Origin of the sequence: Acinetobacter terrae (assembly GCF_002135195.1) — a bacterium.
In the GTDB taxonomy this organism is placed as follows: Bacteria; Pseudomonadota; Gammaproteobacteria; order Pseudomonadales; family Moraxellaceae; genus Acinetobacter; species Acinetobacter terrae.
On record NZ_NEGF01000019.1, the window covers coordinates 1 to 45,482 of the forward strand.

45 protein-coding genes and 2 pseudogenes are annotated in these 45,482 nt (G+C 36.7%); 14 read left to right on the forward strand and 33 right to left on the reverse strand.

Features of this window, described 5'->3' with window-relative positions; all coding sequences use genetic code 11:
- From B9T23_RS15760 to B9T23_RS15770, 3 genes are all read right to left on the reverse strand, one after another.
- On the reverse strand, positions 1-272 hold a 272-nt coding region (locus B9T23_RS15760), incomplete at its 3' end, for an MBL fold metallo-hydrolase (protein WP_143222540.1).
- Positions 273-274: 2 nt separating this feature from the next.
- On the reverse strand, positions 275-691 hold the full coding sequence (locus tag B9T23_RS15765; RefSeq protein WP_016165475.1) for a YeeE/YedE family protein: 417 nt from the start codon (positions 689-691) through the stop codon (positions 275-277).
- A gap of 1 nt (position 692) precedes the next feature.
- A complete protein-coding gene (locus B9T23_RS15770; protein ID WP_086194751.1) occupies positions 693-1,109 on the reverse strand; it encodes a YeeE/YedE family protein in 417 nt (138 codons plus the stop codon).
- Positions 1,110-1,231: 122 nt separating this feature from the next.
- Here B9T23_RS15770 and B9T23_RS15775 point away from each other — a divergent pair, with 122 nt between their 5' ends.
- A complete protein-coding gene (locus tag B9T23_RS15775; RefSeq protein WP_016165477.1) occupies positions 1,232-1,543 on the forward strand; it encodes an ArsR/SmtB family transcription factor in 312 nt (103 codons plus the stop codon).
- A 230-nt stretch (positions 1,544-1,773) separates the two neighbouring features.
- On the opposite strand, the gene dsbG is transcribed toward B9T23_RS15775, so the two are convergent.
- Genes dsbG through dsbD form a run of 3 tightly spaced genes read right to left on the reverse strand, consistent with a single transcriptional unit; the run spans position 1,774 to position 5,312 of the window.
- A complete protein-coding gene (gene dsbG / locus B9T23_RS15780) occupies positions 1,774-2,523 on the reverse strand; it encodes a thiol:disulfide interchange protein DsbG (protein ID WP_086194752.1) in 750 nt (249 codons plus the stop codon).
- Between the two features lie 18 nt (positions 2,524-2,541).
- Positions 2,542-3,387: a TlpA disulfide reductase family protein gene (locus B9T23_RS15785; RefSeq protein ID WP_086194753.1), complete on the reverse strand. Its 846-nt coding sequence runs from the start codon at positions 3,385-3,387 to the stop codon at positions 2,542-2,544.
- Positions 3,384-5,312, reverse strand: a complete 1,929-nt coding sequence (gene dsbD / locus B9T23_RS15790) for a protein-disulfide reductase DsbD (protein ID WP_407640435.1) — start codon at positions 5,310-5,312, stop codon at positions 3,384-3,386. The genes B9T23_RS15785 and dsbD overlap by 4 nt, the downstream gene beginning before the upstream one ends.
- 144 nt (positions 5,313-5,456) lie before the next feature.
- Here dsbD and B9T23_RS15795 point away from each other — a divergent pair, with 144 nt between their 5' ends.
- Entirely contained in the window at positions 5,457-6,122 is a 666-nt protein-coding gene (locus tag B9T23_RS15795) for a response regulator transcription factor (RefSeq protein ID WP_026444435.1), read from the forward strand.
- Between the two features lie 3 nt (positions 6,123-6,125).
- Positions 6,126-7,496, forward strand: a complete 1,371-nt coding sequence (locus B9T23_RS15800; protein WP_005404979.1) for a sensor histidine kinase — start codon at positions 6,126-6,128, stop codon at positions 7,494-7,496.
- Between the two features lie 129 nt (positions 7,497-7,625).
- Here the strand turns inward: B9T23_RS15800 and B9T23_RS15805 are convergent, their stop codons facing one another.
- Complete coding sequence (locus B9T23_RS15805; protein WP_086194754.1) at positions 7,626-7,973, reverse strand: hypothetical protein; 348 nt, start codon at positions 7,971-7,973, stop codon at positions 7,626-7,628.
- A gap of 93 nt (positions 7,974-8,066) precedes the next feature.
- Here B9T23_RS15805 and B9T23_RS15810 point away from each other — a divergent pair, with 93 nt between their 5' ends.
- Complete coding sequence (locus B9T23_RS15810; RefSeq protein WP_086194755.1) at positions 8,067-9,482, forward strand: aminotransferase-like domain-containing protein; 1,416 nt, start codon at positions 8,067-8,069, stop codon at positions 9,480-9,482.
- A 443-nt stretch (positions 9,483-9,925) separates the two neighbouring features.
- Positions 9,926-10,651: a sce7726 family protein gene (locus B9T23_RS15815; protein WP_086194756.1), complete on the forward strand. Its 726-nt coding sequence runs from the start codon at positions 9,926-9,928 to the stop codon at positions 10,649-10,651.
- A 19-nt stretch (positions 10,652-10,670) separates the two neighbouring features.
- On the opposite strand, the gene B9T23_RS15820 is transcribed toward B9T23_RS15815, so the two are convergent.
- The 8 genes from B9T23_RS15820 to B9T23_RS15855 form a co-directional block, all read right to left on the reverse strand.
- Complete coding sequence (locus B9T23_RS15820; RefSeq protein WP_086194757.1) at positions 10,671-11,774, reverse strand: beta family protein; 1,104 nt, start codon at positions 11,772-11,774, stop codon at positions 10,671-10,673.
- 9 nt (positions 11,775-11,783) lie between these two features.
- Entirely contained in the window at positions 11,784-12,281 is a 498-nt protein-coding gene (locus B9T23_RS15825) for an ImmA/IrrE family metallo-endopeptidase (protein ID WP_228145947.1), read from the reverse strand.
- Positions 12,282-12,287: 6 nt separating this feature from the next.
- Positions 12,288-12,899, reverse strand: coding sequence for a hypothetical protein (locus B9T23_RS15830; RefSeq protein WP_086194758.1), 612 nt, complete (start codon positions 12,897-12,899; stop codon positions 12,288-12,290).
- A 164-nt stretch (positions 12,900-13,063) separates the two neighbouring features.
- The gene (locus B9T23_RS15835; protein WP_086194759.1) at positions 13,064-13,846 is read right to left on the reverse strand and encodes a hypothetical protein; all 783 of its coding nucleotides are present in this window, start codon (positions 13,844-13,846) and stop codon (positions 13,064-13,066) included.
- A 213-nt stretch (positions 13,847-14,059) separates the two neighbouring features.
- On the reverse strand, positions 14,060-14,626 hold the full coding sequence (locus B9T23_RS15840; protein ID WP_086194760.1) for a recombinase family protein: 567 nt from the start codon (positions 14,624-14,626) through the stop codon (positions 14,060-14,062).
- A gap of 725 nt (positions 14,627-15,351) precedes the next feature.
- Positions 15,352-16,281 carry a replication initiation protein gene (locus B9T23_RS15845; RefSeq protein WP_086194761.1) on the reverse strand — a complete coding sequence of 310 codons (930 nt, stop codon included), beginning with the start codon at positions 16,279-16,281 and terminating at the stop codon, positions 15,352-15,354.
- Positions 16,282-16,818: 537 nt separating this feature from the next.
- Entirely contained in the window at positions 16,819-17,118 is a 300-nt protein-coding gene (locus tag B9T23_RS15850; RefSeq protein WP_086194762.1) for a hypothetical protein, read from the reverse strand.
- 2 nt (positions 17,119-17,120) lie between these two features.
- Entirely contained in the window at positions 17,121-17,759 is a 639-nt protein-coding gene (locus B9T23_RS15855; RefSeq protein ID WP_086194763.1) for an AAA family ATPase, read from the reverse strand.
- A gap of 399 nt (positions 17,760-18,158) precedes the next feature.
- On the opposite strand from B9T23_RS15855, the gene repM reads away from it, so the two are divergent.
- Complete coding sequence (repM, locus tag B9T23_RS15860) at positions 18,159-19,103, forward strand: replication initiation protein RepM (RefSeq protein WP_086194764.1); 945 nt, start codon at positions 18,159-18,161, stop codon at positions 19,101-19,103.
- Between the two features lie 21 nt (positions 19,104-19,124).
- On the opposite strand, the pseudogene B9T23_RS17280 reads toward repM, so the two are convergent.
- Positions 19,125-19,715: pseudogene (locus B9T23_RS17280) on the reverse strand (IS3 family transposase); the annotation flags it as partial.
- A gap of 597 nt (positions 19,716-20,312) precedes the next feature.
- Positions 20,313-20,627 (reverse strand): annotated as a pseudogene (locus B9T23_RS15870) (transposase); the annotation flags it as partial.
- Positions 20,628-21,447: 820 nt separating this feature from the next.
- On the opposite strand from B9T23_RS15870, the gene mobC reads away from it, so the two are divergent.
- The gene (gene mobC / locus B9T23_RS15880; RefSeq protein WP_228145948.1) at positions 21,448-21,963 is read left to right on the forward strand and encodes a plasmid mobilization relaxosome protein MobC; all 516 of its coding nucleotides are present in this window, start codon (positions 21,448-21,450) and stop codon (positions 21,961-21,963) included.
- 3 nt (positions 21,964-21,966) lie between these two features.
- On the forward strand, positions 21,967-24,282 hold the full coding sequence (locus tag B9T23_RS15885; RefSeq protein ID WP_086194767.1) for a relaxase/mobilization nuclease domain-containing protein: 2,316 nt from the start codon (positions 21,967-21,969) through the stop codon (positions 24,280-24,282).
- Positions 24,283-24,330: 48 nt separating this feature from the next.
- Here the strand turns inward: B9T23_RS15885 and B9T23_RS15890 are convergent, their stop codons facing one another.
- Entirely contained in the window at positions 24,331-24,555 is a 225-nt protein-coding gene (locus tag B9T23_RS15890) for a helix-turn-helix domain-containing protein (protein ID WP_086194768.1), read from the reverse strand.
- A gap of 205 nt (positions 24,556-24,760) precedes the next feature.
- Here B9T23_RS15890 and B9T23_RS15895 point away from each other — a divergent pair, with 205 nt between their 5' ends.
- Entirely contained in the window at positions 24,761-25,015 is a 255-nt protein-coding gene (locus tag B9T23_RS15895; protein ID WP_086194769.1) for a hypothetical protein, read from the forward strand.
- Positions 25,016-25,294: 279 nt separating this feature from the next.
- On the opposite strand, the gene B9T23_RS15900 is transcribed toward B9T23_RS15895, so the two are convergent.
- The 3 genes from B9T23_RS15900 to B9T23_RS15910 form a co-directional block, all read right to left on the reverse strand.
- Positions 25,295-25,903, reverse strand: a complete 609-nt coding sequence (locus B9T23_RS15900) for an HAD family hydrolase (protein ID WP_086194770.1) — start codon at positions 25,901-25,903, stop codon at positions 25,295-25,297.
- A gap of 107 nt (positions 25,904-26,010) precedes the next feature.
- Positions 26,011-27,069 (reverse strand): nucleotidyl transferase AbiEii/AbiGii toxin family protein, encoded by a 1,059-nt coding sequence (locus tag B9T23_RS15905; RefSeq protein ID WP_086194771.1) that lies wholly within the window; start codon positions 27,067-27,069, stop codon positions 26,011-26,013.
- On the reverse strand, positions 27,062-27,691 hold the full coding sequence (locus B9T23_RS15910) for a DUF6088 family protein (RefSeq protein WP_086194772.1): 630 nt from the start codon (positions 27,689-27,691) through the stop codon (positions 27,062-27,064). The genes B9T23_RS15905 and B9T23_RS15910 overlap by 8 nt, the downstream gene beginning before the upstream one ends.
- A gap of 354 nt (positions 27,692-28,045) precedes the next feature.
- On the opposite strand from B9T23_RS15910, the gene B9T23_RS15915 reads away from it, so the two are divergent.
- Positions 28,046-28,399: a helix-turn-helix transcriptional regulator gene (locus B9T23_RS15915; protein WP_086194773.1), complete on the forward strand. Its 354-nt coding sequence runs from the start codon at positions 28,046-28,048 to the stop codon at positions 28,397-28,399.
- Between the two features lie 18 nt (positions 28,400-28,417).
- On the opposite strand, the gene B9T23_RS15920 is transcribed toward B9T23_RS15915, so the two are convergent.
- The 4 genes from B9T23_RS15920 to B9T23_RS15940 form a co-directional block, all read right to left on the reverse strand.
- Positions 28,418-28,642 carry a hypothetical protein gene (locus B9T23_RS15920; protein WP_228145949.1) on the reverse strand — a complete coding sequence of 75 codons (225 nt, stop codon included), beginning with the start codon at positions 28,640-28,642 and terminating at the stop codon, positions 28,418-28,420.
- A gap of 391 nt (positions 28,643-29,033) precedes the next feature.
- Positions 29,034-30,329: a Y-family DNA polymerase gene (locus B9T23_RS15930; protein WP_086194775.1), complete on the reverse strand. Its 1,296-nt coding sequence runs from the start codon at positions 30,327-30,329 to the stop codon at positions 29,034-29,036.
- A gap of 24 nt (positions 30,330-30,353) precedes the next feature.
- A complete protein-coding gene (locus B9T23_RS15935; protein ID WP_086194776.1) occupies positions 30,354-30,932 on the reverse strand; it encodes a LexA family protein in 579 nt (192 codons plus the stop codon).
- Between the two features lie 201 nt (positions 30,933-31,133).
- Positions 31,134-31,277: a DUF3761 domain-containing protein gene (locus B9T23_RS15940; protein WP_228145952.1), complete on the reverse strand. Its 144-nt coding sequence runs from the start codon at positions 31,275-31,277 to the stop codon at positions 31,134-31,136.
- A gap of 486 nt (positions 31,278-31,763) precedes the next feature.
- Between B9T23_RS15940 and B9T23_RS15950 the strand changes: the two genes are divergently transcribed.
- Positions 31,764-32,468, forward strand: coding sequence for an IS6-like element IS1008 family transposase (locus B9T23_RS15950; protein WP_001067783.1), 705 nt, complete (start codon positions 31,764-31,766; stop codon positions 32,466-32,468).
- A gap of 206 nt (positions 32,469-32,674) precedes the next feature.
- On the opposite strand, the gene B9T23_RS15955 is transcribed toward B9T23_RS15950, so the two are convergent.
- The 7 genes from B9T23_RS15955 to cadR form a co-directional block, all read right to left on the reverse strand.
- Positions 32,675-32,857: a hypothetical protein gene (locus tag B9T23_RS15955; RefSeq protein WP_004281850.1), complete on the reverse strand. Its 183-nt coding sequence runs from the start codon at positions 32,855-32,857 to the stop codon at positions 32,675-32,677.
- 203 nt (positions 32,858-33,060) lie between these two features.
- Positions 33,061-33,960 (reverse strand): cation diffusion facilitator family transporter, encoded by a 900-nt coding sequence (locus B9T23_RS15960; protein ID WP_016165559.1) that lies wholly within the window; start codon positions 33,958-33,960, stop codon positions 33,061-33,063.
- Between the two features lie 85 nt (positions 33,961-34,045).
- Positions 34,046-37,204: an efflux RND transporter permease subunit gene (locus B9T23_RS15965; protein WP_074947736.1), complete on the reverse strand. Its 3,159-nt coding sequence runs from the start codon at positions 37,202-37,204 to the stop codon at positions 34,046-34,048.
- Positions 37,194-38,429 (reverse strand): efflux RND transporter periplasmic adaptor subunit, encoded by a 1,236-nt coding sequence (locus B9T23_RS15970; RefSeq protein ID WP_086194777.1) that lies wholly within the window; start codon positions 38,427-38,429, stop codon positions 37,194-37,196. The genes B9T23_RS15965 and B9T23_RS15970 overlap by 11 nt, the downstream gene beginning before the upstream one ends.
- A gap of 1 nt (position 38,430) precedes the next feature.
- Positions 38,431-39,798, reverse strand: coding sequence for a TolC family protein (locus B9T23_RS15975; protein WP_086044984.1), 1,368 nt, complete (start codon positions 39,796-39,798; stop codon positions 38,431-38,433).
- Positions 39,799-39,846: 48 nt separating this feature from the next.
- Positions 39,847-40,257 carry a hypothetical protein gene (locus tag B9T23_RS15980; RefSeq protein ID WP_025465702.1) on the reverse strand — a complete coding sequence of 137 codons (411 nt, stop codon included), beginning with the start codon at positions 40,255-40,257 and terminating at the stop codon, positions 39,847-39,849.
- 142 nt (positions 40,258-40,399) lie between these two features.
- Positions 40,400-40,792 (reverse strand): Cd(II)/Pb(II)-responsive transcriptional regulator, encoded by a 393-nt coding sequence (gene cadR / locus B9T23_RS15985; protein ID WP_004281856.1) that lies wholly within the window; start codon positions 40,790-40,792, stop codon positions 40,400-40,402.
- A 90-nt stretch (positions 40,793-40,882) separates the two neighbouring features.
- On the opposite strand from cadR, the gene B9T23_RS15990 reads away from it, so the two are divergent.
- From B9T23_RS15990 to feoB, 3 genes are read left to right on the forward strand one after another with little or no spacing between them, the layout of a single operon-like run.
- Positions 40,883-42,163: a cation transporter gene (locus tag B9T23_RS15990; protein ID WP_004910216.1), complete on the forward strand. Its 1,281-nt coding sequence runs from the start codon at positions 40,883-40,885 to the stop codon at positions 42,161-42,163.
- An 11-nt stretch (positions 42,164-42,174) separates the two neighbouring features.
- Positions 42,175-42,435: a FeoA family protein gene (locus B9T23_RS15995; protein WP_004665962.1), complete on the forward strand. Its 261-nt coding sequence runs from the start codon at positions 42,175-42,177 to the stop codon at positions 42,433-42,435.
- Entirely contained in the window at positions 42,425-44,254 is a 1,830-nt protein-coding gene (feoB, locus tag B9T23_RS16000; protein ID WP_086194778.1) for a ferrous iron transporter B, read from the forward strand. The genes B9T23_RS15995 and feoB overlap by 11 nt, the downstream gene beginning before the upstream one ends.
- A gap of 327 nt (positions 44,255-44,581) precedes the next feature.
- On the opposite strand, the gene B9T23_RS16005 is transcribed toward feoB, so the two are convergent.
- Positions 44,582-45,482, reverse strand: a 901-nt coding sequence (locus B9T23_RS16005) for an ArsO family NAD(P)H-dependent flavin-containing monooxygenase (protein ID WP_086194781.1), incomplete at its 5' end; no start/stop codon positions are given.

Consider the following 45,482-nt stretch of genomic DNA (forward strand, 5'->3'; position numbering starts at 1 on the left):
TTTCCGCCCAGTTCCTGTTTCAAATACTGGGCTGCAGTCAAGTGATCTGCATGAACATGGGTTTCCAAAATCCATTCCACGTCTAAAGTCTGTGCTTTGACATAGGCAATGATACGATCTGCCTGTGTGGTTGAAGTGGTTGCAGATGCCGCATCATAATCCAGCACACTGTCAATGATGGCACAGCGCTTTGTTATTGGATCGGATACCACGTAACTGAAGGTATTGGTCGCCTCGTCAAAAAAATCCTGTACCAGTGGGTGTTTTGCCATCGTTATTCTCCAGCCCATTTACGGTGCAGCAATACGCCAATCAACATCGCGATAATAAAATAGAAGACCTGGTAATGCCCCAGGCCAATCAAGGTGAAACTTGGTGCTGGACATACCCCAGCAATCCCCCAGCCGATACCAAACAACAGGCTGCCAATGATTAAGCGTGGATCAAGTTTTTGACTGGTGGGCAATACAATAGGTTCGTTAAATACGGTTTTCGGTGCTGCAGAACGCATGGCTTTTTGAAAGGGAATAAATGCCACGGCAATTGCACCCATCATCACAAAGGCCAGACTGGCATCCCAGTCACCAAACAGATCCAGGAAATCCAGCACTTTTTCCGGATTGGACATGCCTGAAACCATCAGTCCGACAGAAAAAAGAGCACCAAAAATAAAAGCTAAAATATTTTTCATTTTAAAATGCTCCAGTCACGTGACGAACAATATAAACAGTGACAAAACCAGCAAACATGAAACTCATGGTGGCCACGATGGAACGTTTAGACAAACGACTCATCCCGCAAATGCCATGACCGCTGGTACAGCCTGAACCTAAGCGGGTACCAAAGCCGACCAAGAGACCCGCAACCACCAGCATCAGCGGACTCGCATTCAATTCAATTTCTGGCTGAACAAACAGTCCATAGATAAATGGCACCGTGATTAAACCCGCCATGAACCAAATCGCAGATGTTTTAAACATCGTTTTAGGATTCAGCACCTGTCCGATTAAGCCACTGATGCCTGCGATACGACCATGCACATACAGGTAACCAACGACCGATACACCGAGCATCAAACCGCCGAGAAAAGCAATCAGGAAATCATGCATAGCGAGTCTACTTAAGTTTACAATATATTTATTTATAATATATAATATATAATATTAATCAAGCACTCTGTGATATTCTTTCATAAATGATTTTTAACTATGCAGGACTGAAGGAGATCGTAATGAATACTGGAACTAATCAGGCTAAAATTGATTTTTCGGAAGTCGATATAGTCACAAACTACTTAAAAGTCTTATCAAATCCTGACCGCCTAAAAATTTTATGTGTCTTGGTAGAAGGCGAACTCAATGTACAGAAAATTGAGGAAAGCACTGATATTCATCAACCAACACTGTCCCAACAACTGACTGTACTGCGTAAAAATAATATGGTCAGCACTCGTCGTGAAGGTAAACAGATTTTCTATCAAGTATCTGACCCCAGAATCCTGACGATTATGCAAACCCTGCATCAGTTATATTGTGCTGCTTAAGCCTGTTTTTCACTCTAACTTGTACCATCGAGTGACTTTAACAAACTCATAATTCCTCAAGCTTTAACCTCAATATTCCTGCTCAAATCGGCTAAAGATAATGGCAATACAATCTATACAGCATTACCATTACTTTATTTATACGACAGTTGAAAATATGAACCTGATGACTTTATAAAGTTTTCCATCATTTAACAAAATACCTAAAATCTCATATCCACTTGCGAAATTTATTTCTCAAAAATTTCTTTCAGATCCTTTGGCATGCCTTGAGCAGATTTAAAAGTGCCCTTACTGTCTCGCCACACTATGGAAGGTGTTGAGAAAAATCCATATTTCTCCATTAACTCCTGATTGAAATCAATTTTTTTTGCAATCTCTTGAGGAATTTTATTTTCCGGTTTTAAACGTTTCTTGCCTTTATTCACGTTCATATCAGTAAAAACTGCTGCAGGATCTTTTGACATCAGTAAAGTGGCAACTTGGGCACGACTTTCTTCACGTATGACACCGACCTGAATATGGCGTAATTGTACTTTTCCAGACTTAACCCATGGACGCGCCTGCTGCCAAAACTTATGGCAGTAAGGGCAATTGGGATCCGAAAAGACATAGACTATGCGTGGAGCATTTTTTTGGCCATCCTGGATCCATGTAGCCTTTTCCAAGGTTTTCCAAACATCATCCAGAACCGCTTCTTTGGCATGTTTATTCATGAGATCAACAGAAAGATTGTCTCCTTTGGCATTGTATAAATCACCCAGAATGTAATATTTCTGGTCATTCGCAATAAATACGGTTCCAGGATGCTGATTGTTGTGTCCCACCCAGCCAGTCATTCCTGTGGGCGCAGGAATTTGTTGAATAAACTCAAATCCTTCCTGCTCAATCTGTTTTTTGATAGCGCTATTGGCGGAAGTCAATGTTGCACTACCTGCAAGCAGCATGGAAATGAGGATACGTTGTATCGATGTATTCATAAAAATTCACCAGAAAAATTAAGGTTGGATGGATATCTTTTTTAAATATTGCTGCAACATCGCAGGGCTCAATTCACCCATATGACGCTCTACCAACTGCCCCTGTGCATTGAAAAATAAAGTGCTTGGTAGTCCAAACATATTCATCTGTTGTGGTATTTCTCCATATGGATCAAGCAGTACATGTTTAAATTTAAGATCATAACGTCTTAAATAATCCTGTACGGTTACTTGATCTTCTCCCTGATTAAGCATGACGAAATTAATCCCGGGATATTGATTATGTGCCTGCTGTAAAACGGGCATTTCACGGTGACACGGTGGGCACCAACTGGCCCACATATTGATCACTGTTGGCTGCCCGATAAACTGCTTGAGTGGAACGTTCTCTGAGATTTCACCATGTTGAATTAAGGACGAAAAACTTGAATCCGGAAAATGGGTTTCCTGTTTCAAATTGTTTTGAAAAGCAATGCCAAGACTCAGCAGCAGCGTAAAAATAAAGATAAAAATAGCCTTGGATTTACCAGGCAGTCCTTTATTTTTCCAAAGAAAGTATGGGATAACAGTAACAATACCCCCGATGAGATGGAATCCTTTGTCTTGGATCTTGAAGATGTCGAGAGGTGATGTGGAATAGGCATCCCAATGTAACAATACAAAAACGATTCTTGCCCCGATGAGCCCAATCAGGACACTGATCCATAAAGAATCCCGAAAAACCTGGATCACTGCTTTATCCCATCGGAGTTTGTTACTCACCATCTGGCCAATTATCGACACAGTCATCAATCCAATCAAAATAATGATTAATGTCCAGGGCAACATCAATGGTCCAAGGTGTAAGGCTTCAGATGAAATCATTCACGTTCGCCTGTCTGAAGTTGCTCAAGTCTTGCGAGTAACTGGGCTGCACTAAATGTTCCTGTCAGTCGAAGTTCACGTTGTTCCTGATGTGAGACATCCAGCATGATCATGGTTGGTGGTCCCAGAATCTGCCATTGCTTTAATAATTCATCCTGGCTTGAATGATAATTTGTGAGATCGAGCTTAATCCTTGCGATATTACGAAGAGCATCTTGTACATCTTCACGCGGCAAAACTTCATGCTCAATGGGCTGACAGGCCACACACCAGTCCGCATAAACATCGATAATGACTGTCTGACCTTTAAAGCGAGCAAGGGCGCTACTCAGTTCATCCTCAGTATTCACCTGTTGCCATGCCAAGATCTGCTCTGCTTGGGTCACACTCATTTGAGCTAGGGCATGGTTAATATGCCATGCTCCTCCTAAGGCAATCATAATGCTTAAAATCATCACCATAGCTTTGGCTATGCTGCGAGATATATGAGGGAGTATTTTTAGCAAGCAATAGCCAGCAAGCAGGAGTAAAATCGCACCGAGTAAGATGAAATAGAGCACACTTGGAATTAACGGACGGATGAAATAAAGAGCAAGAGCCAGCATGACAAAGCCAAAGCTAAACTTAAGACGATCCATCCATAAGCCAGGTTTAGGTAAATATTGTGAACCAAACACTGAAGCAATAAATATGGGGAAACCAATACCCAGACCAAGCACAAATAAATAGCTTGCCCCCATCACGGGTTGATTCAACTGTGAAACAAATAATAATGCCCCGGCGAGTGGCGCACTCATACAGGGACCAACAATCAATGCTGCGATCATGCCCATCAATAAAGCACCTAGCAAGGTTCCGCCCTTTTGTCTTTGTTGCCACTGATCAAGGCGATGTAACACCCCTTGTGGCAATGACAAATGAAAAGCGCCAAATAAGTTAAATGCGAATACAGTGAATAGCAGTGCAAATAAGCCAATAAAAACTGGACTTTGAAACCATCGCTGAAAGCTATAACCTAGTTGTGCAACGGCTAGGCCCATCACGGCATACACGATGGCCAGCCCCAGAACAAAGGCTCCGGCAATAAATGCGGCCCGATAACCCGTTTTGCGCTGGACCAAAATACCCGAAAGGATAGGAATCAAAGGTAATGAACAGGGTAGAAAAGCCAATAAGATCCCAAGTCCTAAAAATACGAGCAAATTGACTAAAAGGTTCTGGTTGGATAATAGGTTAAAAAAGAATTGGTCATTATTCCATTGAGATTTAAGAGAGGCATTCGTCTGATCCTGTTGTATCTGAGGCTCTCTCTGGGTGCTTACTTCACTTGAGGCTTGTCTCTGGGATTCATCAGCGGCTTGTTCATCTTGTGGTACCGCTACCAGATTTTCAGGTTCTTCTACTGTGTTTTTATTCGTTGAATTTTCTGGTCCTAAAGCTGCCTTTTTTTGTTGTGCAACAGCTTGCTCAGATAACTGGGTTGGCACTAAAGTAGATGTTAAAGTTGATGTCACATTTAATAGTCTTTTACTCTCCGAGAATCTCTGGGTGGGCAATAATCCCTCGTCATCAGTTTGAATCGTAGTGCGTTGTACTGGATAGCATAAACCGCTTTCCGCACAGCCTTGCCACTGAATATTGAGTTGCTGATTAGGCTGTACCGGAATATGAGTATTGACTTGACCATAATGAACCTGGGTCCGCCCAAAGGTTGGATCATCTTTGTCTTGTGGTACTGGTAGGCTCAGTTTGAGTGCTTTCTGATCATGACTAACTTTGAGTTGATGATGATAGAGATAATAGCCATCGGCAATTTTCCATGTAAGTTCAGCACCCTCCTGACTGGTCGAGACTGCCTCAAACTGAAAGGCCTGATCAGGTGGCAAGAAATCAGCATGTGCTGTTCTTATTAAAACAGCTACCATTATCAAAAATATTCTCAACAACCACATCATCAATTTCAGCATCGTATTTAATGTTAGATGCCCTATTATTCAAAAACTAAAATTAAGAGAGCATTAACAGTAACAATCGCTTATAAAATAGATGAACAATCAATGGGAGTCCGCATGTTTGTCGTTTTGGTAGAAGATGATCCATATATTGCCCACAGTATTTGTGCGGCTTTGGATTTTTTAAATATTTCTGTCGAGCATGTCAGCACGGCAAGCGCGGCAGATTATTTTATCCGTCATAGCGCTGTTGATCTGTGCCTGCTCGATTTAGGATTGCCGGATCAGGATGGTTTGGAGTTACTTAGAAAATGGCGACAGGATCAGATTCATACACCGATACTTGTACTCACTGCGCGGATACAGACGCGGCAATGTATTGAAGCATTAAACTTAGGCGCTGATGACTATCTGACGAAACCATTTGAACTTGATGAGCTGGTTGCCCGTCTTCATGCTCTCACGCGTCGTCACCGCGGCTTTTCATCCAATGTTCTACAGTTTGAAGACTTAAGCTTAAATCGAGATACCCAAGAAGTATTTTATCAACATCAAGCGATCCAGCTTTCAAGGCGTGAATACAGTTTGCTTGAGACTTTGATGAGCCATCCCAATCAGATTCTGAAAAATGAGCAATTGCTCGACAAACTTTATGGGTATCAAGACAGCATCGAAAGTAATGCTTTAAATGTGCATATTTACCATTTAAGACAAAAATTAAATGCTGATTTTATTCAGACCATTCGTGGGGTCGGTTATATGTTTAAAGTGTCTGAATTATAACAGATGCGAAGCTATAGTTTGAAATGGCGTTTGGTCACAAGCTTATTGATGGTATTTCTTTGCCTGTGGAGTATTGTATTCGCCTGGTTGTATGTCGATCTGCAAAAACGCCTGCAAGATACCTTGGATCAACGACTTTCGGCTTCGGCACATATGGTCGCGCGTTTAATTCAACAACTCCCTATGAAAGCGATTAAAAACGAACTTATTCAACAAACCAATAAGTCTACCGATGCTGAAAATCTAATTGCTTGCGAAGTATCTTTATTCAGCTCAGATATTTCTGTGGGTCAACATGTTGTGGCAAAAACTCGAGGTGCGCCAGCTAACTTAAGTCAACAACAGCTTGGTTTTAGTACTTGGCAACAAAGTGAGATTGAGTGGCGTAGTTATGTGCTACGTAAAAATGATATCCAAGTTGTGGCTGCCGAACGTATGTTCTTACGCTATTCACTCCTACAGCAGATTCTGCAATCAGTGCTTATTCCACTAATTTTATCACTGCTTATCTGTATTACATTGATTATTTTGATAATACGTAAAGAATTTAAAAGTCTTGATACCATTGCACAGCATTTGAGCCTAAAAGAATTAACACTTGGTGACGCGGCCATATATTTAATAAATCTTGACCCCAAAAACATTCCGCAAGAGGTACAACCTTTTGTCGATAATTCAACTCAGTTGATCCAAAAATTGCACCATAGTTTGGAAAATGAAAAAGTCTTCACCGCATATGCTGCACATGAACTGCGTAGTCCTTTAACGGCAATCAAAACCCATGTACAACTTGCTCAACTCATCGCACAACAACAACATGCCGGGCACGATTTACAGGATAATCTTCAACAAGCCAATATAAACATCCGCAGATATGCACAATTACTTGAACAACTTTTAGCATTGACAGCTATAGATCAGGATACTGTTCAGAAATTAGAAGCCACGAATATTACATCTGTACTGCAACAAGTCATTGCAGATTTACACCCAGTCTACCCTGAGCTTGATCAAAGTCTGGATATCAATTGGGCAACTTTAACAAGTATTTATCTTCCTGATTTTGCGCTTTATACAGTACTTAAAAATCTTATTGAGAATGCAGCCTTACATGCACAAACAGATATTATTACTATCAAAATGCAGGATAGCTCACTTTTCATTCAAGATAATGGAAAAACTTTAAGTGAACATGAGCTGAAACTTTTGGGGCAACGTTTTTGGCGAAAGTCTGCAGAACAACCAGGGCATGGCTTGGGATTATCTTTGGTTAAAACAATTCTAAGCAAATATGATTATGATATTAAGTTTTACGGGACATATCCTCAGGGCTTAACTGTAGAAATTTCCCCCTCTTATTCTTTAGCTAATTAAAAGGACTAGGTATGTGTTTGTTTTCTTCTGCCTTATGTAATGGCCATTATGTTAAATGGAGTTTTATTAATTAAGCATGATCTAATACCCTAAAATTGAGTATGCAAAATGCAGAGTATTTACCATAGATTATTTATTTAAAGCTAAAGTTAAAACCTGACTTTTTTTCAATGAATGTTGATCAATTTCACTTAAGAAATATTTTCCTCTCTCTTTTGTACATTCAAGTAATTTAGTATCTCGGATAAGACCTATCTGATTACCAGAATAAAATTTAGTATATAAAAATTTAATTGTTTTCTGCGATTTATCCTCTTTCTTCCATACCTCATAAGAGTCGAATTGACTAAGTTTTAAATAGCCTCTGACTAATGAAGAGCATACATAAGTCATTTGTCCAAGTTTAGGTTGATCTGTTTTACTTTCACATCCAGAACATAAGATAACTACAAGAATTGTAGTAATGAAATTATTCATAATTGATTGAATATATTGAGAAGATTTATTGCATTTTAGTTTTCTGATATAAAGATATACAGATACAATTTTTTTTTAAAAAAGAGCACAGATATGGCTTTTCAATATCAAATTTTAGCTGATCAAATTGCTAAAAAAATTAACTCGGGGGAGATACAGCCAAATCAAAAGTTGAGCTCATTGCGATGTTTTACCAAAAACCATAATGTCAGTATGACCACTGCAAAATCTTGTTATGAGCTTTTAGAGTCACAAGGTCTAATTTTTGTTAAACCTAAAAGTGGATATTTTGTAAGAACTACTAAAGAACAGATAAATTTTCCAATCCATCCCGAATTTGGATCTCATCCACGGATGATAACAAATTTAGAACTACAGAATGAAATACAAGAGGCCTCAATCAATCAACACAGAGTTCACTTGGGGGCAATTCAGCTTTCCCCTAAACTAATACCAACACAGACATTAAGGAGATCTCTTCAAAGAGCTTTAAAACATAGTGCACCAGAGGATTTTTTATATAGTGATAAACAAGGGCATATTAAGTTACGCCAAGCTTTATCAAATCACTGTGCTGAAGATGGAATTTATATACCAGAAGAATCAATTTTTATAACAAGTGGGTGTATGCCTGCCTTATCTACGATCATACAAATGCTGACTCAAGTCGGTGATAGCGTTATTGTTCCAATGCCTAACTATAATGGACAACAATTATTATTAGCTAATTTAGGTAGAAAGATTGTAGAAACACCTGCTTCACATACAGGAATAGATCTACATCGCTTAGAGCAGGTTATGGCAAATTCAGGAGCAAAAATATGTCTTTTGACAGCTAACTATCAAAATCCTTTAGGTTTTTGTCTAACTAATGATGAAAAAGAGCAAATTGCTAAATTGGCTGCTAAATATAAGTGTTTTATCGTTGAAGATGATATTTATGCTGAATGCGGGCACAGTTTACATCGTCCCCTACCTATCCAATATTGGGATAAAGAAGGCTATGTGTTTCTTTGTAGCTCAATTTCGAAATCTTTGTCACCAGCCTATCGTATTGGCTGGCTTTGTTTACCTCATCAACAAGAACATCTCAAAGAGAAACTTCTATCACTTCTGAGTATTGTAAACACACCATTACAACTAGGTTTAGCGGATTTTATTAACAGTAGATCGTATAGGGCCCATTTAAATCAATTAAGGCCCACGTTAATGAAACAAGTTGAAGAATATCGCCAGTTTATTGTGAAAAATTTTGAAGGTCTAGATATAAAGTTAACGCAACCACAAGGTGGATATGCCTTATGGATTCAATTACCAGAAAAAATTGATAGCTTAGATATTTATAAGTTTGCAAAAGAACAAGGAGTTAATATAGTCCCAGGAGAAGTCTTTGGGGAAGATAAGAGATATTCAAATTTCATAAGAATAAGTGCTGGATATCCTCTGAACATCTATATTTGCAAAGCATTACTTACATTAAAAGTTTGGATTAAAAACACGTGTTATTAGCTTAATATTTTAAAGTACTTCTAAAATTAACATAATACACGTTATACGAACATGAGCTGTAACTCCAAAATAGAAATGTCCGGTTTCTCCAAAATAAAAAAGCCCAACAGGATGTTGGGCTTTTTCGTATTTGATGCTTAGATCAGACTTCTGTCTGATCTCACATTCCTTATTCTTTCTCTTGTGTTTTTTTTCTGGAGCATCCTGCTCTCTATGTCCCCATAATAGGAAAATCCACTATCTGGCCTACATGCAAAGGGCCGGAATTGATGCGAGCATATGCGTACAAATTCGGCTAAAAACCATTCAAACACTATCCCCAATTTCTGGGGATAGTGTTTGCCCTAGGTAGGTTGGAAACATTGATCTAAAGATAGTTACTATTATTTAATTTTTAAATCTTTAATATCTTATATACTAATAGTTCCCAAACTGTTATTTAAATGCCAACACTTATGAAGGAAAGATACCTAGAGGCTGATATTAAAAATATAATTATAAATCATATGGTTAGTAGTGATATTTTAGAAAAAAATGATACTTTAATCAATGAGTTTACTATAGCTGATTATGCTCGTAGAGTTGATTTAGCACTTATTAAATCGAACAAACTCTATGCATATGAAGTAAAGAGTGCTAGTGATAACCTGATGCGTTTAGAAGGACAAGTAAAAACTTATTTAGACTATTTTGATAAAGTCACAGTAGTGGCTGCCTCAAAACACATAAATAAAATTTTAGATATAACTCCTATAAATGTAGCAGTTTGGGAACTTAAAAATGAAAAAGTTAAAGTTGTAAGGAGAGGAAAAACCAACTGTATAGGAGATAAATTAAAATTTTTAGATTTAATGACAGTGTCAGATTTAATTAAAATTGTAAGGGCTGAAGAATTGAGTCTAAAAAATTTTAGAAGAAAAATTTTAGAGCAAAATTTAATTTATTTGCCTGTAGTTAAATTACGCAAGTATGCCATTGAATCACTTCAAGAAAAATATAGATCAACTAATCAAGATTTTTTTGATGCATTGACTATAAAAAAGACTTTAGATAATAGTGACTTAAATTTATTACGTGTTAATAAAGTAGATAATCATCAAATAACTCTTAAAGATAATCTGGGATTATTCTTAGAGGCTTTAGAAAAACTAGAAGAAGAATATTTATAATCTTCTTCTAGATTAATTATTAGTCTACCCAATCTTCATCAGTATCTAAATCATTTATATCGTCAAAGTAGTGTAATTGTAGATATAAATGTATATTAATTCTCACAGCAGTAGCTTTTTGAGGGGAACCTATACCATAGGGATCTTTTAATGATGTTTTCTCAATCATTTGTGTTCCCCACACATGTAAATTTTTGTTCCAATACTCATTTTTTACTATTTCTATGCATGCTTCTTGGTAAAGATAACGTGCTTCGTAAGCATCATCTTCCTTTCGAATAAAGCGCCAATCATTTTTTAATGGGTAATCAACACGAGGAGGTGGACGTTGACCGCCACCACCCATTTTATGAGATCTGGTACTACCTCTATCAGAATAAATTAGATTAATATTTTCTAAACTTTTGCTGATTTTATTGTAAATTTGTCGCTCATATATTGGAATTTCTCCTCTATATGATCCAGCAAATGAATATGGAAAAGAAGTTCCTGAAATACAAAAATCCGCTTTAGGGAAAATTTTAATGAACCATTCTATAATTTCTACATATTTTTGATAATTGATAAGATCTTTTCTACTAAAATCACCATAATCTAAAATGATTAATAAATTTTTAATTAAAGTCTTCATAGAAATAAGAACTTTTAAAGCCTCAATAAAATATTCTATTTCGCGTTTTTTATCTAATTTTAGGCCTAATTCTAGTCGTAATACTATTGGACGTTCTAGAGTGAGAAAACCATGTAATTGAACATTAAGCTCATTTACCTCATTGATTTGCAGTACTGGTATATAGTTCGGATATTGCTTGAAAAGATTAATCCAGTTTTTATGACCATCATCTGGCTTGCATAGTTCTAAAAATTCTTTTGAAACAGCTCCATCGTTTTCATGACAATCTTTAAGAAACTCTTTATCTAAATCCAGAATAATTCTACGTTGACCAAATGCTTTCTCAACCCGTTTAAATGACTTCTCTAGACTTGCAGAATTAGCCCATTTTTTAAGTGAAATTAATGGTAAAAGATTATCTTTATCTTTTTCTGGTAATTCTTCCAAAGCAGCCATTTCTGCTGGTTTAAGGCTAAGAATAGGAATATATTCCACATTTTTAAAAAACATTAAGGAACCTTAAACTTTATTTAATCTGATTATTAATGCAGTCTTAGAGACGGACAATTCTTCAGCTACATGTTCATATACCTGTTCTTTATCTAGATCATCAACAGAATATTTTTTAATTAATAATTGAACTAATTCAATAGGCATTATTATATCTGCTGCTAATCTATTAGCTTCGGCCTCTATTTCATTAGACTGATTAGACCTATAAAGAACATCATCTTTGATCCCATTCTGCAGAAGATGCCTATGCAAAAAAAAATGTGAAATTTCATGAGCTAAAGTATATCTTTGTCTACTTGGAGCATCATGTCGGTTAACTCGTATTGTAACTACACCATCAGATTCTTTAATTTCACCTGAAATGTTCGCTCCTAAAGTAGCTTTTTTTACAACAATACCTAAATCTTTTGCTAAAGAACCCAATTTCATAGGAAGTTCTTTTTGATAGTTTTCAATAAGTAATTGATGCTCAATAGTAAGTATATTCCACTCTTTAGATTTCAATATTGGCTACTCCTCATCCAACTCAGGGTATTTTTCAAATCCACTACTGCCATGTTGATAATTTTCCCTTCTTAGAATCATATCAACTACATCTTCTAATGGTTGGTTGAACTTTCCTTCATCTATTAAACGTGTAATCTCTTTAACTGCAATTTGAGGTAGTTGTAAGTTAACTTGCTCTGTAGCGGTATTTGTAGCTATGTCATTTGCTTTTTGTGAGGCAATTTTTGCAGCACTTTCTTTAATTTGTTTATAACCAAAAATTGATACTACAGCTACGATAACTCCTAAGGCCGTTATTACGAAAGTTGCGCATCCTAATAAAATACTAATCCAAATAGGATAGTTCATATATTGTTGACCAATTTTGTGGTCATCTACTTCTTTCTTAAATTGTGAGTAATTTGCATTCAATCTATCAATAACTTGAGTCTGTTTATTAATAACTTCATTTTGCTTATCAATAAGTATTAATAGTTCTTTATTGCTAGAGTCTGGTAAATTTTGGATTTGAGAAGAAATACTGGAATCAAGGCTTGAAGATGTATCCACTTTACTGTGAGCAAAATTAGTTAAAAATAAACTGATGTAAACTATTAGAAAAATTTTATAAATCATCACTATTTTTTAGTTAAATATGAATATTCATTATTATAGTTGATATTTCCCAGAAAAAATAAATAAATGGAAGCTAAAACCCTATTTATTATGCAATCATCGATTATTTTTAATTTATTTATTATAGTGGTACAAAGAATTTCAATTACAGGTGTTTGATAGCCTTATTTCTTTCGCCACTCTCTAGTTCCGCTTATTTGGGACATAACATCATTAAAATCAAAATTTGGATCTTGGTTCGGAGCATATTCTCCTCTATTATTTGCATATATAAAGCTTGGGCAATCACAGTTAGCTCCATTTTCCCCACAATCCATACATTCAGCACCACAGTAATCAATCATTCTATCTATGGCATCATAATTTTGATAATCATAAGCAAAGTGACCATACCCAGTACTGCCACAGATCCTTCCATTTATGAAATCATCTATATCCATTGCAGTGTTCAAGCCACAGTCGAAAATTGCGGAAATTGGTCTTAAAACTACTCTTGCATAGTCGAATCTATACAATGGCATATCAAAGAATACTTTCCCTTGATAGGACTTTAAACTATGGAAAGATAGATCACCATACAAACTAATCAGATCTATATATCTACTTTTCTTTAGCTCAACATGCTTGAATGAATTATTAATCGCATCTAATAGAGAAAACTTATTATTTATATGGCTACAGCCATCCACTGCATATCTTTGATCAAAATTCTTTACAAAACTTATTCTAGAAATTTTTACTTGTTTATTTGCAATAAACAACATGTAATCAATAGCATGTGCCAGAATGGCATTGAATGAAAATGCATGGTGCAACTTTATTTGATTATCATCTAATAAATCAAAAAATTCTTTAGAGGCTGGAATAAGAACATCGTTTAAATATGATAGTAAGTATCTTGCATCCTCTTCATTAGATAGTTTTTCATATCTTTCTATTGTTTCCATATCTCTCCTTTTAGTTAAGAACTAAAAAATCTAAAATCCATCTAAAATTAACATAATACTACTTATATGCAATTTTATTAAATTATCATATAAAATCAATAGGATAATTGATTGTGAAAAGCCCATTCATCCTCGAATGGGCTTTTTCATAGATTTATCACGTTCCACGATTTTCATAAGCTAAACTAAATATAGTCGCCAATTTCAATTGAGTTATTCACCGGCTTTTAAATAACGGTATACCGCCTGACGACTAATTCCAAATGCCTGACCTAATGCCATTTTTGAAGGATACTTCCCTTCCTTCCATGCTTGGCGTAAAGCTTCAGCCTGCTCAGGTTTCAATTTATGTACCCGACCTTTGTACTTCCCTTGAGCAGAGGCGAGTTTAATTCCTTCCTTTTGCCTTTCCAGAATGATTTCACGTTCAAATTGTGCAAAAGCACCCATCAGTTGCAGCATTAAATTATCCATCGGGGTGGATTGAGCAGTAAAAGTAATATTTTCTTTTACAAACTGGATGGCGATCCCTCGTTTGACCAGTTTATCTACTTCAGTGACCAAATCTTTCAGGCTTCGCGCAAAACGATCCATGGAATGAACAATCACCCTGTCCCCTTCCCGGACATAGTTCAACATTTCCTGGAATTTCGGTCGGTCGGTATTTTTACCCGAAGCTCGGTCAACAAAAATCCGGTCGAATTCAATTCCCTCAAGTTGACGTCCAGTATTTTGCTCGACCGAACTCACTCGGACATAACCCACTTTTTGACCTTTCACTATTTCACGCCCCAATTGGATAAAAATGAATAATTTCGTAAATTATAAATCTTTAATACTAAAGTTACATGTTACTTATGATTAAAAATCATTTAAATGGTACATGGTTTTACGAACTTTCAGATTGTAACTTTAGGGTATACTTCAAGTTTACAAAATTTTCTTTTACGAAGTATGCTTATAAGCTCCCATTGAGATTTTATTAGAGGATAATTTAATATGTGGCTGTCTGTGTCAGATATAATCGACTTTCAATAAATTTTCTAGTTATTATGTTTCATCTGCTTCTTAATTTCGGTTTGTAACATCAGCTCCATTAACTGATGATACTAAGGCTTGAGTCTGGATTTTTAGTTCCAAGCCAGTTATTAATTCGATTAAATATATATATTCAATTGCTGTTTTAATGGGTTTTCCAAGCTCTGAAATAATTTCACCAAAAACTCAGGATGTCTCAATCTGTATATTCCCTATTCCTCTCAATAGCTGAGTAGTTTTGCAATTCAGATATAGTCATTTCTGGAGTTTCGCTCGAAGCTAAGGCTTTCTACTATTCCAATACGTGTCTTTATATCCATGCTTTTCTCAGCTATGGCTATCGTAGACAGCTAAAAACGTGTTCAGTAATTTGCGTTTATAGTTCGTGAAAAAGCTTTCTTAGGCTATTTAGACTAAGAAAGCTAAAAATTTCTTATCTAACACTTTCAAAAATAGCTTATTTGATCTCATTCAGCTATATGTTTTCTACGGTAATATGTCGCTCGACTTATACCTTCGGTTTCCCATGGTTTTAAACTTCTCTCAGAAGATTGATTTGCACTTCTTCTCGATTTTTTCCCGCCGAGTTCACCTCTATTTTTCTGTCGAGCAATAAATGCAGCATAATATTTTTGATCATTTTTCAAGCAAAACAAGGATATGCTTTTTGCAATACAACGAATTTCACTCCGACTCAATGGATTAGAAAGTTTATTATTTAATTCATCACAATAATTTAAAACCGTATCCCTCCATAGCGAATCAGCAGTATTTCTATATTTTCTTATTTCAGAATAAGCCCAATTTCTGGCTATTTCAAAGATATAACAGTTTCGACCTATATTTTCTTTATGATCATTAACTATTCCATTATTGTATTTAAATTTTACGTCTGGATATTCAATATCCATTTTATCGACCAAGTCATTCAACTCATTCAAAAGATATGGTGTTTTACGTAATTGTGTGGTTCTCCATTCCGAAGAATGAGGATTTTTGGCTATTAGACCTACATAATTAAAGTCAGCGCTATAAATTAGCTTTAATTTTTTTAAAATATCTTTAGCAAATGAAATTGGTTTCAGTCTGCTTGTATTTCCAGTATGAACCGGTACAGCTAGCTCAAATAATATATGTGCTCTACCATTTTCTGTATTTTCTATAACAATATTTGGAAGTGGAATACCTATTTTTGAATAAAGAATCTCACTTAATGCTGCATCATAATCTAAGTCAAGTATTAAATAGTTCAATTGAAAGGGGCTATTAATCTGTATATATTTATAATCTATTGCATCTTTTTTTCGACGTATTATAAGACCATCGCTAAAACAATTGGTGCAATACGGTTTTGGCGGCAAATTTATATCTAGTCTATCTAACATCTCTTTCATCATAAATAATTTCAAACATTGTCTGAAAAACTTATCAAAAAAGAAATTTTAAAATTTCAATTCGTGAACTTTTGAAAATTTTCTAACTTATTTTAGACTTTCACATGTTGAGTTCAGAACGCGTCTGACACTTATTTAAATGCCTGAAATATTCAATCCAGACTTTTAATTTTAACAACAGTAAAGAATAAGAGCGGACAGCTTTTTATAAGCTTAGACAGCACAAAGGAGAACCTTCTTATAAATCTCTCAGACTATCATCCTGAGTTAGGCTTATTTAGTCTCAAAAATGGCCAATATTATTTTTCAAAATTACTTAAGACGATACATTAAATATCATTACCCTCTAAATTTTATTTAAGTTATTAAAATCTACTAAAAGGCTTTTAGAAACCATTTTATGAGAAAATGTTATGTAAGTTACTAAGGGAATTATTGCCTAATTATTTCTTTGCTGTTTTATGAGTTATTTAAATCTTCAAGAAAAATTTATATGAGATAAAGTTACGTAACAATCATAAGTTACGTAACTTAAATAAGTTATTGCGGAAGTTGTTGATTAACAATTTCTTTAATTTCTTCAGAGCTTTTTGAAGCCAAATTTTCTAATGCAATTCTAACGATACTTGATCTGCTAACACGAGCATTTTGACTTTTAACTACCAGTTCATCAATTAACTGATTAACTTCATCATTTAAAGAAAATGTACATCTAACAAATTTTTTCTCTTTGGTTTCTAAAGCTCTTACCCTTTTTTCCGCTCCAGATATGAAGACTTCTGCTAACTGATCTTCAGGAGATATTTCAACTTTCTTTTTTAAACCGTTTAATCCAGCCATGATTAAATTCCTAAAAATTCACTAGCAATATTTTTAATCTCTGCTTTTGCTTTTTGATCACTATTTACTTCAAAAACAGAAAGGCCATTTTCATCAGCATCATCATAGACATTTCTATTAGTCGTAATTGCATTTAGCGCATTTATACCAAATGATTTACATGCATCTTTCGCATCTAAAATTCGCTGAACTTGTGATGGCAACGTCGGACACTGTGTAATAATTGCTCTTGCAATCAAATCTGGATTGACTGTTTTAGCTAATTTTAAAACCTGTTCCATATGTGCTAATGTTTTTAAATCCCTACGCTTTGGTCTAAAAGGCAATAACATATGAGTAGCAATTGTCATTGCAGAACGTAAAGCTTCAGAATCTTGCCCACCAGCATCAATTACAATGTCCTGATATCTACCTTGCAGATCTTTGAGAACTGAACGGATATTACCTGAAGCTTGAACTGAAGGAATATCTTTTAATTCATCATTCTCATCACGTTCTTTTATCCAATCAGTTGTTGTTCCTTGAGGATCCGCATCTAATAAAAGAACATCTCTGTTTTTTGTTTGAAGGTATACTGCTAAATTTTGAGATAAGCAGCTTTTTCCAGCCCCACCTTTTTCACCACCAACTAATATAATCATGTTTTATGTAAGTTACGTAAGTTTATTAATTTAAGTAATGTAAAATGATTTCATGTAAAAATCAACTATCGAGCTAAACATTTAATTAAAAAGTTATCCACAAGTAATTCTTTTTTATTATTTTATATATTATTTTTTAAATTTATTCTTTATATGTCAGCTGTAACTATTGCTATCATTGAGATACAACGCATTAAAGTGGACAAATTCCTACCAATAAGTGGACAAATTCCTTTATCTAAGTGGACAAATTCCTTTATTTAAGTGGACAAATTCCTTTATCTAAGTAGACAAATTCCTTTCATAAGTGGACAAATTCTTTCCATGAAAAATACTTTCATTTATGGACGTTAAGTAGTATTGTCCATATATTGTTAATTAAAATTTTAGTACTGACATATGGGTAATGTAATTTATAAAGATAATAATTTAATTGAAGCTTCATATGCACTAAATCTTTCAGAACAAAGATTAATTTTAATAGCAATTCTTGCTGCCCGTGATATTGAGGAAGAATTAACGGCCGAAACTATGTTAACGATTCATGCCTCGGAGTATATGAAACAGTTCAAGCTCGGACGACAATCAGCATATGAAGCATTACAAGCAGCATGTGATAATTTGTTTGAACGTAGACTTAATTATAAAGCGATAGATCCTGTTACAGGAAAAAAAGGTGTTTATAAAAGTCGCTGGGTAACTAAAGTAGGTTATGTGAAAGAGGCTGCTTGTGTACAGTTGATATTTGCTCCTGATATCCTTCCTCTTTTCATTAAGCTTGAAGAAAAATTTACTAGATATGAACTTAAGCAAATTTCGCAACTTACCAGTGTGTACTCAATTCGATTGTACGAGCTTTTAATACGTTGGAGATCCACAGGTAAGCTGTATGTCCCTATAGCAGATCTTAGAGAAAAATTAGGCTTGCTAGAAGATGAATACCCTCAAATGGGAGATTTTAAAAAGCGCGTTCTAAAAGTGGCTATAGAACAAATCAATAAATTTACTGATATTGAAGTTACTTATACCCAGAAAAAAGAAGGTAGGACTATTACTGATATAGAGTTTACTTTTTTTGAAAAAGATACGGTTCTAAGACTCACTGATAAAGCTCCTGAAAATTTATATAAATTAACACCAAAACAGATTTCATATTTTGCACAAAAACTTTGTGATATTCATGACAATCCCGATTTTGGACGTGATTTTGGAAAGACAGGCGAAACACAAGAAGATTTTCAGGAAAGAATTGAAGCCGAATTAATAGATCAAGAGAATGTTAAAAAATATTTTTCACATCTATTACATGTTGGTTATAAACCAAAATATGGGAAGCAAAAATAGTTACTTATTTCTCCCAGTATCCTAGAGATGAGATAGACTCATTTTGAAGGGGCATATACCATCGAGATATGAATAGCCGCTGATTCGATTGTAAAACATCTTTATATAATCAAACATATTTGCACATTCCATTTCTTGTGTTTTATAGATCCTCTTTTTAATTCTTTCCATCTTTGAGCTACTAAAAAGGATTCAGCAACAGCTTTATTCATCGAGCAGTATACTGCACAAGGTGGCGACTCATACTCGGAACCAAATTATATTTTTGACGGAATTTCTGCCAGTCCTTGCTGCTATATTGTAAGCCTTGGTCTGAATCGTATGAGCCGCGTTCATTTTGTCTTACTGCCATGAGAAGTGCATTTAAAAGGATATTCTTGTTAAGTGTAGGTTTCGTTAAACAACCATGACTTTTATACTTTTTATATCCTCGAACAGCCACCATATCATTATTCTTTATGATCTTGAACACACGATTTGGTCTACAGCTTTCACCCAGCTCTTTCAGATCCAGCGATAACCATAAATCACATAACTCGCATCATAAGAAGAACGAATAAGCTGTAATAGCCGCTTATCTTCAATAGTTCTGCCTGATTTTGGTTTATGCAGCTAACCGTAATAGCTAGTAAGTTATATAAGATCCGAAATATTATACAATAATTACGTAATTTACATAACTTGTGATGCTTATGCAATCTGGATGTCTGGTAATCAATTCTGGATCATAAACCGCTAAACACAGCTGTTTAATGTTATGCAACTCTGCAATAGGTCAAATGTGACGAAAACGCGTACGTGTTTAGAGAGGCATAAGTGGACAAATTCCTGACAGTTAAATTACGCAAGTTTCATAACTTATGCTTCTTATGTAATCCGGATGCTGGGTAATCAATTCTTGAGCAGAAACAGCTTAATACTCATCTATAAAATGATAGAAGTCTTCACTTGATCAAATATGACAAAAATTTGTACTTTTTTTAAAGGTACAAAAGGTACAAAAGGTACATAAGTGGACAGATTCCTGACACATAAGTTATGTAACTTACATAACTTATGAAACATGGATAATCTAATAATTAAAAATATCGCTAAATAATGTATTTTAATGGTTAAAGGTTGATTACACGTAATTAATTTATCCAGAAGTGGAAAATATTTTATTCAGTTATAAGGGACTCTAAGATGCTCCCCAGAATGTGAGTATTCTTAAACCTCGTTAGGTTTTAAGAATAGCCTATGTGAATTTTTGATTTCCTGATTATAGCTTTTGAGTTCAAAATCCAATTTACAACGTTTCTTGGCTTTTAAAGGTAATAGTTTATTGGGATACACACTAGAAATCCTTTGATAACCTTTATCTGCAACGATAAAAGTCCCAAAAGGAATCTGCTTTAAATGACGTTTGAATAACTCGAAATCATGCACCGCACCACGACTCGTACATAAACTCAGTATTTGCTGAGTTTTATAGTGAATGATGACCTGTACTTTAAAGGTATGTGTCTTTTTCTTACCGCTATAGCTTTTGTTTTGTCTTTATATTGGCGTTTCTGTTGCGTCAACAATAACAACATTCCAGCCAATGCTTTTAAACTCTTCGGTAAATTAGAGAGATTCGGCTGCATCAAACAGTCTTCCACAAGGCGTACAACTCTTGAAGCTGCTGGCTCTGAGCCCCCTAACTGGTAGCAACATGAAATAAAATTCTCTATTCCAGCCAATAGCTCAGACAAACCAGAACTTAATCCTCCACGCTTAACTTTGGAGGTCTACCTTGAGTTGTAACATGCTTTTTTAACTGCTCAACCATCAAATAGAAGGTTGAGCATGAGCTGCCTGTGTAAAGGTTGAACTGAGGATCAGAAAGCTTTTTTGAATCGATGTATTTCATCCGTAGATTATGCACGATAGTTTTGAAATATAAGGAACAAATATAACTCAGAAAGAAGATCATTTTTTGATTTATGAAAGAGATTTAAAGAAAGTAAAAAACAATAGAATCAACGTCAAAATAAAAAAATTTTGATATCTTACTAAAAAAATTCATTTCAGTATCTTAAGTATATTTATTTGGTTGTTAGTCTTTTAGGTTAGTCAATATTTTTATCTCTAAATAATTTTAGAAAAAAATATATCGCTGTATCCATAAGTAGAAAAATTCAAAAACCTCACCAAACGTAATTTTTAATTTTTTTTTTTGCTAACGTCATATGAGTCCAAACAGGATTAAGCAAGCCTACCTGTAGCTACAGAAAAAACTGCTACGCACTCTTTTCTGTACCTCCAGGGCTTGTTAGGGGCGACCCCCTAAGACCCCAAAAACCACAAAATAATTGGCGTTATGACAATGGAAAAAGGCAAAAGAAGTATTACAAAACGACTGCGCTTTTTAGCGCTGCAGGCACAACAGCTTGACCAACTACTTATTAAACACGATGTGATTTTCACGGATTTTATCCATTGTCTGATTGCACAAGAATTTATGAAGAATCAGCACACGGTGCTAAAAGTAGTTGAATTACATCCCGAGCCTGAAATCAATAAGCGTCATCGTCGGCCAGAAAAAATCGTTCAGCGCCAGGGTTCAGATGCAGATCCAAAGTTGCTGCGGGAAATCGGTCAAATTGGCAACAACATCAATCAGATTGCTCGAGCACTGAACTACTTATGCAATGCTGATCGACAACAGCAACAGCGTTTTTCTTTTGTTGAATGTCTGCATGTTCTTCAGCGAATACAAGCTGAACTGCATGCTGTACTGGGTGAGCTACCTTGTATTCAGCGTTCAGAACAAGCAGTAAAGCGAGCACGTGACCGCGCTATCTCTGCTGTATTAGAAATAGAGAGTGAGGAATAAGGAATGCTCATCAAATTTTTAAAGCATGGTATCGGTGATCCAGCAAAAGCCGCATCATATGTTGTTGACGATAAAGATCATCTGAACCGGCCGCGAGCAGGAATCGAAGTCTTGAGAGGAGATCCTCAAACCTTTTCTGCATTAGCAATGAGCAGTCCGCATAAATATCGTTATACCTCTGCAGTGATTGCCTGGGCTCCAGAAGATTTACCATCAAGTCAGGATATCAAGGAAGTTCTGGATGCCTTTGAGCAGCATGCCTTTGCTGGTCTGGAACTGAATCAGTATCACATGACTGCCGTCATGCATGTTGAAGACAATGGTGCAAAGCATGTGCATATTCTGGTTCCGCGAATCGAACTCGAAACTGGAAAATCGCTCAATATCGCGCCACCGGGTCATTTGACGTACTTCGATGCTTTACGTGACTATTTTAACTACTCAAAAAATTGGGCGCGCCCGGATGACCCAGCAAGAGCAAAAGTATCGAAATTACCCCATCATCTGCATTTACAAAGTGCAGCTGCGTTGCGTGCCGGCTTTGCAGGAAAGTCTAGAGTGCACCGGATCAGCATGATTGAAAAATATGTGACGTTTCGGATAGAACTTGGCTTCATCCGGGACCGAAAATCCATGCTTGAAGCACTGAGTGAAATCGGACAGATCACGAGAACAGGCGAAAAATACATCTCGCTTAAAACAGAAGGTAATCCAACGGATCGATTAAAAGGACTGATTTACAGTGAACAATTTACAATCCAAGATTTCAGCAATGATCGAAACGGAGAAACAGCTGATAGACGAGCAACAGCAACAGCAGAAAGCATTTCAGCAGAGCATAGAAAAATCGCGCAACCAGATCTTAACGACATTGAAGCTTTGCGAAACAAACGTGCAGAATACAACAGAAAAACTTATGCAAAGCCTGGACGAAGCAGCGAAGAATCTGGGATTGGTATCGGAGCAGAGCTTAGAAGTCGCCAAAATATTGCACAGTCAAACACACGAGATCAGCCAGCTGCAAGTCGAGCTGGAAATAGAGAAAAAAGAAATGATCTTATTAAAAAACCGACTGGGGCAAGAACAGAAAAGACGGCAACAGCAGATAGACGTTATAAAGTCCCAAACAACTCAAAATTTGGAGCAAATCAGCCAGCAGCTACATTTCATGAAAAATCTGCAGTTTTTCGTTATGAGTTCTATGGCTTTGGGCTTGCTTTTAATCATATATATCCTGGTGAAATAAATGATCAGTACAGAATTAGAAGTATTAAAAAAACAACAGACAGCGTTGTTGCAGCTAGAGATTTCGAATCTGAAAAAGCAAATGAAAGAGCAGCAGAATATCGAAGACTCATTGAGCACAACAATCAGCTTGCAGCAAAATTATCAAGAAAGATTGACCATGCAGATCTCGCTATTAGAGAAAGAATTGCAGAGCAAAAACACATTGATCAGCTCGTTTCAGACCGTATTGTTGAGCGAGATACCCGGTCCCGACTTGAACGATTTTATGCAAAGCTTAAAGCCAATCTTATTGGAGCGGCTGAACAAGTCCTTGACCTCATTGGATATAGAAAGCCTGGTGAACAGCCAAGTAGAAGTCGCCCTCCAGCCACATTTAGCGAATCTATTAAAGCTGGAATTAATCGACTGGCAGGCTTTGCAAAAACCCGAAGAAACGACAGAAGCCATGCTTCGAAACGCGCTGCAGAATGTCAAAGGCTTGCAAGTGGATTTGACGGATTTTGTCAAGCAACTCAGAAGATAAAGCTCAGTATCAAAAGATTCAAATTTCCTGAAAAGTCCTTATTCGATCATATACATGCACTACAGCAAAGCGTAGATGTTGCGTCACTTTATCAAGCTGAAAAAAGTGCTCAAACGGCAGATCACCATTTGAAATATGCCTTCACTGAGATAAAAAATATTTCCTGGACACAGGATAAACAGCCGGTCATCAGTATTGAGTATCCGCATTGGATACAGAACTGTGCCGGAGAAATACAGAACAATCTAAATGAGCTAAAAAAGGAAGACTATGTACATGTTTATGGATTTATAGACACTGTGAATAAATACGAAGAAATGATGAACTTAAGCCATCCTGATTTCTATTTAAATAATCACCATCATTTAATTAAAGAAAAAGTTAATGAGATTCTGGATGATCTAAAGCTGAATACCCAGCAAATGGAATTTAAAAAAGGATTTACTTGGAGTACAGAATTGGAAGAAAAATTTGGCTATGCAGTACCAGCGTCTAAACCAGTACCACGGCCTTCCAAATCTGACAGTACGCCTGGCCTTGATCTTTAATTTATAGACTAAAAAACTAGCCATCTAAAATGGTGGCTATTCAAATTCTTAAGCTGAAGGTTCATCTTCATTATATGAATATTCAAATAAGTCATTCATTGTGCAATTGAAGTACCGACATAACTTATCAGCGACAGATAATTCTATCCGAATCGCTCTATCGTAATAGAGAGCAGTCAGTGTATTTCGATTGATGCCAGTGGCATGAACTACGTCACTGAGTTTCAAGATTTTACGGTCGCCCATTAATGACGATAACTTGCAGTTAATCATAATGTCTTCAATTTTAAAAAAATAACCTTCTATAGGTTATTTTTTATTGCAAAAGTGGATGCTCTTTGGTAAATTATAACTTGCAGTAGGTTATAATTTATCTTTGTAGGTAGATTTAACCTGAATTCTTAAATTATACATGGTGAAGCGGCTAAATTAAAGTTTCAGCGATCTTTACCTTTATTTATAGATTTTGGAGCAAACTATGCTTTATAAACAAGAACTTTGGATCAGTGAACAAACAAAACAAATTGGGCGTCAGTTATTAAAAGAACTTAATATACAACGAGGTTACGGCATTGCTGAATTTTTAGCTGTAAACCAATGTTACGACAACCAGCAAGCGTTTTTAGTCTGGCTTGATCAGCAGTTTGCTAAGCATCCGGATGAAGTAGAGATCGAGAAAATTAAACAGAATTTTTTTGAACATTTTCCAGAGTCCTACTATAACTTGTGCTAACCAGTGCATGTCGATAGATCAGGGAGCTTGAGCTCCCTTTGTTCATTCAGAATAAAAATTTTTAAAAAATATGAGAGTTCACCCTTCTCAAACATCATTTTTTAAGTACGATATATTGTACTTAACTGCTGTTTTAAAGGGTTAAGTACAAGATACTGTACTTAACATAAAGAGAAAAATTATCTTTTTAATCACAAATTCAACAGCTTTATAATTTTATAGTCAATCTTGTCTTGCTGTTATTAAGGATGTCTTATTCCTCTAAAAAATTGAAAATCATTAGAGCAAATCAGCAAGAATATCTGAAATTTTTTGTCCTTTTTTACGATCAATTAATCTCGCTGACATGCCAAATGCCATGGGTCCCGTTACATCAGCTAAGGGAGTATCTCCTATAAACAAAACCTCTTTCGGATGACAATTCAGCTGGTCAATGAGGTATTGATAAATTTCAGGTTCTGGTTTGATACTTCCCACTTCATAACTCCAGGCATAGGCTTCTAGGTCGGGAAGTATTGAAAATACAGCTTCACCATAGGGTTTAGCCAGATTAGAGCAAAGCGCTAATCTAAAGCCAGATTGCTTTAATTTTTCTAAAGTTGAAATCGTATCTTCGTATAGAGTCATCGCTTGCAGGTCATCACTTAAGTCCTCGTTCAATTCCAGAAGGAGGGGAGCAGGAATATCTTTCCCAAATCGGTCCGCTACTTCTGTAAACCCTCCAAATGTAGACATGATTACGGCAGCATCATCACAAGCAGGTCTTCGACCTTGATCTTTTAACCATTTCATTAATTTTTTATAGGGGGAACGTTTCGGTTCTGCTTTGATCAGAGTACCGAATACATCAAAAACAATGACCTTGAAATTATTAGGGTTATTTAGCATATAAGTAATTCTTTAGGTTATCGTTTACTACTCATAAGTACCTTGTTCATTAGCCATTCTAGCTAGCCAAACCATCTCTATAAAAGTAGTGGCTATTTAATAAGAGATTAAGACTGTTTTTTAATCAAATAATCCTGGATGGTTTCATTGACTTTCGCTTCGATTTCTTTAACTGAACTCATCATTTCATCAAATGTCATTGTTGAGTTATAAAGCATTTTGGCATCTCTCATTTTATCGAAATCATATGCTAAGAGAGCAATACTGTTCTGATTTGGAGTAAGTAAGACCCCCCCCTTTAAGCATTGATCATAATGTGCATAGGATGCATTAAAGAAAGTACTTTTTAATGCGACAACATCGTTCAATAAATCAATATTGTTAATAGCTTTTTGGCCAATTGAATGATTCCAAAAAGCTACAAGATCAAACCAGTGGCGTGATAAGCGTTCAGCACTTTCTCTTACACCTCGATGGCACTCTACATGAATTAATGTGGCTTTTTCCCAAAAAGTTCTCTCTGGTGAAAGAACAGTTATATTGCTACTTGGAAATTCAAAGCTATCAAACATATCTGCAATATAAGGCTTAACAACTTTTTGTTCATTTGGATCAATAATATTACGGCCACCAAATTCAATGAGCACGTACTCAAGCATGTATTTATGTTTATTCTCTTTCACCACAGAGGGGAAAATGAAGTGTAAACATTCACCACTTTCATCAACTTTAATTTCAAATAGTTCACTTCGAGGTAAATCAGTGACTAATTGACGAAGATAAGGTGCTACCACATCTTCAGCATATGATTTAACTTCTAGTTTTAGACCTGCTTCTAGACGCTTCCGTACACTTCGTCCTAATTGTTCAGGAACTGTTTTTTCTTCATTTAGCCCTAAGTCTAAGAATGCCTTGAATTGTCGATAGTCCAAGGTAATATCAATATCTTCAGAAAAACGGTCGATAATGTTATAAACCTTTGATAAAGATGTACCTCCTTTAAAGGCCATTTTTAAACATTCTGGCATTTCAAATAACTGTTTTAAAACCCAACAGACCCAAATATCTTTTTCTGCTATGCGTAAGTCTTTTTGAGCTTCTTCAGCATAAGCCTGAAGAATCTGGAGCTGATCTTTAACATTAAGATTTAGGAACTTTTTAAGCATATTCTTCTGCCGTTTTTAGTGCTTTTTGCATCCAACTTACAAGTTTTGCTTTACGGAGCTGATTGAATTCTCGTTCAGTTAGACGGTTTTTAATCTGATAAATAACTTTTTCATTTACAATGTTTTTACCGAGGTAGTACATAGCTGAAATAGCTAGTCCTACATTGGTTCCAGAATATTGAAGTAATTTAGCGTTATTCGTATGAGCGAAATATACTTTAGTACCTGCAATCTCGATCTCTCTCGTTATGCCATTCGTATGAAATACTTTGTACATAGGCATTTGAGTACTTAAGCCTAATCTATTCGCTGCTGCTGCACCATGTAATTGGATTTTTTCCTTGTTTTTAGCGGTAATGATTTTTATGGTTTCATCGATGTCTGGAGGCATTTGTTTGCCATTTAAAATTTTACTTATTACCGGTTTGTAATAAATTCCGTTTTGGATACGGTTAATAAGCCCTTCCTCTGCCAGACGAGATAGGCTACGTTGAATGGTTTGGCGTGAACTAGACTCCACTTTGATAGTGTCTATAGAAAAAACACGCCCACGGTTAAACTTTGCAATTTGGTGTCTTATATTTCCAGTAACAGTGGGTTGTACTTGAGCTGTACTTGTCATAGAAATCTCCAATTTACATATAAAAATTGTACAATATTTTCAGACAAATTAATATTGAATAACTCGTATAATTTCAGACATAAAATTTGTGAATATCAGTGAAAAATTATAAATTTATAATGTACATTCAGATCTATTTATTTATTTTTATTTCCTGAAATCCACATAATACACATTTTGCCAAAAACTCGAATGAGGAGCCTTTTTATCTCTTACCTCATATAAAATCTCTTATGCGAAGCTACAAAAAATGAAAGTCTATAATTGAACGGACTGAGAGGGGCTTAAGTGTTGATCTATGAAAAATTATCTTATAGCTTAAGTACATACTATATATAAAAAAAGGTACCCTAAATGCATATTAAATATAGTGATATGCCTCGCGTCATTGTGCAAGAACTTGGTAGTCGTTTAAAACGGGCACGACTAAATAAAAATTTAACACAGAGTGAAGTAGCAGAAAAATCAGGAGTAGAGCGCCGAACTGTAATCAATGCAGAAAAAGGTAAGGTAACTCTTGAAGATTTTGTCATAATTATGGATGCTCTAGGAATGATTGAGCATTTAAATAGCTTTATGCCACCACAATTGATCTCTCCAATTCAGCTTCATAAAATGCGCGGTAAAGTACGTAAACGTGCATCAGGAAATAACAAACAATCCAATAAAGTTCAGAAAGCTAAAGAAGAAAAAGATTTAGGATGGTAAGAAATATAAATTCCCTTATTATTCAACACTCAGATCTTTTAATCCTAAAGAACGGATGTTATCTAAAGCTGATTTAATTGCTTTTTCTGCACATTCAGCTTCTCTACAGAATTCTAAATACACAGTATTATTGAAACTGCATAGCAATGCATCATCACAACCGGCTTCAAAAAACTGATTTTCAATTTCTGATAGGTCAGAGGGAGCATCACCTACGACAACAGTAAATTGATAAGTATTCATAGTTACTCTCCATTACATTGCTTAACTTTTTGAAGGATCTGCTTTGGATTTATTCTTTAAGGTGTTTCAAACACTCATCTAATGTTCAGAATGGCCAAGTAGGCATTTTAATCGATATTATTAAGTTATCTCACCTATAGAAAATTTAGTTTGTACTAACTCTTTTTAGCTTCCTCAAAATTTAACGGTGCACGCCATAAGTCATTATAAGTCCAATCGGTGTCCGGAATACGCCAAATTTCAACCGGTATTCTATCTCGGTCTGTGGCATATAGATAAATGCATAGATTACTTATATGTATGAAACTCATCGAACTATCCCCAATAAGTTTCCCCAATATGCACTCAAGATTTTTTTCGAACAAGCCTACAAAGACGTACATTATGTTGATTAAGACACGACTAGAAGTTGATCCCATTTGAAGTAATTTTGGGTAAGTTGGTTCCGTGACATATTCCATATTCTGTTTGGCAGCATACTGGCTCCCAGTGCTAACGTTTTCTTACCAAACCTGCTATGAATATCATCCAGTGAATCCATAAGCCTATTACTTAACTCAACCTTATTCATGTCTGTGAACAGGTCATATATATGACTATCTTTAGGTTCAAGACAGGTCAGAATGACACCACCTTTCTTAAAGGCAATGTCCTTTTGATGTAATCCATCTATCATGGCTGTAGCGATTTTAGAGAGCAGTAAGCTACTGTCTGATGGTTCCGGTAGGGCAAATGATAAAGACTTATTATAGAATGGTTTAGAGCTGTCAAAAGGATTGGATTGTATAAATCCAATAATACAGCCACACAATAAATTTTCATTCCTCAAACGGCTAACCGCATCCTGTACATAGAGTGTCATTGCTTCTTTAAGATCATCACTGTGATAGACCTTTTGGCCAAAGGACCGACTTGCAATGATCTGTTTTTTTGCTTGAGGACTCTGTTCAATCTCGATGCAAGAAACGCCCTGTAACTCTAATAGCGTTCGGTGCATGACAACAGAGAACTGATCTCTAATCATTAAAGGTGAGGCACAGACTAAATCCAAAACTGAAGTAATTCCCATACTATTTAGTTTTTTCGCATGTTTTCTACCTATCCCCCATACTTCACCCACTTCAATAGCTTGATATAAACTTTCAGTCGAGCAATAGTCCATCGACATCAGGTTACAGACATCTTTTAGATAACTATTCTTCTTGGCAATATGGTTAGCAATTTTTGCTTCAGTTTTACTACGCCCAATGCCAATACAAGCCGGTAAACCCAGCCAAAGTAATAGACGATCTAGGATTGTGTGGGCATATTCAGTTAAATCATAGTTTGATGCATAAGCTGTCAGGTCTAGGAAGCATTCATCTATAGAATAGATTTCTTGCTCTTGAGGTGTGACAAAGTCAGAAAGTACCTTCATAAAGCGACGAGACATCTCAGCATACAGTGCATAGTTACTGGAAAGAACTTGGACTTTATGTTGCTCTACCATGTCCTTAATTTGAAAGAGGGGAACGCCCATCTTGATACCTAAGTCTTTGGCTTCCTGCGAACGAGCTACAGCACAGCCATCATTATTAGAAAGGATAATAACAGGCTTGTTATTTAGGCTTGGATTAAAGACACGTTCACAACTCACATAACAGTTATTGATGTCTACCAAAGCAAATATCTTGTTTTGACTTTCCATGTAAATAAAACCAATAGATTATAATTATTTATGTTTTCTGAATGGTTTTATGACAAAAGTCACTACGCCCCAAATCACCATTTCTTGACCATCTTTAAGATGAATATCGGAATAATCGGGATTTTCTGCTTTAAGCCAACATTTATCACCTTCAAACATTAGTCGCTTGACCGTGAACTCATTATCGATCAGGGCAATAACAATATCTTCATGCTTTGCTTCAAGACTACGATCAACTAAAAGCTCATCATCAATTTCAATGCCCGCATCACGCATGGAAAGGGAAGCAACTTTGACAACGAATGTAGCCGCCTCGTTTTTTATGAGATGTTCATTCATATCTAAAGTGTTATCAATGTAATCTTGCGCAGGAGAGGGGAAGCCAGCAGCTACTTTTTCAGAAGCCAATGGAATTTGCATAAAAGTTGAAGCATTAACGAGAGTAATAGATGCAATATCATTAAAAGCGGGCTTTTTGCTATCTGCTAAGAAATGTTTAATCTCTACAATACGCGATACTGGAACTCGCATGGTCTTGGTAGGTTCATTGTAGTTAGGCTTGCGACCAGATCCTTCCCGACTACCACCCCTATTTTCACTCATTCTAATCACCTTTGATTTCGTCACAAAACCAAATGGTAATCTTTAAGTCATTGGTAAGACAATAAAATTATGATGAATGGTTTTTAAATAAACGTGGCAATAATTTCTAGTTATATTCTTAATAGTTATCCAGAATTCAATTTAGTATTTTAAGATTGGATACTCTATTTGGGCTTGGACTTAAATTTAGTGTAAGAGATTTTATGTTAAATACGCTGAAGCCAGACAGTTACACCACCATGAAGAGCAAGTTCCTCTACTACTCTGGCTAAAAGACCATGTACGATCCCTACATTTTGCTGTTGCACCAGATGGTTGTTTATTTCTGCGTTGTAAAAAGAACAGCTAAAATTGTATTTTTTGTCCGTGTATAAGATACATAATTTTGTACTTTATGTATGAAAAAGCCATGTAAGGTACAAAATTATGTATCTTACGAAACGGTAATATTCAACTTTTCAATTGATTTAATGAAGAAGCTTTTTTCTCAAGCCGTTTTTAATTTTTTCTAGGTTTCTTTGGTTAATGTGCTGTCCAAAGCTAAATGACTGTCATGAATTCCACTCTATAATTTATAAATAATTGATTTTAAATACTTAAAATCATGAGCTCTTCGCATTTTTTTAATTTTCTAGCTTTTATAGCCCTGTAAAAAATATGATATAAAGTCAAAAATTCCACTTTTATACCCTAAGTTATTGTTTCTATTGACTGTCAAAAAATTACACATAATTTCATAAGCATTTGATTTGGCTATCGTCAAAGTTGGGCACTGTTGCAAATAGGCTGACATGATAAGCTAAATATCTTATTTATTTCGAGATACAGCAGATGAATCCCTTCCACGGTCGGCACTTTCAAGGTGAAATCATTCTTTGGGCTGTTCGTTGGTATTGTAAATATGGCATCAGCTATCGTGAACTTCAAGAAATGCTCGCTGAGCGAGGCATCAATGTGGATCACAGTACAATTTATCGTTGGGTTCAGCGTTATGCTCCAGAAATGGAAAAACGGTTACGCTGGTATTGGCGTAATCCTACAGATTTACATTCATGGCATATGGATGAGACTTATATCAAAGTGAAGGGGCGATGGACTTACCTGTATCGCGCAGTTGATCAACGTGGTCATACGATTGACTTTTACCTTTCCGCTAGACGGAACAGTAAATCAGCCTATAGTTTTCTAGGAAAGATCTTCAATACGGTGAAAAAATGGCAAATTCCACGGGTCATCAATACAGATAAAGCAGCGACCTATGGCCATGCTTTATCACGATTAAAGCGAGAAGGAAAATGTCCAGTAGATATTGAGCACAGGCAAATTAAGTATAAAAATAATGTCATTGAATGTGATCATGGTAAGTTAAAGCGAATCATCAGAGCCACATTAGGATTCAAATCTATGAAGACGGCTTATGCCACAATTAAAGGTATTGAAGTCATGCGTGCACTACGTAAAGGACAAGCATCGTCATTTTATTATGGTCAGCCTCAGGGTGAAGTGTGTCTAATCAACAGGGTTTTCGGTCTCTAAGCACTTTTTAAAGGGAACTTCATCGACTCAAATCTCTATTTGCAACAGTGCCCATTGAAATGGGATTAAAAAAAAATACTTTATTTTTAATATTATGATTATATGTAGTTCAACTAATGGTGTGATAGGTTTTAGTTATAAACTTATTCATTCAGGAATTATATTGCTGAATGAATAAGTCTAATTGATTTATTTATGCAACCCAACTATTCATTTGATTCATTTGATTCATTATTTTTAACTTGTTTTTGTTTAGAATTTTCAACTTTAGAAGCTTTTAAATTTTTTTCAAGAAATAACAATCCGCCATCTGCATAACTAAAACTTGCGATACTAAAGAATGCACTAATTAACAGTAATTTAGTACAAAATTTATTTTTGAATAGCATGTTTATTTACTCTCATTTAATACTTGTTAGATATTCTAACTTTAAAGAATTAACACCCAGAGGACTCATAAATTACATTCTTGTAATTTTAAAATGTCTCAGGATGGTGTTTAAAGTGCGTGTGATAAATAGAAGTGTAATACAGGAAAATGGTAAGGTTTATCAGCCTAGTCATCTGTCCATTATGTAGAAAGAGCAGCACTTTAATGTTTATGCTGTTCCAATGTATTACATTCCGTACTTTCTATTTGTAACGTAATTTCAGTAATACTATGATTATGTTTTAGAACGTCTAAGGCCTTTTGATAGAGCTGATCTGGATCGCTATTAGGAGCAACTAAATGAGCAGTTAAATGAATGTTTTTTGAAGATATAGCCCAGACTTTCAACTGATGAATCCCTTCAACACCCTCTAGCATCAATAAATCATTTCTTAACGACTCAATATCAATCTCATCAGGAACCCCTTCAAGCAAAATATGGATACTTTGTTTTAATAAAACCCAAGTTCGAGGTAAGACCCAGAAGCCAATTAACACAGCGATTAAGGTATCTACCCACATCCACTGGGTAAAATAAATGACCACTCCTCCGATAATCACGCCTATCGATCCCAGTGCATCACTAAGAACTTCTAAATATGCGCCTTTCACATTTAGACTTCCTTCAGCACTCGCAGAAAGGATTTTCATTGAAATCAAATTTATGACCAAACCAATGACTGCGACAATCATCATTCCAATACTTTGAATTTCAGCAGGATTCGTAAAACGTTGGTAAGCTTCATAGACAATATATATCGCCACCACAAAAAGCATCACCGCATTAAACAGAGCCGCTAAAATTTCGAATCGCTGATAGCCAAAAGTTCTTTTATCATCTGCGGCTTTTTTACCAATTTTGATAGCAGCAAGAGCAATAGCTAATGCGGCTACATCAGTAAACATGTGAGCGGCATCAGACAGTAATGCTAAACTTTGGGTAATAAAAGCAGCGACAACTTCTACTATTAAAAAAGTAGTCGTTAAACCCAAAGCAAACATTAATTTCTTACTATTTCCTTCAGTAACAACCGCATGGCTATGATCATGATGTTCTGACATAAAATTTTCCTTATTCAATCCATGATTAGCAGAGATACTTGAGACAGACCCAATATCTCTGCTAAAAATTGCTTAATCTAATGGATTAAGAAGCTTTCTTTTCATTCATCCACCGGTACAGTACAGGCAATAAAACCAATGTAAGCAGGGTAGAGGAGATAATTCCTCCAATGACTACAGTCGCTAAAGGTCTCTGTACTTCTGCCCCAGTACCGGTTGCCAAAGCCATCGGAACAAACCCAAGGGAAGCAACACAAGCGGTCATTAACACAGGTCTTAAACGCAATATTGCACCTTGCCACGTTGCATAATAAAGGTCATATTGCTGTCGCAGCTCTTTGATAAAGGTAAGCATCACTAAGCCATTCAGTACAGCCACCCCCGATAGTGCAATGAAGCCAACGCCTGCTGACATGGATAATGGAATGTCACGCAACCACAACGCGATTAAGCCTCCACTCAAGGCAAACGGTACACCACTAAAGACCAGTAAGCTTTCTTTGATGTTGTGAAATACAGCCATCAATAGAATAAAGATCGTCAACAATGCGAGCGGAACCACCAATTGCATACGCGCTTTTGCAGACATCAGATTTTGAAATTGACCGCCATAATCTATCCAATAACCGCTTGGTAATTCCTGTTTGGATAACGTGCTCTGAAGCTCTGTTACGAATGAGCCTAAATCACGTCCTTCTACATTTGCAGTAATAACCACTCGACGTTTACCATTTTCACGGCTGACCTGATTAATACCCAGGATATTTTCAACGCGTGCCACATCTTGCAGTTGGACTAAACCACCATTCGGCAATTGAATAGGAAGTACCGCTAACTGTTCAGGACTACGCTGGGATTCATCTAGACGGATGACAAAATCAAAACGCTTGTCTCCCTGTAAAATTGTTCCAACATTCTGGCCACCGACACTTGTAGCTACCAGATCCTGAATTGCTCTTACCGACAAGCCGTATTGTGCTGCTCTGGACTTATCAACTTCTACATTCAACAAGGGTAAGCCGCTGGTTTGCTCTACATTAACGGCTGTCGCGCCTGAAATTGATTTAATTTTCTGAGAAATCTTATTCGCTTCACGATTCAGAATTTCCATATCATCGCCAAATAACTTGACACCCACATCACTTCGCACCCCTGAAATTAACTCGTTAAAACGCAGTTCAATGGGTTGCGAGAACTCACTGTTATTTCCCGGCAATGTCGCTAAGAAAGTAATCATTCTTTGGCGAAGCTCATCAATCGTTTGTTTTGGATCAGGCCATTCATCATGAGGTTTTAACAGTACCACGCCATCTGAAATGTTGGGTGGCATGACATCTGTGGCCACTTCTGCTGTACCGGTACGGGCAAAGATTGCTTTAATTTCAGGAAATTCTTTCAACAGTAACTTTTCAGTATTTTCCTGCATTCTCAGTGACTGTTCTAACCCTGTACTTGGGGAACGCATTTGCTGAACAGCAAAATCACCTTCACCCAGTTGAGGTGCAAACTCGCTACCTGTTTGAGTGGCTAGCACACCCGTAAGCACTAAAATACAGGCAGCCACAATAGTCACAAATAAACGAAGCTCATAGGCTCTATCTAAAAGCAATTCATATTTGGTTTTAAGCCAATGCATCCAGCGACTTTCGGTTTCCTTGACTTCTCCAGTGACAAATAGGGCAACTGCGGCTGGCACAAAAGTGACAGATAAAATCATGGCCCCAATTAAAGCCAGTACAACCGTCATTGCCATAGGATGGAAAAGTTTGGCTTCTACCCCCGTCAGGGTAAAGATAGGTAGATAAACCACCAAAATAATTAACTGTCCAAAAATCAGAGGACGACGCGCCTGTTTTGCAGCCAAGAAGACTTCTTTAAATCTTTCAGAACGGCTAAGTAAACCACCTTTCAGCTTCTGAGCTTCTGCTAGCCGACGGATACAGTTTTCTACAATAACCACTGCACCATCAATAATAATACCGAAGTCCAGTGCCCCTAAACTCATCAGATTTGCACTAATCTTCTGCTCTGCCATTCCCGTCAAGGTAAACAACATTGAGAGTGGAATAACGCAAGCCGTGATCAGCGCAGCACGGAAATTACCTAGAAAGAGAAATAAAATAACAATGACGAGGATTGCACCCTCAATCAAATTTTTCTGAACGGTTTTGATCGCCCGATCAACCAAATGCGTACGGTCATACACAGTCTCAATCACCACACCTTTAGGTAGCGATTGCTGGATCGATTGCACCTTTTCATCAATGGCTTGAGCAACGGTACGGCTATTTTCTCCCATCATCATCATGGCAATACCCAATACAGTTTCTTCACCATTATAGGTTGCAGCCCCTGTTCTCAAGTCATGACCAATTGAGACATTGGCGACATCTGCCACCCGAATCGGATAGCCGTTTTTATTGGCAATACTGATGTTCTGGATATCTTCAATCGTGTTTAAAGTGCCAGGAACACGAACCGTTAGCTGTTGTCCATTTTTCTCAATATAGCCAGCACCACGGTTTTCATTATTTTCTGTTAAGGCGGTTTGTAAATCAGTCAAAGGAATTTGCAATTGTTGTAATCGGTTCAGATCAGGGGCAACCACATAGGTTTTATTAAAGCCACCGATACTGTTGATCTCCGCAACGCCTTTTACACGCTGTAATTGCGGCCTTACAATCCAATCCTGAATTTCACGTAAATCCATCGCAGAATAAGCGGTTCCATCCGGTTTTTTAGCATTTGGTTCGGCTTTAATCACCCATTGATAAATTTCACCTAAACCTGTCGAAATAGGCGACATGGTAGGTTGCACATCTTCAGGCATTTCTCCCATTGCTTCTTGCAAACGCTGGTTGATGAGCTGTCTGGCCCAGTAAATATCCGTGCCATCTTCAAAAATGATGGTCACTTGCGATAAGCCGTAGCGTGAAATAGAACGGGTTTGTTCCATTTTCGGCATGCCTGACATGGCATTCTCGATTGGATATGTAATCCGCTGTTCCATTTCTAAAGCCGTAAAACCATTGGCTGAAGTGTTAATCTGCACCTGAGTATTGGTAATATCTGGTACAGCATCAATCGGTAACTTTTGATAACTATAAATACCAATAGCAATCCAAGCCGCAATAAACAGCATGACCCAGATTGCGTTATGGATAGAAAACTGGATCAGTCGATCAAACAGTCCTTCAGGTTTTACCGATTCGTGGTCTGGAATTTGAGGAGTTTCAGTGCTCATGTGAAGCCTCTCCTTTTTCCAGCTCGGATTTCAGTAAAAAACTGCCTTGAGCGGCATATTTTTGTCCCTGACTAAGCCCACTCACCACTTCAATCCATTGGCTCTCCCCAGATGATTGCCCTAATTTCACAGGTTGCGGACTGAATTCAACTTTTTGTCCATGCTGAGTGGCGACAAAAACCACATCTTTTCCATCGACATTCTGAACTGCGGACTTAAGTACCCGTAATGCGGTACTTTCACTCCGTTGTTGCAACTGTACGTTCACCATCAAGTTTGGACGTAATTCGGTTGCATTCGATTCAACTTTTGCTCGCACCTGAAGACGACCTGTTTGAATATCCGCTTCAGTATTTAAAGTCTGAATAACAGCTTGATAAACCTTTTCTGTTTGCAAGGATTTAAATTCGATCTTTTGATTCGGGGCTAAGCCCACAATTTCAGAATTTGGAACAATAAACTCAAGCCAGAGCTGATCTAACCTGTCTATCGTAAAGAGTTGACTTGCTAACTGAACATTTTCTCCTAGCACCAAATCCTTTTTACTAATCACGCCGGAAATGGGGGCTTTCAAAATATAGCGGCCATTACTGGCATTCACTGCACCAAATGCACTTAAACGTGATTGGGCCGCTTGAACCTGAATTTGTGCCCGTTTATAGGCGTTGGAAGCACGTTGATAGTCTTGTTTTGCTGAAATACCCTGTGACCAAAGCTGACGCTCACGATCGAAGTCTTGTTTAGCCAGTTCAAGGTTGGTTTGTTCCATTTTAAAATTGGCCTGTTGATCGACTAAGTCAGGCACAAGCAACGCAGCTAAAGGCTGTCCTTTCTGAACTTTTTGGCCGAGTTCTACATAGACATTTTCTACATGACCGCTAAAACTCGGTGAGACATGCGCTTGCTGATCCGTATTCACATTGAGTTTGGCAGGATAAGAACTTAATTTAACCACCGGACCTTGATCGACCGCTGATAACTGTATACCTTGTTCAACCAGTTGCTTGGCGGTCAGGCTCACGCCTTCGGCATGCTCTTCAGTTTCACCGCCATGTTCTTCTCCGCTTTCTTCCTCTGCATGTTCATCTGATGTTTCCGATTTATTCTTACCCGTTAAGATCAAAAAAATACTGAGGAGTACGGTAGCGCCGATAACCAAACTAATCAGTAGAGGTTGAGAGATTTTTCCGCTCTGTTTTTTTAAGCTGTTTTTAAGATCGAACATGTTAATTTCCCCCACCAATGACAGGCATGGCCTGTATGTCTTGCCATAAGTTTTGATTGATTTGTGCAATAGCATCTTTCGACATGACTTCACTTGGGCTAATGCCTAAGCTCAAACTTTCTGCTTCAATGGCCTTTTGCCAGCCATCCCGTAACAACTGGACTTTACGCAGACGGATGTCTTGTAATTGAAGCGTGGCTTGCTGAACATCGGTTAAAGCAAACTTGCCTGCCAAGAAACCTTGTAGCGTCTTACTTTGAACTTGAGTCGCCAAAGGAATTTGAGTCTCGTCAACGACTTTGAATTGCAGCTCTAAACCCTGCAACTCGGTTAAAATTGTGCCTATTTGCAGCGCATTTTGCTTCAGATAAAACTCTTTCTGACGCTCTAATAAGTTCATTTTTTCTTGCGCGATTTTTATGCCATTTTGCTGACGATCGAAAATATTAAGCGGTACACTGACTCCGACTACTAATTGATTTTGTGTGGAGTTTTCCAAGGATTGGGTGCGGTTGACACCTAGGTTTAAAGTGGGGTTAGGACGTGCCTTTGCCCTTAGTTGATCAACCGTTGCTTGAGACTCTAATACCAGTAAAGCTCGATATTTCTCAACGTAGTTTTCCGCTAAATATTCTTGAACCTGTTCATGAGTCGATTTTGGCCAGAGCTTTTGTGAAGAGAGGTTTACCTGCAATGACTTATCAGACGTACCCCATAAATTTGATAATTGTTGGGTGGCCACTTGTACCTGTAAGTCTGCCTGTCTAAAAAGACGGATATTTTCAGCATGGCTTAAACGTGCGCGATTTACATCTACTTGGGCAATACTGCCTGCATTAAAGCGCTTTTCGATTGCTTGAAGGTTTTCTTGGCTCACCCGAAGTTGTTCATTGACAATGTTTTTTTCAAGTTCAGCAATGGCCAGTTGTGACCATACATATTTCACTGCAAGCTCAATTTGTGCTTGATAAATCTTCTGTTTCAGCGCTGTTTTATCTGTAGAGAGACTGGCTAATTTTTGGTTTGCTCTTCGCTCACCAAAAATATCCAAGGGTTGTGATATGCCAATGGTAAGCTCTTTTTCATTATTTGAACCAAATCCCGTTTGTTCAACTGACAGTTCAGGATTTTTAAACAGCTTACTTTGCTGAAGATTCGTGGCATTAATGCTGTTTTGCGTTTCCCAGAAATTTTGGGACGCTTGATACTGGTTGACCTGATCAATGGCTTGTCGCAGCGTTAAATCTTGAGGACTGGCGACTACAGAAGTACTCAAGCTGATCATTGCGGATAGCAAGACACCTGTACGGAATGCTGACCAGGATAAATTCAGGATAGAAGTATCCTGATATAATTTGTTTTTTGACATGAAATGCCCCACACATAATGAGATTAGGAGTGGTGGGCTTTTATAAGACTACCCCACCAATAGTAGGGGCAAATCAGGAGGGGGTGTTAATTGATTCAGATAAGGGGATTTATAAAAAGTTCTTCCCAAATAAGATGGTGTAAGGACTGTCTCAAAATGAGTTTTAAGCTTCAAATCATCGGGTGGGTCAATCTGAATCACGATTGTATTTGAGAAATGACTGCACTTTTCGTTAAAACAAACCTTCTGACAATAGTCATAAATTTCTTTATAGTTTTCTAAGGAATAAAGTGCTTGACTAGGACTATCACTCTTTTCGTCTAAATCGATTGGATTAGAGAGTATTGAATTGGGTATGTTTGGCATTTCATGCAGACAAGCAGCCTCTGCCACACTCCAAATATTCTGGAATGTGAATAAGAGTACCAATATCTGGATTAGAAATGTTTTTCTCTTCATACACAAATCTGTATTTAAAACACCAATAAGAAGCTGTCCAGATCTATCAAAGATCTGATCACAGAATTTGAGTAACCTTAAACTTTTTGCAGCCTTAAGTAAAGATATACAGAATTTTTGAAAAAAGCATAGGTCTAGATAATCAAGCTAGATTTTTTAGAACTCCACATTGGTCAATTGTACATAAGCCATCACAAGTACCTCTTAAATCAGATAATTGTTCAATAAGCTTTTGTTGCTTGATTATATTTTCTCTGATAGCACTGACATGTAAGTCAATTAATTCATTCACATCTGAACAATTTTTCTTGGGATTATCTTTATAGGTGAGTAATTGACGAATTTCATTCAAACTCATATTTAAAGTTCGGCAATTCAAAATAAACTTAATTCGCTCAACATAGCCTATATCGTAAAGGCGGTAATTTCCTTCCGTTCTTTCGGGTTCCGGAATTAAACCTTCCTTTTCATAAAACCTAATTGTTAATACTGAACATGAGGTTTTTTTAGAGAGTTCACCAATTTTTAAATGCATTGAGTTGGTATTTCCAAAAAATCTTGACTCTATAGTAACTATAGGGATTCTAATATTCAAAGTTTATAAATTTTTTTAATGGGTATAACTATGAGTGGCTGTGGATGTAGTAAAGAAACACCATGCGAAGATAAGAAATCTCAACAAGAAAATCATCCATCAATTGCAGAAGCAAGCAATTCAAAGAATTGTGATAATACGCCTAGCTGTTGTGGTGAAGAGGAAGAAGAAAAATCTTCATCTCCTTGCTGTAACACTTCAAACAGTTGTGAAGATACCGCTCAATCCTGTTGTGGTTCTGATCCCAAAGAAAATTTAAGCACTGAAAACGTTTTAAAAGATTCGCACTACATGAGTGAATACTTAGTTCCCAAAATGGATTGTTCTGCGGAAGAACAGATGGTTCGTATGGCGCTATCTTCAATTGATGGTGTTCAAAAACTCATCTTTGATTTACCTAACCGGTCTTTAAAGGTTCTACATAATCAAAAAGATGAAAATATAACTACCAAACTTGAAGCTTTGGGTTTTGGTGCAAAGCTTGTGAAGACTGAAACTTATATAAGCAATCAACAGGCTAAGCAAACAAGTACCTATACCATTCCTAAAATGGATTGCTCTGCTGAAGAGCAAATGGTCCGTATGGCTCTTGCAGATATTGAAGCAGTTAAAGGTCTTACTTTTGATCTTCCCAATCGAAAACTGAAAGTCTTCCATAATGAAGGGAGTCAGCAAATTACGGCCAAACTTGAAGGACTGGGTTTTGGGGCGAAACTTGATGAAACACAGCTTTCTACAGGCGATATACCTAATGAACCTGATCCTGTGAGACAAGCTAAAGTACTTAAACTGTTATTAGGCATTAATGCTCTACTGTTCTTTATAGAATTCATCAGCGGAATTATTGCTGCGTCTACAGGATTGATTGCTGATTCTCTAGATATGTTTGCCGATGCAGCCGTTTATGGTATTGCGCTATATGCCGTCGGAAAAGCTGCGAAATATCAAGTGAAAGCAGCCCATTTCGCAGGTTGGATTCAGTTATTACTTGCTGTCATCGTGATTATTGATGTCATTAGACGATTCATGTTTGGAAGCGAGCCAGAATCAACGCTCATGATTGTTATTGGCCTGCTCGCACTTATAGCTAACGTGACATGCTTATATCTTATTTCTGGTCATCGAGAAGATGGCGCACATATGAAAGCCAGTTGGATTTTCTCGGCGAATGACGTTGTGGTAAATATGGGCGTTATATTTGCCGGTGTACTCGTGGCGTGGACGGGATCAGCTTACCCAGACTTAATCATTGGCATCCTGGTTTCTTTATTCGTGCTTAATGGTGCTCGAAAGATTTTGGCTTTGAAGTAAGAGTATCGAAAATGAATCTATTTCAAGTTAAACAAAATCAGATCGTCAAAATTAGAGATCTCAAAAAAGGTAATCAATACAGTCATACCACTGATCCCGTATTGGAACGGCTCCAACTATTAGGTTTTAGAGAGGGTGAAACTCTACAAGTACTCGCTAAAGGTGTTTTTGGCGGAGATCCTGTTTTAGTTCAAATTGAAACTTCAAGATTCGCATTAAGAAAGAATGAAGCTGAAAGAATTTTTGTAGAGTTAGTATCCAATGAAGATTAAGAACATTGCATTAGTCGGTAATCCAAATTGCGGAAAAACCTCTTTATTTAATACGCTTACTGGTACGCGACAAAAAGTTGCCAACTATGCTGGAGTTACCGTAGAAAGAAAAGAAGGTTCTTTTAAATTACCTTCTGGTGATGCAGTACGAGTATTGGACTTACCCGGAACTTACAGTTTAAAACCTAGTAGTTTAGATGAAGAAGTCACCAGGGCAGTTTGTTTGGGCGAGCTAAAAGGTGAAGTTCTACCCGATATTTTTATATGCGTTGTAGATGCCACAAATTTAAGCTTACATTTGAGCTTGGTTCTCGAAGTTCGTGCTCTAAATCGCCCTATGATTCTTGTATTAAATATGATGGATGAGGTCAAAAAGCGTGGTATTTCCATTGATAAGGATAAACTGTCTCAACTGTTAGGTATCCCTGTAGTTGAAGCTGTCGCAGTTAAAACAAAAGGAATTCAAGATTTAATTAATCAATTAGATCAAAAAAATCTTTTTATTACTCCTTATCATTCTGAATTAAGTCATTTTGAACAGGTCAAACAAATCACCAAACAAGTTATTTTAAATAATGACAGTGGTGATAAAAGAACCGCATTTCTAGATAAAATTTTTCTACATCCTGTATTGGGTTTAGTAATCTTAACTTTAACCATGTTTGTGATGTTCCAGGCGGTATTTATATGGGCAACGCCTTTTATTGAATTCATTGAAAATTTTGTCGCATGGCTCAGTGATTTTATTGGACCACTAATCCAACATCCTCTATTAAAAAGCTTGGTTGTGGATGGGGTAATTGCTGGTGCAGGTAGCGTGCTTGCATATATGCCTCAGATTTTGATTTTATTCTTCTTCATTTTAATGCTTGAAGAGTCAGGCTATTTACCCCGGGCAGCATTTCTTTTAGATAAATTAATGTCTAAAGCCGGGCTTAGCGGCCGTTCATTTATTCCTCTGCTATCCAGTTTTGCTTGTGCCATTCCCGGAATTATGGCAACCAGAAGTATCAGCTCTGAACGGGACCGATTAGCAACAATTATGATTGCACCCTTGATGACCTGTTCAGCAAGATTGCCAGTATATGCTTTATTGATCGCGGCATTTATTCCCAACCAATTAATCTACGGCTGGTTAAGTCTGCAAGGATTAGTCCTTTTTGGTCTTTATATGTCGGGAATAGTCTCAGCGTTATTAGTTTCAGTCTTTCTGGAGTTGGTTCGAAAAGATAAAACTGAAAGTATTTTTATTTTTGAACTTCCCACATACCGAATTCCAGATATTAGAAATATTGCATTAGGCTTATATGATAGGGCAACTATTTTCTTAAAACGAGTTGGTGGCATTATCGTTGCGCTGTCTATCTTGTTATGGGTGCTAGTCACGTTCCCTCAACCACCAGATAATGCAACCATGCCGGCCATTAACTATAGTTTAGCTGGTCAGTTAGGGCATTTAATTCATCCTATATTTGCGCCTATTGGGTTTACATGGGAAATATGTATTGCACTCATTCCTGCTATGGCAGCAAGGGAAGTTGTAATTGCTGCTCTTGGGGTGATTTATGCGATGTCAGGTGATGAAGATACAGTAACTCAAAGTCTGTTAAGTCAAATTTCAGGCCCGGATGGATGGGGGTTAGCCACAGGTTTATCATTATTGGTATGGTTTATTTTTGCTCCCCATTGTCTTGCTACGTTAGCAACAATTAGACGAGAAACTGGCAGCTGGAAACAGCCCATCATTATGGCAACTTATTTGTTTGCATTAGCCTACATCTTTTCATTCATCACATATCAAGTTGCGAGTAATTTTTAATTAGCAAATGAATAAAATAAGGGAGCTAGCTCCCTTATTTTATTGAAATACTCACTATAAATGAAGCGCTTTTACAAGAAAAACTGTATAGATATCAATAATATTAAACAGCTTCCTAAGAAAACTTCTAATTTAATTATAAATTATGAAAGAGTTCCCTCTTTTTAGTGCAATTCATGAAATTAGGTTTAAATATCAAAAATTATGGCTTAATGAATAGCATGATCTTGTAGACACTTTTAGTGAAATAATAATCAAAATATTGGAATGCTCCCAGTAGCCTAGACACAAAACCGATTCTAAAATTCTTATACTCGATATGGATAATTATTCTGAAAATTTTTTAGTATTAATTTCTTGTAGATAAGTGAAGATCTCATCTACTGTAGCTCTCGCTGTTCTAGAAACGCCAATTAATGTTGCAGATGCCATACCTGTCCAATCTCCATATCCAACTAACCACAAGTTAGGTAACTTAATAGACCTTCCATTTTGAACTTCTACAAAGTTATCTCGCTCTACTATATCTATACTTTTTAGATGATTTAATGAAGCCTTAAATCCAGTACACCAAATAATCACATCAATTTTCTCTTTTTTTCCATCTGGCCAAATAACTGCATCTGTAGCTAAAGATTGAAAAGGTGGACGGCTATGTAAGACTCCTCTATTCCTTGCCTCTTTGACACTATCGATCATCACAATATCACCTAGGCCACCTATTGGCTGGTCAACTTTTCTTCCTTCTTGTTGTACTTTTAAACGCTCAGTTGCTCTTAAAAACAGTACTCGACCATCGACATCATCAGGTAAAAATTGAGGCGGAGTTTTTGTGACCCAAATGGTTTCAGCAACTTGTGAAACCTCAGCGAGTATTTGCGCGCCCGAATTCCCCCCACCCACCACGATGACTTTCTTATCTTTAAATGGATCTGCATTCAGGTAATGGGCTGAATGTAACTGCGTGCCTTGAAAGTTTTCCTGTCCCGGATAATCAGGAATAAACGGCTGGCGCCATGTCCCTGTTGCACTGACCACCACCTTGGCTCGCCAAAACTTTTCTCCAGCATATACGTCTAAATACTTTCCCTTCGATTCCACACGATCGACATGTACTGGACGAACAATCGAAAATTGATATCTCTGTTCATAAGCCGATAAATACTGGATCACCTCATTTCGTGTTGGATAGGTCTGTTCAGTGATGGGCATCATCCAACCGGATAGA

Excerpts from the sequence above, each read along its gene's own strand:
- repM (WP_086194764.1), top strand. The coding sequence starts at position 18,159 with ATGGGTAATGTAATTTATAAAGATAATAATTTAATTGAAGCTTCATAT.
- B9T23_RS15770 (WP_086194751.1), bottom strand. The coding sequence starts at position 1,109 with ATGCATGATTTCCTGATTGCTTTTCTCGGCGGTTTGATGCTCGGTGTA.
- B9T23_RS15835 (WP_086194759.1), bottom strand. The coding sequence starts at position 13,846 with ATGGAAACAATAGAAAGATATGAAAAACTATCTAATGAAGAGGATGCA.
- B9T23_RS15805 (WP_086194754.1), bottom strand. The coding sequence starts at position 7,973 with ATGAATAATTTCATTACTACAATTCTTGTAGTTATCTTATGTTCTGGA.
- B9T23_RS15930 (WP_086194775.1), bottom strand. The coding sequence starts at position 30,329 with ATGGAAAGTCAAAACAAGATATTTGCTTTGGTAGACATCAATAACTGT.
- B9T23_RS15810 (WP_086194755.1), top strand. The coding sequence starts at position 8,067 with ATGGCTTTTCAATATCAAATTTTAGCTGATCAAATTGCTAAAAAAATT.
- B9T23_RS15895 (WP_086194769.1), top strand. The coding sequence starts at position 24,761 with ATGCTTTATAAACAAGAACTTTGGATCAGTGAACAAACAAAACAAATT.
- B9T23_RS15900 (WP_086194770.1), bottom strand. The coding sequence starts at position 25,903 with ATGCTAAATAACCCTAATAATTTCAAGGTCATTGTTTTTGATGTATTC.
- B9T23_RS15990 (WP_004910216.1), top strand. The coding sequence starts at position 40,883 with ATGAGTGGCTGTGGATGTAGTAAAGAAACACCATGCGAAGATAAGAAA.
- B9T23_RS15850 (WP_086194762.1), bottom strand. The coding sequence starts at position 17,118 with ATGGCTGGATTAAACGGTTTAAAAAAGAAAGTTGAAATATCTCCTGAA.
- B9T23_RS15965 (WP_074947736.1), bottom strand. The coding sequence starts at position 37,204 with ATGAGCACTGAAACTCCTCAAATTCCAGACCACGAATCGGTAAAACCT.
- B9T23_RS15910 (WP_086194772.1), bottom strand. The coding sequence starts at position 27,691 with ATGACAAGTACAGCTCAAGTACAACCCACTGTTACTGGAAATATAAGA.
- B9T23_RS15845 (WP_086194761.1), bottom strand. The coding sequence starts at position 16,281 with ATGATGAAAGAGATGTTAGATAGACTAGATATAAATTTGCCGCCAAAA.
- B9T23_RS15800 (WP_005404979.1), top strand. The coding sequence starts at position 6,126 with ATGCGAAGCTATAGTTTGAAATGGCGTTTGGTCACAAGCTTATTGATG.
- B9T23_RS15890 (WP_086194768.1), bottom strand. The coding sequence starts at position 24,555 with ATGATTAACTGCAAGTTATCGTCATTAATGGGCGACCGTAAAATCTTG.
- B9T23_RS15830 (WP_086194758.1), bottom strand. The coding sequence starts at position 12,899 with ATGATTTATAAAATTTTTCTAATAGTTTACATCAGTTTATTTTTAACT.
- mobC (WP_228145948.1), top strand. The coding sequence starts at position 21,448 with ATGACAATGGAAAAAGGCAAAAGAAGTATTACAAAACGACTGCGCTTT.
- B9T23_RS15785 (WP_086194753.1), bottom strand. The coding sequence starts at position 3,387 with ATGATTTCATCTGAAGCCTTACACCTTGGACCATTGATGTTGCCCTGG.
- dsbG (WP_086194752.1), bottom strand. The coding sequence starts at position 2,523 with ATGAATACATCGATACAACGTATCCTCATTTCCATGCTGCTTGCAGGT.
- B9T23_RS15820 (WP_086194757.1), bottom strand. The coding sequence starts at position 11,774 with ATGTTTTTTAAAAATGTGGAATATATTCCTATTCTTAGCCTTAAACCA.
- B9T23_RS15905 (WP_086194771.1), bottom strand. The coding sequence starts at position 27,069 with ATGCTTAAAAAGTTCCTAAATCTTAATGTTAAAGATCAGCTCCAGATT.
- B9T23_RS15935 (WP_086194776.1), bottom strand. The coding sequence starts at position 30,932 with ATGAGTGAAAATAGGGGTGGTAGTCGGGAAGGATCTGGTCGCAAGCCT.
- B9T23_RS15815 (WP_086194756.1), top strand. The coding sequence starts at position 9,926 with ATGCCAACACTTATGAAGGAAAGATACCTAGAGGCTGATATTAAAAAT.
- B9T23_RS15975 (WP_086044984.1), bottom strand. The coding sequence starts at position 39,798 with ATGTCAAAAAACAAATTATATCAGGATACTTCTATCCTGAATTTATCC.
- B9T23_RS15950 (WP_001067783.1), top strand. The coding sequence starts at position 31,764 with ATGAATCCCTTCCACGGTCGGCACTTTCAAGGTGAAATCATTCTTTGG.
- B9T23_RS15885 (WP_086194767.1), top strand. The coding sequence starts at position 21,967 with ATGCTCATCAAATTTTTAAAGCATGGTATCGGTGATCCAGCAAAAGCC.
- B9T23_RS15960 (WP_016165559.1), bottom strand. The coding sequence starts at position 33,960 with ATGTCAGAACATCATGATCATAGCCATGCGGTTGTTACTGAAGGAAAT.
- B9T23_RS15970 (WP_086194777.1), bottom strand. The coding sequence starts at position 38,429 with ATGTTCGATCTTAAAAACAGCTTAAAAAAACAGAGCGGAAAAATCTCT.
- B9T23_RS15955 (WP_004281850.1), bottom strand. The coding sequence starts at position 32,857 with ATGCTATTCAAAAATAAATTTTGTACTAAATTACTGTTAATTAGTGCA.
- cadR (WP_004281856.1), bottom strand. The coding sequence starts at position 40,792 with ATGCATTTAAAAATTGGTGAACTCTCTAAAAAAACCTCATGTTCAGTA.
- B9T23_RS15855 (WP_086194763.1), bottom strand. The coding sequence starts at position 17,759 with ATGATTATATTAGTTGGTGGTGAAAAAGGTGGGGCTGGAAAAAGCTGC.
- B9T23_RS15795 (WP_026444435.1), top strand. The coding sequence starts at position 5,457 with ATGTTTGTCGTTTTGGTAGAAGATGATCCATATATTGCCCACAGTATT.
- B9T23_RS15995 (WP_004665962.1), top strand. The coding sequence starts at position 42,175 with ATGAATCTATTTCAAGTTAAACAAAATCAGATCGTCAAAATTAGAGAT.
- feoB (WP_086194778.1), top strand. The coding sequence starts at position 42,425 with ATGAAGATTAAGAACATTGCATTAGTCGGTAATCCAAATTGCGGAAAA.
- B9T23_RS15915 (WP_086194773.1), top strand. The coding sequence starts at position 28,046 with ATGCATATTAAATATAGTGATATGCCTCGCGTCATTGTGCAAGAACTT.
- dsbD (WP_407640435.1), bottom strand. The coding sequence starts at position 5,312 with ATGGTAGCTGTTTTAATAAGAACAGCACATGCTGATTTCTTGCCACCT.
- B9T23_RS15920 (WP_228145949.1), bottom strand. The coding sequence starts at position 28,642 with ATGAATACTTATCAATTTACTGTTGTCGTAGGTGATGCTCCCTCTGAC.
- B9T23_RS15980 (WP_025465702.1), bottom strand. The coding sequence starts at position 40,257 with ATGAAGAGAAAAACATTTCTAATCCAGATATTGGTACTCTTATTCACA.
- B9T23_RS15775 (WP_016165477.1), top strand. The coding sequence starts at position 1,232 with ATGAATACTGGAACTAATCAGGCTAAAATTGATTTTTCGGAAGTCGAT.
- B9T23_RS15765 (WP_016165475.1), bottom strand. The coding sequence starts at position 691 with ATGAAAAATATTTTAGCTTTTATTTTTGGTGCTCTTTTTTCTGTCGGA.